The organism is Streptomyces sp. P5F9 (assembly GCF_057961495.1).
The window spans coordinates 1-57671 of record NZ_JBXVPZ010000008.1; the positions used below are offsets into that span (position 1 = coordinate 1).

The following is a 57671-nucleotide window of genomic DNA, read 5'->3' on the forward strand; positions in this document are numbered from 1 at the left end:
CACACACCCCGACCGGCCCGACGCCCCCAACCTGGACATGTCGATCACGGTCGGCTGGAACACCGCCGTACGGGCGGGCCTGAGTCGCGTGGACATGGACGCATGGGCTCTGCGCTCCCACCAGAACGCCATTCGCGCGATCGACGAAGGTCGTTTCGACGCCGAGCTGGTGCCCATCGACACACCGCACGGCCTGTTTTCGGTCGACGAGCACCCCCGCCGCACCACGAGCCTGGAGAAGCTCGCCTCGCTCAAGCCGCTCCACCCGGAGATAGAGGGCTTCTCCATCACGGCGGGCAACGCGGGGGGCGCCAACGACGGTGCCGCCGCCCTGGTGGTGGCCAGCGACCGGCTGGGCCTGGCCGCCCTCGCCGTCGTCCGGTCGTGGGCGTCGGTCGGCGCCGACCCCGCCGAGACTGGCCTCACCCCGGTGAAGGTGATACCCAAAGCCCTTGCCCGCGCCGGACTTTCGACCGCCGACGTCGATCTCTTCGAGATCAACGAGGCCTTCGCCGCCGTGCCCGTCGCCGCGGTGAAGCTGCTCGGCCTCGACCCCGACCGTGTGAACGTCAACGGCAGCGGCTGCTCCCTCGGCCACCCGGTCGCCGCCACCGGCGCCCGGATGCTGGTCACGCTCGTGCACGAACTGCGGCGCCGGGGCGGCGGCATCGGCGTCGCCGCGATGTGCGCGGGCGGCGGCATGGGCTCGGCCACGGTCATCGAGGTACTCGCGCCGTAGTCCGTCAGCAGTCGGTTCCAGTGGTGGAGAACGTCGACGAGGTGAAGGGAAACAACATGGAGGGCTTGAAGGAGAAGGTCGTTCTCGTCGCCGGCGCGGCCACCGGGCTCGGGGCCGCCTCCGCCCGACGGCTCGCGGACGAGGGTGCCAGGGTCGTCGTCGGCGATCTCGACCTGGACGGAGCCCGGCGGACCGCCACGGCCATCGGCGACGCCGGTGGCCAGGCGGTCGCGGTGGGCTTCGACATGGCCGACGAGGCCTCGGTCGCCGAACTCGTACGGACCACCGTGCGGACGTACGGCGGCTTGGACGCTGTGCACATCAACGCGGGCGACATGAGCGCCGTCTCCCGGGACACCGACGTCGTCGACATGGATCTCGCGGTGTGGGACCGGACGTTCGCCGTCAATATGCGGGGCCACATGCTCGTCACCCGGTACGCCGTTCCCGAACTCCTGGCCCGGGGCGGCGGCGCGATCGTCTACACCTCGTCCATCGCGGCCTTCACCGGCGAGGCCGCGCGTCCCGCGTACTCGGCGACCAAGGCGGGCATCAACGCCCTCGCCCGCCATGTCGCCTCCCGCTGGGGCCGCGAGGGCATCCGCGCCAACGCGGTCGCACCGGGACTAATCCTGACGCAGGCCATCCAAGAAGGCGCGGCGGCCGACCTGTTGGAGGCGCTGCTCGCCCGCACCCGCAGCACCCGCCACGGCCATGCCGACGACGTCGCCGGCATGGTGGCCCACCTCATGTCCGCCGACGGAGCCTGGATCAACGGCCAGGTCATCAACGTCGACGGCGGCACCGTCATGCGCTGAACGCGCTGCGGGGACGGCCCGTCATGCGCCAAGTACCGCGCGGAGACGGGCCGTTGTGCGCCGAATACCCTCGCGGACACGGCCCGTCACGCGATCGTACGGAAGCGCAGCAGTGCCTCCTGTGCGAACGACGCGACCAGGGACCCCTGCGCGGTGAGCACATCGCCGCGGCCGTAGCAGCGGCCGTGGGCGAGAAGCGGGCTCTGGTGGCGCAGCAGAATCCAGTCGTCCGTGGTGAAAGGGCGGTGGAACCACACCGTGTGCGCGGTGACGGCGGACGAGAACGCCGTTCCCGAATCGTGCTGGGTGACCCCTTCGAGCGGCCGAAGCGCCGTACCGATCAGACTCAGATCGCTCGCGTACGCCGCCAACGCCGGGGCCAGCTCCGGCGCGACAGTCGGTGTGCGCATCCACAGGTCGTACTCGGGCGGCTCCGACTTCGGCGAGTCCACGTCGACGGTGGCCCGGGTGTCCCAGGGAAGCAGCGAGAGATCCACCTCGTGCTCGGCCCCCGGCACCGGGGGCATGGGGAACGCGATCTGCCGGTCGGGACCGTCCTCGTGGGAGTGCAGCGATACGGCGGCTACGGCCGCGACGCCCTGCGTCTGCCGCGCCACGACCGTCAACGTGGCGAAGGAGCCCCCCTCATGATGACGCGTCACTTCGTACCGCACCGGCTCCTGCGGCCGTCCCGCCCGCGCGAACTGCACATGAAGGCTCTTGACCGCCTTGTCGGGACAGGCCAGTTGGGCGGCCAGGACGCTCTGGGCGATCAGCTGCCCGCCGAAGACGCGGTGGTAGCCGAGGTGCTGGTTGCGGCCCTCGAACACGGAGCCGGGCCGGGTGCCGAGGTCAAGGCAGGCGAGCAGGTCGCTCCACAGATCGGTCACTGATGTCACTCCTCGGTCGATCACAGGTGGACGAGCCGTGGCGCGGACCCGCCGGCCCGCAGCAGTGCCCCCGCCTCGCGCGTCAACTCCCGCGCGCTGCCCAGCAGTCCGTCCAGCACCACGGCCCGTCGGACATGCCGGTGCAGATCGTGCTCGGCGGTGAAACCGATCCCGCCGAGTACCTGCTGGCAGTGCCGGGCCGCCGTCAACGCGGCCTTCCCGGCCGCAGCCTTGGCCAGCAGCGCGCCCAACTCGTCGTTGGCGGCCACCAGGGTCGCCTCGGCGCCGTCCAGCGCCACGAGGGTCTCGGCGAGCCGGTGCCGTACCGCCTGGAAAGAAGCCAACGGACGGCCGAACTGCGCGCGGTCCACGGCGTGTTGGCGGGCCAGCGTGAGCATGGCGCGGCCGGTCCCGAGCAGCCACCAGCCGAGCGCGACACGGCCGGCCGCGAGGGGGGCAGAAGCTCCAACCGGCACGGTGTGCAGGGGGAGTTCGGCGTCCAGGGCCGTCCCGGCAGACGCGTCGTCACGCTCCCAGACGGCCCAGGTGCCGCCCGTGAACGGCAGCGGCAGCGTGCCGCCGACCGGACGGCCCGCCGCCTTGAGCAGGACGTCGTTCAGGAGCGGCGCGTGGGCGCCGGTCTCGCCCAGCAGGCGGAAAGTGAGCGGTACGGCCATGTCCGGTTGCTCCGCGAGGAGTTCGGCCCAGCCGAGGTCGGTCAGGGCGGCGTCCAGCGCCTGTCCCGAGGCCGCCGTCATCGTCTTGCGGAGTGTCTCGGCGAGCAGATGCTCTTCGGCGGCGTCCACGGCTACTCCCTCCCGAGGTCGAGCAGTCGGCGCGCGATGATATTCCGCTGGATCTCGGCCGTACCGCCGTAGATCGTCGCCGCCTTCGCGTACAGGTACTCCGAGCGCCACGGCGTGTCCGTCAACTCCAGTACGCCGGGCAGCAGATCACGCACGGTCTCGAAGAGCTGTTGTTCGGCCGTGGCCAGCAGCACCTTGTCGACCGACGTCTCCGCGCCCAGGCGCCCACCCGCGGCCAGGCGGCGCTGGGTGGCGTGGGAGCGGCAGCGGACGGTGTGCAACGCCAGGTAGGCGGCGCCGAGTTCTGCGTCGTCCGGGATGCTCGTCTCGGCCAGCAGGCGGTCAAGTCGCGTGTAGAGATGGGCGATCCGGTGCCAGAAGCAGGTGGAGCGCTCGTGCGGGAGCAGGTCCATCGCCAGGCGCCAGCCGTCGCCGGGGCGGCCGAGCATCCGGTCGGCGGGCACCGCCACATCGTCGAAGAACACCTCGGCGAACTCGTCCACGCCGTGCATCGTGCGCAGCGGCCGGACGGTGATGCCGGGGGTGTCCATGTCGACGAAGAACGCGGTGATCCCGTTGTGGCCCGGCGCGGTGCGGGTCAACAGGACGCAGCGGGCGGCGAATTGGGCGAGGCTCGTCCACACCTTCTGGCCGCTGATCTCCCAGTGGTCGCCGCGCGGAACCGCCCGCGTGGTGAGGGAGGCGAGGTCGCTGCCGGAGCCGGGTTCGGAGAAGCCCTGGCACCACTGCTCGCGCCCGCTCAGCAGCCGCGGGACCATCTCGGCGGCCAGCGCGGGAGGGGCGTACGAGATCATCGTCGGGGCGAGGACCTCGATCATCGAGTAGATGCCCGGCTCGGCCAACTCCCGTGTGGCGACCTCCTCGCCGAGCACGGCCCTCAGTACTGCGGGCCCGCCGAGCCCCCTCACCTCGGCGGGCCAGCCGTACCGCATCCAGTCCGCGTCGTACAACGCCCGGCGGACCCGGGCCAGTTGAGCGACCTGGGCGTCCAGGGGGTGGTCGGGGCCGGGGGACAGGTCGTGCTCGTCCAGCCAGGCGCGCAGGCCCGAGCGGAAGTCGGCGACGTCCATGTTCCCGGGCGCCGAGGCGACGTTCATGTACCTGGGCGCTGATAGGCGTGCGGGCGGCCCGAGTCGTGCGCTCCGCTGCGGCGGATGAACGTCATCGCGCGGGTGCGCAGCCGCCAGCCCTCGTCCGTGCGGACGTAGGTGTCGTTGTAGTAGCCGATCCGCAGATCGTGCGTGGCGTGGTCGACGAAGCAGAGCGGCTGGGTGCCGGTCGCGGTGTCGCCGGACAGGTCGACGGCCGGCGTACCCGTGAGGAACAGCCCCTTGGGTGCGGCGGCCACGAGCGCCGGGAACTCGTCGAGGCCGTAGGAGTCCCCGAAGGCGCTGTAGGTGCCGTCGGGCGTGAAGACCCCCAGCACCCCGTCCAGGTCACCGCGGGTGATGCACACCGCGTAGCGGGCGAGGAGCTGCTGGATCTCCATCAGGTCGTCGGTCGGACCAGGGGGAGGAGCCGGAACGGGCAAGGAGGACAAGGACGTTCCACCCTTCACCATGATTGAGAATGGCATTCTCTAAGATGAGTGGCAGATTTCCACGGTGGGTGAGGCGACGTCAACAGTCTCTGTCTGAATGGTTGATTCTCCGTAGATGAGAAGCTAGTTTCCAGCGATGGAGAGGGGAGATCCGACGCGATGGACCAGTTCCTCACCTTCGGGATCGTCGGCCTGAGCACGGCCGCGATCTATGCCGTCATCGGCAGTGGGCTCGTGCTCACCTACACCACCACCGGCGTGTTCAACTTCGCGCACGGCGCGGCCGGCATGCTGTCCGCGTTCATGTACTGGCAGCTGACCGTCGGCTGGGGCTGGCCCGTTCCGGTCGCCCTGGTCGTGGTGCTGCTCGTGCTCGCGCCGGGCTTCGGGCTGCTCGTCGAGCGGTTCGTGCTGCGGCCCGTCCAGGCACTCGGCGAAGCCGAACGGCTCGTCATGACGGTCGCGCTCCTCAGTGGTCTCATCGCGGCAGCGCGCTGGATCTGGGACCCCAACGTGGCGCGGCCCCTGCCGATGTTCTTCGCCGCCCGCAAGCCCATCCACCTCGGCCCGGCCGTCATCACCTGGCACCAGGCGATCACCATGGCGGTGGCCGTCGCCGTCGCGGTCGGCCTGCGCATCCTGCTCTACCGCACCCGCGCCGGAGCCGAGATGCGCGCGGCCGTCGACGACCGGGCACTCGTCGGCCTCACCGGCGCCGACCCGGTCCGGGCGGGCCGGGTCTCCTGGATCCTCGGCACCCAACTGGCCGCGATCGGCGGCATCTTGATCGCCCCGACCGTCACGCTCGACGCCGCCCAGCTCTCCCTGCTGATCGTCAGCGCCTACACCGCCGCTGTCTTCGGCAGGCTGCGCAGCCTGCCGCTCACCTTCCTCGGCGCCGTGGTCGTCGGCTGCATGGAGAGCTATCTGACCGGCTACCTCCCGCAGAACGACTACCTTCCCGGACTACGGCTCGCCGCCCCCGCCCTGCTGCTCTTCCTCGCCCTGCTGGTCTTCCCGCACCGACGCCTGCGCGGCCGCGAACGGCGGCTGGCCCGCGTGCCGGTGCCGAGCGCGCGCGGCACGCTCGTGTTCGCCGCGGTCGTCGTCGCCTTCGGCGCGGTACTGGCCTCTCTGCTCAGAGAAGCCGACCTCATCACCTACGGAGCGATCTTCTCGCTGGGCGTAGTGGCGCTCTCGTACGTCCCGCTCGCCGGGTACGCCGGACAGGTCTCCCTCTGCCAGCTGAGCATGGCCGGCATCGGCGCGGTCGTCTGGGCACACCTCGGCGCGCACGGCGAACTGTGGGCGCTCGGCGCCACGGTCCTCGTCTCCGCGGTGGCCGGCGCACTGGTCGCCCTGCCCGCGCTGCGGCTCTCCGGCGTGTATCTCGCCCTGGGCACCGCCGCGTTCGCCGTGATCCTCGACCGGTGGATCTTCACCCTGCCGGCCTTCCACGTCTTCGGCCTGCGGATCGCCCTGTTCGACCAGGGCTCGGTCGATGCCACCGGGCCCGACCTCTTCGGCCTCCGGCTCGACAGCGGACGGGAGTTGATGGTGTTCGCCGCCGTCTGCCTCGCACTCGCCTCGATCGGCGTGGCGGCCCTGCGCCGCAGCCGCTTCGGCCGGCGGCTGATCGCCCTGCGCGACAGCGAGGCCGCGTACGCCACCCTCGGCGGCAACCTGCTGGTCGCCAAGGTCGCCGTGTTCGCCCTCGCCTCCGGCATCGCCGGACTCGGCGGAGCGCTCTACGGAATGCAGCAACGCACCGTCACCGCCGACCAGTTCAGCCTCATCGCAGGCCTGCCCATCTTCCTCGTCGCCGTGGTCGGCGGACTCGGCGCGGTCGGCAACGGGCTCTTCGCCGGCACCGCGTTCGTCGGCCCGACGAACGCCCTGATCGCCGTCGCGCCCGGCACCGCGAGTCTGGTCGCCCTGCTCCCCGGCCTCGCCGGCATCGGCCTCGGCCACAACCCGGACGGCATCGTCTCCCGCTTCCGCCGCCAGTGGGAGCCCCTCGCCCGCGACCGCATCGCCCTGCCCACCCTGCTCTGCGCCCTTGCCCTGGCCTGGGCCCTGCGCTTCACCGACGTGATCAACGACTGGACGTACTACGGCGGTTCACTCGTCCTCGCCGCCGCCATCCGCGCCTGGGCGAGCGCCCGGCAGACCGCTCCGGCCGAGCCGGAGATCCCCGTCGAGTGGTGGGGCCTACGGCGTGACTGGCGCCCCGAGGACGAGGAGGTGCTGGCCCGTGGCGTCGCTGCAGGTTAGTGGAGTGACCGTCTCCTTCGGCGGAAACCGCGCTCTCGACGGGGTCGCGCTGACCGCCGAGGCGGGCCGGGTCACCGGACTCATCGGACCCAACGGGGCAGGTAAAAGTACCCTGTTCGACGTCGCCTCCGGACTGCGCAGGCCCTCCTCCGGGCAGGTCCGGCTGGACGGCAGGGACGTCACCCGGGCCCGGCCCTCCGCCCGCGCCCGGCACGGACTCGCCCGCACATTCCAGCGCCTGGAACTGTTCGGCCGGCTCAGCGTGCGCGACAACCTCCTCGTCGCCGCCGAACTCGGCCCCGAACGCCGCCGCGCCGACCAGGTCGTCACCGAGATCCTGCACCGGCTCGGTCTCACCGGGCTCGCCGACACCTCGCCCGACGCCCTCCCCACCGGAGTCGGCCGTCTCGTCGAGGTGGGAAGGGCGCTCGCGATCCGCCCGAAGGTGCTTCTCCTCGACGAACCCGCCGCAGGACAGGACGCGGAGGAGACCGAACGCTTCGCGGAACTCCTGCGCGCCCTCACCGACGACGGAACCGCCGTCGTCCTCGTCGAGCACGACATGAGCCTCGTGATGGCCGTCTGCGACGAGGTGTACGTCCTCGACCTCGGCAAGATCATCGCCGTCGGCCCGCCCGAGGTGATCCGCAGCGACGAAACAGTTCTCGCCGCCTACCTGGGGGACGCGTGAGCGCACTTCTCGAACTGCGCGGCATCCGCGCCGCCCACGAACGCATCACCGTCCTGCACGGCGTCGACCTCGACGTCGCCGCCGGACAGGTGGTCGCACTGCTCGGCCCGAACGGCGCCGGAAAGACCACCACCCTGCGCGTCGCCGCCGGAGTCCACCCCGTCGAGTCGGGCCAACTCGTGCTCGGCGGGCGGGACATGACCGGCGCCGACCCCCGCGACCTGGCCCGCGCCGGAGTCTGCCTCATCCCCGAAGGACGAGGCGTCTTCCCGAACCTGTCCGTGCGCGACAACCTCCTCATGATGACCTTCACCGGCCGCAGCCGGGAGGAGATCGAGGAGATCGCGTTCGCCCGCTTCCCCGTCCTCGCCCGGTGCGCCGGACAGGCGGCGGGCACCCTCTCCGGCGGCGAACAGCAGATGCTCGCCCTCGCCCGCGGCCTCGCCACCGACCCCGCCGTCCTGCTGCTCGACGAACTCTCCATGGGGCTCGCCCCGTTGGTCGTCGGCCGGCTCTACGAACAGGTCGGCGAGATCGCCCGGCAGGGCGTCGCCGTGCTCGTCGTCGAGCAGTTCGCCGCCGCAGTCCTCGACATCTGCGACCACGCCGCCGTCCTCGTACGCGGCCGGGTCGAACGGCAGGGCCACCCCGACGGCGGGTTGCGTGCCGAACTGTCCGCTCTCTACCTGGGGAGTTCCACATGACGTCCACCGAGACGCGAGCGGACCGCTTCGTCCGCGAACTCACCGTCCTGAAAATCCCGGATCCGGCCGCCGGAAGGGCCGTTCTCTGGCTGCGCGCGGGCGCCGCCCTGATGACGATCGGCGTCGTCCTCGGCGTGTGCGCCTACTTCATCTCGCACGACACCAGCGATCCGCTGGTGCAGAACGACGCTCTCACGCTCGGCCTGGCCGCCGTCGCCGGGAGCGTCGTCGGTTCCGCACTCTTCCTGCGGTACTCGCTCACCGGCTTCCTGCGGTACTGGATGGCCCGTCAGTCCTACGACGTGGAACTCCTCGCCGACCGCCTGCTCGAAAGGGAACTCCGCCATGACCCCACCGGCACCGACGCCGCGCCCCGGTGACCAACTCGCCAGCACCGTCTGCGGCACCCGCGTGGTCGTCATCCGCGCACCCGCCGCCGGCCAGCCGCAGCCTCAACTCGCCTGCGGCGGCGGTCCGTTGGTCCCCGCGGCCGACGCGCCTCCGGCGAAGCCCGGTCCGGCCGGCACCACCACCCTCATCGGCAAGCGGTACGTCGACACCACCGGGACGCTCGAACTGCTCTGCACCGCCTCCGGCGCGGGCGAACTCACCTGTGACGGCGCTCCCATGACCCTGAAGGCAGCCAAGCCGCTGCCCGCCTCCGACTGACCGACCCACCCCCGTAAGGAGCCGTCATGGACCGCGACGACCTCATCCTCATCAGCGTCGACGACCACATCATCGAGCCCCCCGACATGTTCGTGAACCACCTCCCCGAGCGCTACAAGCAAGACGCGCCCCAACTCGTGCACCGGGACGACGGCACCGACGTGTGGCAGTTCGGCGGCGCGACCATCACCAACTCGGCGCTCAACGCGGTGGCCGGCCGGCCCAAGGAGGAGTACGGCGTCGAACCGCAGGGCCTCGACGAGATCCGCCCCGGCTGTTACGACGTGCACGAGCGGATCAAGGACATGAACGCGGGAGGCATCCTCGCCCAGATGAACTTCCCGTCCTTCCCCGGCTTCTCGGCCCGCCTGTTCGCCACCAAGGACGTGGACTTCTCCCTCGCACTCGTGCGGGCCTATAACGACTGGCACATCGACGAGTGGTGCGCCGCCTACCCGGGCCGCTTCATCCCGATGGCGCTGCCCGCCATCTGGGACGCCGAGCTGTGCGCGGCGGAGGTGCGCCGGGTCGCCGAGAAGGGCGTCCACTCGCTCACCTTCACCGAGAACCCAGCCGTCCTCGGCTATCCGAGCTTCCACGACCCGTACTGGAACCCGCTGTGGCGCGCGCTGTCCGACACGGACACCGTCATGTCGGTGCACATCGGCTCCTCCGGCAGGCTCGCCGTGCCGGCCGCCGACTCGCCGCCCGACGTGATGATCACGCTCCAGCCGATGAACATCGTCTCCGCCGCGGCGGACCTGCTCTGGTCGCCCCCGATCAAGCAGTTCCCGAATCTGAAAATCGCCCTCTCGGAAGGCGGAACGGGCTGGATCCCGTACTTCCTGGAGCGCCTCGACCGCACCTTCGAGATGCACTCCACCTGGACCCTCCAGGACTTCGGCGGCAAGCTGCCCTCCGAGGTCTTCCGCGAGCACTTCCTGACCTGCTTCATCACCGACAAGCTGGGCGTACGGCTGCGCCACGACATCGGTATCGACAACATCTGCTGGGAGGGCGACTACCCGCACAGCGACTCGCTGTGGCCGGACGCCCCCGAGCAGCTGCACGACGTCCTGTCGAGTTGCGACGTCCCCGACGACGAGGCCAGGAAGATCACCTACGAGAACGCGATGCGCTGGTACTCCTTCGACCCCTTCACGCACATCCCGCGCGAGCAGGCCACCGTGGGCGCACTGCGCAAGGCGGCCGAGGGCCACGACGTCAGCACCCGCTCCCGCAGCCACCAACTCATCGAACCGGCCGAGAAGTTGGAGGCGTTCCGCTCCAAGGCCCGGGCGGCCGTGGCGGCGGCCCGATGAGCGACCTGGTCCTGACGGAACGGATCGGCGCCGTCCTCGTGGCGACCCTGAACCGTCCGGAGGCCCGAAACGCCCTCAATCCGGAGCTGATTGACGAGTTGTCAGCTGTCCTCCGGGAGGCGGACAGCGACCCGGCGGTCCGGGTGATCGTCCTCACGGGCGCCGGAACAGTCTTCTGCTCCGGCATGGACCTCAAGGCGTTCGCGAAGGGCGGCGGCAAGTTCGACGGCCTGGTGTGGTTCTTCCGCGAGGGCATCACCACACCGGTGATCGCCGCCCTCAACGGCTCCGCACTCGCCGGCGGCTTCGAACTCGCCCTGGCCTGCGACCTGGTGGTCGCCGCGGAGGACGCCAAGCTGGGGATCGCGGAGGTGAAGCGGGGCCTGTTCGCCGCCGGAGGCGGTACGACCCTCGCCGACCGGGTCCCACTGGCCGTGGCCCTGGAGATGGGGCTGACCGGAGACCTCGTCACCGCGGCGGACGCCAAGCAGTTCGGCCTGGTCAATCGCGCCGTCCCGGCCGGAGAGGTGCGGGAGACGGCGCTCACCCTGGCCGGACGCATCGCCGAGAACGGCCCTCTCGGCGTCGCGATGACCAAGAAGCTGATGCGAGAACGCCGTTGGGCCGAACCGGGAGAGGTCGAGTCGGTGTTCAGGAGCGCCGACGCGGCCGAGGGGGCACGGGCATTCGCTGAACGGCGTAGCCCGGTGTGGACGGGGAAGTAACCCAACACCGGTGTTCCCGAGGCTGCGGGATGGTCTCGGGGATACCGGAGTGAAGTTCATGGTGCTGAGTGCCGGAAGGTTCGCTCAGGGACCGGGGTCACGTCGTCCGTGTCGCTGATCTCGTCGACGAGCCCCCAGCGCAGCGCCTCCCCGACGCTCAACTCCGCCCCGGACAGAGCGAGATAGGCCGTCCGCTCCCGCCCGACCCGGACCGGGATGCTCGCCGTGCCGCCCGCGCCCGGAATCAGCCCCATTCCGACCTCCGGCAACCGGATCACCGTGTCCGGCGCGGCGACCACCCGCCCCGCGAACGCCGCGAGCTCGATCCCCGCGCCGACGCACGCACCGTGCAGATGCGCGGTCACCCGGGGAGCGCAACGGTGCAGCAGCGCACCCGGACTCCTATGAACCCGCACGAGATGTGCCTGCGCCGGATCACGCGACGTACCGAACTCGGCGAGGTCGCCGCCGCTGCAGAAGGCCGGCCCGTTGCCGTACAGATCGACCCGGCTGATCGACGGGTCGGCGACGACCACCTCAAGCGCCTCGCACAGCGCGTCCCGCGTCGCCGCGTCGAACGCGTTGCGCACCCAGGGCCGGTCCAGCGTGATGGACAACCGGGGACCGTCACGGCCGAGCCGTACGGGAGCCTCGGCGGGTCGGGGGGTACGCCGGGGCGCGGCGGCCAGCCAAGCCCGGAAGTCCACTCCGCCCTGAAGCGTCGAGTACGCGAGGGATTCGAGAATCAGCCTGTCGGCGATCGAGAGCCCGCCGCCCATCCGCAGCACCTGCACGAGCGCGACGGCCGCGGCGGGCCGGCTATCGACGAGGTCACCCAGCTGCCGGGCTGTGGCATACGGATCCGCGCACCCCACCCACGGCCGGGGTGGATCGGGAACGCCGGTGAGCAGGATGTCGAAGCCCTCCGCCGCATCCGTGAGTTCCGCCGCCACGCCGATCACGACGCGGTCCCGGTCACGCGGGTCCGTTTCATGCGCGGGGGCGCAGTTCTCGGGGGTGTGGTCCAGGTCGACGATCACGAAGGGCGACTCCACAGTGATCTCCCTCCAGGCGTGAACCGGAGTGTAATTTGAGATCACCTCGGGAGAGAAGGGGGTTCGACTCATGGAGAATCACGTTCTCCGCGACTGGATGGACTCCGTCGATCCGTTTCTGGGCCCTCTTGCCGACACAGCCCGCTCGTTCACGGACCTGACGGGCGTGCCGGTCGACCTGCCGACCGCTCTGTTCCTACGGGCCCAACTGGCCGGCCTGCAACGCCCGGGCAGGACATCCGCCAACGGCTCCTGCCACCTCCTCCAAGCAACCGACGGTTGGGCCGCCGTGAACCTGGCCCGCCCCGACGACCTGGCCGCCGTACCCGCACTCCTGGCGCTTCTCGGCTCACCGGATGAGCCCGGCGGCCTGCGTACGGCGGTTCGACGGGCCGCGGCGGCCGAAGTGGTCGAGGCCGCGCAGCTGCTCGGCATCGCCGCCGCGCTACCGGGATCGGCTCAAGGCGCACGGCCCGCGGTGCGCGCCGAGCGGTTCGGGGAACGGCGTACCCGCGCGATGGCGGAGATACGGATCGTCGACTTCTCCGCGCTCTGGGCGGGGCCGCTGTGCGCACGGCTGCTGGGGCTGGCGGGGGCGCGGGTGGTGAAGGTGGAGAGCGCGACGCGACCCGACGGTGCGCGCTTCGGGACGCCCGCCTTCTATCGCTGGCTGCACGACGGACACGACAACCTGGTCGTGGATTTCGCCCCGGGTGCGCTGGACGAGATCGTCGCCGAGGCCGACGTCGTCATCGAGGCGTCACGGCCGCGCGCGCTGCGCCGACTCGGCCTCCGCGTCGAGGAGTTCCTCGCCGCCCGTCCCGGCCGGGTGTGGGTCGGCATCACCGGATACGGACGCGAGAACGACCGTATCGCTTTCGGAGACGACGCTGCCGTGGCCGGCGGTCTGACCGGCGTCGACCCGAACGGCGACCCCGTCTTCCTTGGAGATGCGCTCGCCGATCCCGTCACCGGTGTGTTCGCTGCTCATGCTGCGGCCCGTTCCCTCGCCGCAGGGGGCGGAGAACTGCTCTGCGTCTCCATGGCGGCCTGCGCCGCGACACTCGCGGACGCACGAACCCGGGTCCACCCGCCGTGCTGATCAGGAACGTGGAGATCGATGGCCACGAGGCGGTGGTGGACGTACGGATCGACGGCGGGCGGATCGTCGATCTCGCGCCTGCGCTGCCGGGGCGGGGCGACGTGGACGGTCGGGGCGGTGCGTTGCTGCCGGGCCTGCACGATCACCACGTACATCTCGCGGCCCTGGCCGCCGACGCCGCCTCCGTGCGGGTCGGGCCGACGGACGTGCGCGACCGAACGGCGTTGGCGGCGGCCTTGGTTGGCGGGCCGCCGGGGAAGTGGGTGCGGGCGGTCGGCTATCACGAGAGTGTCGCGGGGGAGTTGGACCGGTGGGTGCTCGACGCGCTCGCGCCGGACCGGCCGGTGCGGGTGCAGCATCGGACCGGTGCGCTGTGGGTCTGGAACAGCGCCGCGCTGCGGGCGGTCGGGCTGGACGGCGACGGTCGGTTCTGGCGCGAGGACGAGCGGCTGCGCGGTTTTGTACCGCCCGTACGGCTGGATCTGGAGGGGGTCGGGCGGCAGGCGGCGGCGCTCGGCGTCACCGGGTTCACCAACGCCGACCCGCACCCCGCGAGCGGGCTCACCCAGATGCTGTCCGTCCTCCCGCAACGGCTCCTGGTGATGGGCGTCGACGAGCCCGTGAAGCTGATGCTCGACGATCCGACGCTCCCCACTCCCGCCCAACTCGCCCGCACCATAGGGGAGATCAGACCCCGGCCGGTCGCCGTGCACTGTGTGACCCGGGTGCAGTTGCTGGTGACGCTGCTCGCCCTGGACGAGGTGGGACCGGCCGACTGCGACCGGATCGAGCACGGGTCGGTGATCCCGGCCGAGACGATTCCCTGGCTGCGGCGGCTCGGGGTGACGGTCGTGACCCAGCCCCACTTCCCGGTCGAGCGGGGCGCGGCGTACGCCACCGACGTGGACGCCGACGACCGCCCCCACCTCTACCGTTGCCGGTCCCTGATCGATGCGGGCGTCCCGGTCGCCGCCGGCACCGACGCGCCGTACGGCACCTCGGACCCCTGGGCGGTCATGCGGGCCGCGACCGAACGGGACGACGCGGAACGACTCCAACCCCGGGCGGCGCTACGGCTGTTCACCGGTGAGCCCCAACACCCGGCGAGGACACGCCGGTTGACGGTCGGGTCGGCCGCCGACCTGTGTCTGCTCCACGTACCGCTGCGCGAGGCCCTCCACACGCTGTCCGGGGAACTGGTCCGTGCCGCTTACGTCGCCGGCCGACGTATCAGTCCCTCGTGACCTACACGCTGTAGCCGCCGTCAACTCCCAATGCCTGTCCGGTGATGAACCCGGCCCGGTCCGAGGCGAGGAACGCGACCGCCTCCGCGATGTCGGTCGCATCGCCGAAACGGCGCAGCGGGATGTTGCGCCGGGTGACGGCGAGGGCGGCCTCGTCCAGTTCGCCGGAGCTGATCAGACGGCCGGCGATACCGTCGTTGAGCATGCCGGGTGCCACGCAGTTCACGCGGACGCCGTAGCGGCCCTCCTCGGCGGCGAGCGCCCGGGCGACCGCCTCGACCGCGCCCTTCGCGCCCGACGACAGTCCGTCCCGGACCGGGAAGCGGCGGGTCGCGACGGTCGTGACGGCGACGATGTTGCCCCGGCTCTCGCGCAGCAACGGCAGCGCGGGATGCACCAGGTTGAAGAACGCCACGGCGTCGCCTTCGAGTTGGGCGCGGTACTCGCTCGGCGTCACCTTGCTCAGGTGTCGCATGGGTACGTGCGGGCCCGCCGCGTACACGAGGGTGTGGATGCCGCCGACGACCTCCGACACGGCCTCGGCCGTGGCGGACTCGTCGGTCAAGTCCACTCGAAGCGACCGGACTTGGCGGCCCAGCTTCGTGACCTCGGCGGCCACCGCGTCCGCCGCCTCCTGGTTGGCGCGGTAGGTGAACACGATGTCGCTGCCGCGCTCGGCGAGGAGCCGGACGACCGCCGCCCCGATTCCGCCCGAGCCGCCCGCGACGAACGCGGCACCTCGTCTGCTGGAGAAGTCCGGCACCGTAACCGCCTCACAATCCGAGGGACTTGGCGATGATGACCTTCATGACCTCGCTGGTCCCGGCGTAGATGCGGGTGATGCGTGCGTCAGCGTAGAGCCGGGCGATGGGGTATTCCAGCATGTAGCCGTAGCCGCCGAACAGTTGCAGGCAGCGGTCGACCGCGCGGGCCTGCATCTCGGTGCAGAACAGCTTGACCTTGGCGGCGTCGGGTCCACTCAGTTCACCGGCGACGAGTTCGAGCACCGCACGGTCCAGCATCGCCTGCGCGGCCTCGATCTCGGCTGCCACGGCGGCGAGTTCGAACTTCGTGTTCTGAAAGGAGGCGACCGTCTTTCCGAACGCCTTGCGTTCCTTGACGTACGAGATCGTCGTGTCCAGGGCCGCTCGTGCCTGCGCGACCGAGCCGACCGCCACCGTCATCCGCTCCTGCGGCAGGTTGTTGCCCAGGTAGCCGAACGCGGCGCCCTCCTCGCCGAGCCGGTTGGCGACCGGGACCCGTACGCCGTCGAAGGCCAACTCCACTGTGTCCTGCACCTTGATGCCCATCTTGTGCAGCACCCGGCCGCGCGTGAAGCCGGGCATGCCGTCCTCGACGACCAGCAGGGTGAGCCCGGCGCGGCGGTTGTCCGGGTCGGTCGACGTACGTGCCACGACGATCACCAGGTCGGCGAGGAGCCCGCCGGTGATGAACGTCTTCGTGCCGTTGAGAACGTACGAGTCACCGTCGCGCACGGCCGTCGTACGGATCCCCGCGAGATCGGAGCCCGTGCCCGGCTCGGTCATCGCGATGGCGGTCAGCAACGTCCCGGAGGCAAGGCCCGGGAACCAGCGTTCGCGCTGCTCCCGGTCGGCATAGGTGAGGAAGTACGGCAGCACGACGTCGAGTTGGGTGCGCACGGTCCCCAACGTCACCAGGGCGCGCGCCGATTCCTCCTGGAGAACGACGTTGTAGCGGTAGTCGGCGAGGCCGGCTCCGCCGTACTCCTCGGGGACCGCCGTACCCAACAGGCCCAGCGAGCCCAGCTGTTCGAAGAGCGCGCGGGGGAGTCGGCCGGCCTCCTCCCACTCGGCGTAGTGGGGGACCACCTCCTTGCCGATGAAGTCCCGGGCGAGCCGGCGGAACGCCCCGTGGTCGTCGGTGAAGACGTCTCGGCGCACAACATCCCCTGTCAGGAAGCGAGTTCGACGACGGTGGCGTTGGCGGTGCCGCCGCCCTCGCACATGGTCTGCAGGCCGTAGCGGATCCCGTGGTCCCGCATGTGGTGGATCATGCGGGTCATCAGGACGGCGCCCGACGCGCCGAGCGGATGCCCGAGCGCGATGGCGCCGCCGAGCGGGTTGAGCAGCGCCGGGTCCGCACCGGTCTCGGCCAGCCAGGCGAGCGGGATCGGCGCGAAGGCCTCGTTGACCTCGAAGACGCCCACCTCCGAGAGGCCGACACCGGCCTTGCGCAGCACCTTCTCGGTCGCCGGGATCGGTCCGGTCAGCATGAGGACCGGGTCGGAACCGGTGACCACGCCCGCGCGGTAGCGGACGATCGGCGTCAGTCCCAACTCGCGTGCCTTTTCAGGGGTGGTGACCAGCAGAGCGGCGGCCCCGTCGGAGATCTGGGAGGAGTTGCCCGCGTGGATCACCCCGTCCTCCTGGAAGGACGGTCTCAGCCGCGCGAGAGTGTCGACGCTGGTACCTCGCCGTATGCCCTCGTCCGCGGTCACCGTGTTCGTGCCGTCAGTCACCTTCACCGGCACGATCTGCGCGTCGAACGCCCCGCCGTCCTGCGCGGCCGCCGCCCGCTCGTGCGACAGCGCGGAGAACTCGTCGAGCACACCGCGTCCCAGTCCCCACTTCTGCGCGATCTTCTCGGCGGAGACCCCCTGGTGGAAGGAGAACCCCTCGTAACGGGCGAGGACTTGGGGCCCGTACGGCATCCCGCCGGCCCGCGAGGCACCGAGCGGTATCCGGCTCATCACCTCGACGCCGCCCGCCACCACGACGTCCTGCTGGCCGGACATGACCGCCTGGGCGGCGAAGTCCAGCGCCTGCTGGCTCGATCCGCAGGCCCGGTTCACCGTGGTCCCCGGGATGGTCTCGGGCCAGCCCGCAGCCAGCACCGCGTAGCGGCCGATGTTGCTCGACTGGTCGCCCAACTGGCCGACACAGCCCCACACCACGTCGTCGACGACCTCGGGGTCAAGACCCGTGCGGTCGACAAGGGCCTGAAGGACGACGGCGGAGAGGCCGGCCGCGTGCACACCGGCCAGCCCGCCGTTCCGTTTGCCGACGGCGGTGCGGACCGCCTCCACCACCACTGCCTCACGCATCACGTGTCCTCCGTAGCTGTCGGCACGGCCGTTCCTGGCACCGCTGTTCCCGGGACCGCCCAGCGCCCGGTGTACCGAGGTGGGCGTTTCTCCACGAAGGCGGCGTACGCCTCCGGGACATCTGCCGTGGCGAAGTTCATGGCCTGCGCCCGCGCCTCGCCGGCCAGGGCCTCGCGCAGGGTGCGATCGGCGTTCTCGTTGAGGAGCGCCTTGTTCTGCGCGAGCGCGACCGGCGCTCCGGTCACCAGCCGGGCGGCGAGGTCGTCCGCGAAGGTGTCGATCTTGTCGGCGTCCACGACCCACGTCACCAGGTTCAGGGCGCGGGCCTCCTCGGCGTCGATCGTCTCGGCCAGGAGCACGAGCCGCTTCGCCTGCTGCAACCCCACCAGCTTCGGCAGCAGCCACGAGCCGCCGCAGTCCAGGGACAGGGCGCGGCGCGCGAAGATCTGCGAGAACGTGCTTTCCGGAGTCGCCACGACGAAGTCGCAGCCCAGGGCGAGGTTCCAACCCGCCCCGACCGCCACGCCGTTGACCTTGGCGATGGTGGGGATCGGCAGCTCGTGCAGCAGCAGTGCGACCTCGCTCAGGGTCCGCATCCGGTACAGCGGGTGCTCGCCGCTGACGCCCTTGCGGATGTCGGCCCCGGAGCAGAACGCGCCGCCGGCACCGGTCAGGACCAGCGCCCGTACCGTACGGTCGCTGCCCGCTGCGGAGAGTGCCGTTCTCAGGGCGTCCCAGAGTTCGGCGTCGATCGCGTTCTTACGGTGGGGCCGGTTCAGGGTGAGTGTCCGGACGCCGTCGGCGTCGCCGGTCAGCAGTACCGGTTCCCCGGTCATCGGACCGCTCCCTGCGCCCGGAGAACGGCGATCTCCTCGTCCGCCAGGCCGAGTTCGGCGAGTACGGCGTCCGTGTGCTGGCCCAGAGCGGGAATCGCGCCCATCGGCGGGTTGTACCCGGCGATGACCGGAGGCGGAAGCAGCGCCGGTACCGGACCCGACGGTGTGTCGATCTCGCGCCAGCGGTCGCGGGCCAGCAGATGGGGGTGGGCGATGACGTCGCTGGGCGTGTTGTAGCGGGAGTTGCCGATCCCGGCCGCGTCCGCACGGTTCTGTACGTAGGCGAGGTCGTGCCGTGCGCACCAGGCGCTGATCTCCGGTTCCAGCACAGCACGGTGCTCCACCCGCCCGGCGTTGCTGCCGAAGCGTGGGTCGTCCGCCAGGTCCGGCCGGTCGATCAACTCCCGTGCCAGGCGCTGCCATTCACGGTCGTTCGTCGTGCCGAGGATCACCGTGTGACCGTCGGCGGTCCGGTGGGCGCCGTACGGTGCGACGGCGGGGGAGCTCATGCCGAGCGGTTGCTGTTCGATGCCGGAGTGCTGGGTGTAGGTGAGCGGATAGCCCATCAGCTCAGTCATGGTGTCGAACAGACTCACCGCGACGGACGAGGCCGCGGGCCCGGGCCCCACCCCGCGTTCCCTGCCGTACAGCAACGCGACGATCGATAGGGCGGCGTACAGGCCGCTGCACACGTCGGCCATCGGCGGCCCCGGTTTGGCCGGTGCCCCGGGATGGCCTGTCACCGCGCAGGCGCCCGACTCGGCCTGTACGAGGAGGTCGTAGGCGCGCTTGTGGGAGAGGGGGCCGCCGGGGCCGTATCCGTCGATCTCGACGGCGATGAGATCGGGGTGACGGGTCCTCAAGTCGTCGGGGGAGATGCCGAGTTTGGCCGTGGTGCCGGGTGTGAGGTTGGAGACGAGGACGTCGGCGCGTTCCAGCAGGCGGTGCAGGACGCCCATGCCGCCGGGTGTCTTCAGGTCCAGGGCCACCGACTCCTTGCCGCGGTTGACCCAGACGAAGTGTGCTCCCAGGCCCTTGACCACGTCGTCGTAGTGGCGGGCGAAGTCGCCGCCCTTGGGGTTCTCCACCTTGATCACCCGGGCGCCGAAGTCGCCGAGCGTGCGGGTGCACATGGGAGCCGAGATCGCCTGTTCCAACGCCACCACGGTGATTCCGGCCAGCGGCCCGGTCGTCGTCACGTCAGCTCGCTGCCGTGAACCGTGCGCGGAGTTCGTCCTTCAGCACCTTCTGGCTCGCGTTGCGGGGGAGTTGGTCGACGAAGCGGACATGCCGGGGGACCTTGAAGTTGGCCATGTGCTCGCGGGCCCAGGCGATGACCTCGGCCTCGGTCGGCGTCCGCTCCGGTGAGGCGACCACGAAGGCGCAGCCGACCTCGCCGAGCCGTTCGTCGGGAACCCCGATCACGGCGACCTGCTGGACGTTCTCACAGCCGAGAAGCAGCTTCTCTATCTCCGCCGGATAGGCGTTGAAGCCGCCGACGATGTACAGCTCCTTCTTGCGGTCGACGATGGCGAGATTGCCGGCGTCGTCGAGCCGGCCGATGTCCCCGGTGTGCAGCCAGCCCTCGGCGTCGATCGTCGCGGCGGTGGCGTCGGGGTCGTCCCAGTAGCCGCAGGTGACGTTGTAGCCGCGGACGAGGATCTCGCCGTCGAGACCGATCGGGACGTCGAGACCGTCGGCGGCGACGATCCGCACCTGGACTCCGGGAATGGCACTTCCCGTGGTGTGAGCCACCGTCTCCTCGGAGTCGCCGACACGGGTCGTGGTCACCAGCGCCGTCGACTCGGTCAGGCCGTAGGCGCTCATCACGATGTCGAACGACAACTCCGTTTTCATGGCGTGGATCAGCGATTCCGGGATCGTCGTACCACCCGTCATCGAGACCCGCAGCGACGACAGGTCGTGCGCGGCACGCTCCGGGTGGTTGACGAGGTCGTGGAAGATCGTCGGCGGTCCGAGGAGAATGCTCACCCCCTCCCTCGCGATGAGGTCCAGGGCCCGACCGGCGTCGAAGACGGGCATGGGGATGACGGTCACGCCGTGCATGAGCGAGGCCAGCCAGCCCGCCTTGTAGCCGAAGCAGTGGAAGAACGGCGGGATCACCAGGAAGGTGTCGGAGGCCTTGAAGGTGTACTCCTTCGCCATCCACCCGTAGGCGCGCAGGGACTGGCCGTGGGTGAGCATCACGCCCTTCGGGTGGCCGGTGGTGCCGGACGTGAACATCACGTCGGACACGTCGTCCGGCGTCAACCGGTCGATCGACTCATGGGCCGCAGACGCGGAAACGCCGTCTCCGGCTCGGAGAAAGTCGTTCCAGGCCAGCTCGGCAGCCCCCTGCGGGCCGCGGACGGACACCGTCTTCTGCAGGGCCGGGAGTCCCGGATCGGCCTTCCGTAGTTCGCCGATGTAGTCGTTGCCGAGGAAGGGCGAGGCGAACACGGCGGCCGCCTCCGACTTCCGCAGGATGTACGAGATCTCCTGCGCCTTGAACCGTGTGTTGAGCGGTACGAGGATGGCTCCGGCGCCGTGGATGCCAAGGGCGATGAAGATCCACTCCGCCGAGTTGGGGGCGCACAGCCCGACCCGGTCGCCCGGCTTGATACCGAGCGCCGTCGTGGCGCGGACCGAGTCGATCATCTGCTCCTCCAGCTCCCGGAACGTCCACCGGCGGTCACCGTCGATGAGCGCCGTGGCGTCCCCGAAACGCCTGGCCGCCAGCCTGATGACGTTGGGGATGCTCAGGAATTCGTCGTCGTAGCGCATCAGTTGGCTCCAGGGCTAGCCGTTCGAGGGGAGATGCAGGATCCGCTTGGCGATGATGTTCCGCTGGATCTGGGAGGTGCCGCCGTAGACGGAGGCCGCACGGGAGTACAGGTAGTCGCCGAACAACTCGGCGCCCTCTCCGCAGAGTTCGTCCGGGAAGACCTCAAGTGCCGTGTCGTAGAGCCGCTGTTCGGTCCTCGTCATCAGCAGTTTGTCCACGGACGACTCCGGGCCGGCGACCTGCCCGGCGAGACGTTCGGCGGTGCGGCGGCGAGCGTGCGCCACCAGGACCTCGTAGTCCACGACACACCGGCCGATCCGGGACAACAGCCCGTCGGGCAGGCTGTGTCGGTGCTCGGCGGCGTGCCGCCGCAGCCGTTCGACGAGCAGCCCGTACTTCGAGATGTGCCCGGTGTCGAGGGCGTTGCGCTCGTACGACACCGTCGTCATCGCCAGCGCCCAGCCGACGCCCTCGGCGCCGATGCGTTCGGACTCCTCGATGCGGACGTCGTCCAGGAACAGCTCGCAGAACTCGTCGTCGCCGTTGGCCGCGCGCAGCGGTCGGACCGTCACGCCGGGTCGGTCCAGGGGCAGCACGAACGCCGAGATCGACTTGTGGGCCGGTGCAGCACGGTCGGTGCGGGCCAGCAGCAGGCACAGGCCGGAGTACTGGGCGTAGCTCGTCCAGAGCTTCTGCCCGCGCACTGTGTAGTGCTCGTCGTGCCGTTCGGCGAAGGTGCTCATGCCCGCCAGGTCCGAACCGGCACCCGGCTCACTGAAGCCCTGGCACCACACCTCGTCACCGGCCAACATACGCGGCAGGAACCGGAGTCGCTGTTCCTCCGAGCCGAACTCCAGTAGCGCGTGGGCGAGATAGCCGATCCGGGGGACGCCCGGGGCCCGGCAGGCGCCGAGTTCGTCACTGATCGCCACCTGGTGCAGCGCCGTGAGGCCCCGGCCGCCGTAGCGCTCCGGGACGTCGAGGCCGACCCAGCCGCCCGAGTGCAGCGAACGGTGCCAGCGGCGCAGGAAGACCGGCACCGGTTCGCCCGACTCACGCTCGGGGAGGGAGTGTTCGGCCAGCCAGGCACGGAACTCCCGCCGCAGCCGGTCCAGATCGGCCGGGTCGCCGAAGTCCAGCGGGGTGTCGGTCATCGCGTCACCTCCGGTACGGCCAGCGCGGCGAGCAGTTCGTCCGTCGTGGCGAGCAGCGTCGCGCCCAGGCGCACCTTGCGCAGATACAGGTGCGCGATGTGCTCCCACGTCTGGGCGATACCGCCGAAGACCTGCATCCCCGCGTAAACCGCCTCCAGCGCCGAGGAGTTGACCTCCGCCTTGGCGACACGTGCCGCCGTCAGGGCGCGCTCCGGCGGCTCGTTGTCGAGACACCAGGCCGCGTACCGCGTGACGCTGGTGCACGCCTCCACCAGGACGGTCGCGTCCGCGAGGAGATGCTGTACGGCCTGGAAGGAGCCGATCGCCTGTCCGTACTGGCGGCGGACGCGGGCGTATGCGACCGCCTGCTCCACGAATGAGCCTGCCGCGCCGACCAGTTCGGCCGTCACGACGACAAGTGCGTAGGCCTCCCAACGGAGTTGGTCCGGCGGGTCGAGATGGCCGACGACCTTCACGGGAGCATCCGACGGCACCGCCCGCACCGATCGCACGAGGTCAGTGCTCGGCGCCGCCGGGCCCAACTCGGTCCGGGTGACCGCCCCTTCGGCGGTGACGCAGAACGCGCTGTCGGCTCCCTCGCTGTCCCAGGCGACGAGATCTGTCGGGGCCCGCCCGGGGAAGCGGAGTTCGCGGGTGAGCGCGATGGTGGGCGCTGACTGCGAGGTGTCGTCGCCCAGCAGGCGGAGCAGCTCGGGGGCGAGCAGGACCGTGCCGAGCAGGGACGTCGTGAGCGGGTGGCGGCCGTGTTCCTCCGCGAGCAGCGCGCACTCCTGGGCGGTCGCCAAGGGAGGAGAGGTGCGCCGTAGATCCGCCAAACCCATGTCGTCCAGAGCCTGTTGGGCGGCCGTCCGGGTCGACGGCTTCACCTCGTCCGCCGATGTCACGCCGAACCGGGTTGCGAGTGAGCGCACCATGTCGCGGACCAGGACGAACTCATCGCGGTCCACGCTCAGTTCTCCTCAGGGGGGTTGGCGCGCCGTTTGGCGCGGGCCGCGAGTTCGGTGATGATGCGGATGTGGTCCGGGCTGGTCATCGTGGCCCGCTCGGCCATCAGCGCGGCTTCCATGCCGCCGCGTGACACCTGCTCGACGACCGCCGCGAGGGCCAGCTTGGTGGCGCGGAGGGCCTCGGCGGGCTGGGCCGCGAGCCGGTGGGCCAGGGCGAGTGCCTCGCGCATGAGGTCGTCGGGCGGGACCGTGCGGTTGGCGAGGCCGAGTTCGACCGCCTTGGGGGCGGGGATACGGTCGCCGGTGAAGAGGTACTCCTTGACGCGCAGCAGGCTGGTGAGCATCGGCCACAGGGTGACCCCGCCGTCGCCGGCCACCAGGCCCACCGAGATGTGCGGGTCCGCGAAGTAGGCGTCCTCGGAGATCAGCACCAGGTCGCAGGCCAGGGCGAGGCTGCAACCCAGGCCCACCGCGGGGCCGTTGACGGCTGCGATCACCGGCAGAGGGAAGCGGATCATCTCGGTCTGGATGGTGCGGTCGAGGCGGATCGACCGCTCCCGCAGCTCCGGGTCGGTGTGGTGCCGTAGGAGATGGTCGAAGTCCCCGCCGGCACTGAACGCGCGGCCCGCGCCCGTGAGGACGACGGCCCGGGCCTTGGTGTCGTCCGCGAGTTCGCGCCACACCTCCGAGAGGCGTCGGTGCAGTTCCTCGGACACGCCGTTCAGCCGGTCGGGGCGGTTCAGGGTGACGATGCGGACGTCTCCGTCGGCGGCCACGGTCAGCACGGGAGTCACCTTGCTCATACCGGGATGGTATTAAAGGTCAGACCGATACTGTCAATGGTGTTGCACGAAGAAGAGAATCACATTCTCGCGTTCGGTCAGGTCAGTTCTCGGGATCTGCGAGTTCCACGCCGTCCCGGCGGTCCACCTCGGCGGCGGCGCGGGCGAAGCCGCACACATGGCGCGTCATCCGGCGCATCGCCGCCTCACTGTCGCGGTCCCGGATTGCCTCGGTGATCCGGGCATGCGCGCGGGCGGTGAGCTTGCGGATGTCCGCGTCCATGAACTGCTCGATGTTGGTGGCAGCGTGGATCGACTGCGAGAGAGCGCTCATGAACCCGATGAGAAGTTCGTTCTCGCCGGCCCTCGCCACGGCGTTGTGCCAGCGGATGTTGGCGCGCAGGAAGCGCTGGATGTCCTCGCCCGCCACGACGAGGTCCGTGTGGGCGTCGTCCAGTTCCACGAGGTCGGCGTCCGTGTGGCGCCTGGCCGCCAGTGCCGCGCACGCGGGCTCGATCGCCTCCCGGGTCTCGTGCAGGTCCTCAAGCCGGATCCGCTGCCCCCGGATCACCAGCCGCACGGTGTTCGCGAGGGATTCGCGCCCTGGCCGGTGCACGAAGGCGCCGCCCCCGCGCCCCGGCCTGATCTCCAGCAGCCGCTCGACCTCCAGGATGCGCAGCGCCTCGCGCACAGTCGCCCGGCTCAGCCCGGTCTGCTCGACCAGTTGCCGTTCCGGCGGCAGCGCGGTGCCCTCCGTGAACTCCCCGGAGAGAATCCGCTCGCGCACCTCCGCCGCCAGTACATCCGACGCCTTCGGGACGGTGAGCGTGTCGAAGCGCGGCCGGGGCTCACCGGCCACAGCGCGTCCCCGAAGGGTGCGGGGAGGGTGCTCGGCGCTCTGCACAGGTTCAGGCCTCTCGTCGGAAGCCGCGCTCTTCGGCCTCTTTGGCTGAACCATTCAACACAGCACGCGCGCCGGCTGTCACATCACCGTGCCGCGCGGCACGCACGTCGTCCGTCACATGACCATGCCGCCGTCCACCGGCAGGACCTGCCCGGTGATGAAGGAGGCGGCGTCCGAGGCGAGGAACACGAAACTGCCCGCGATCTCCGCCGGCTCGGCCCACCGGCCCAGCGGGATGCGGGCGAGCATCTGGGCCGAGAACTTCTCGTTGGTGCGGATGGTCTCCGTCATGGGCGTGGCCGCCAGCGGCGCGAGGGCGTTGACCAGTACTCGCCGGCGCGCCAGTTCGCGGGCGAGGGACTTCGTCAGGCCGATGATCCCCGCCTTGGCGGCCGAGTAGTTGACCTGCCCGAGCGTGCCGACCAGGCCCGCGGACGAGGTGACGTTGATGATCCGCCCCGTGCCGTCGTCGGGCAGGAACGGCAGCGCGGCCTGCGCGCAGTGGAAGGTGCCCATCACATGGATGTCGAGGACGCGCCGGAACGCCTCCTCCTCCAGCTTGTCGAACATGGCCGGGGCGATGACCCCGGCGTTGTTCACGAGGATGTGCAGCGTCCCGTCCGCGAGCGCCGCCGCGCGTGCCACCGCCGCGTCGGCGGCGGAGCGGTCCCGTACGTCGAGTGCGGCGCTGTCCGCCGTCAGGCCCGCGGCGTCGATCTTCCCCGCGGCGGCCGCGGCGGCCGACTCGTCGACGTCGGTCACCAGCACCGAGGCACCCGCGCGCGCCAGGGCCTCGGCGACCGCGGAACCGATGCCGCCCCCGGCGCCGGTGACCAGCGCCGACCGGCCCGTGAGGTCGAACAGTCCTGTGCTGTCGGTCATTCAGTAGCTCCTCGGGAGTCCCAGCGTGTGTGATCCCAGGTAGTTCAGGATCATTTCCTGACTGATCGGCGCGATGCGCATGAGGCGGGCCTCGCGGAAGTAGCGGGACACGCCGTACTCCTCCGAGTAGCCCATGCCGCCGTGGGTCTGCAGGGCCCGGTCGGCGGCCGTGAACCCGGCGTCGGCGCACAGGTACTTGGCGGTGTTCGCCTCCCGCCCGCAGGGCCTCCCGTTGTCGTACAGCCACGTCGCTTTGCGCAGGACGAGTTCGGCGGCGTCGAGGTGGGCCAGGGAGTCCGCGAGGGGGAACTGGATGGCCTGGTTCATGCCGATCGGGCGGCCGAAGACGACGCGCTCCTTGCCGTACTGGACGGCCTTGTCGAGCGAGGCCCGGCCGATGCCGAGGGCCTCCGCCGCGATCAGCATGCGCTCGGGGTTGAGTCCGTCGAGGAGGTAGCGGAAGCCCTGGCCCTCCTCGCCGACGCGGTCCTCGGCCGGGATGCGCAGGTCGTCGATGAAGAGTTCGTTCGAGGTGACGGCGTTGCGGCCCATCTTCGGGATCGGGCGGACGTCGATCCGGTCGCGGTCGATGTTCGTCAGGAACAGGGTCATCCCGTCGGTCTTCTTGGCGACCTCGTCGGGCTTGCTGGTGCGGGTCAGCAGCAGGATCTTCTCCGACTCCATGGCCTTGGAGATCCACACCTTGCGGCCGTTGACGACGTAGTGGTCGCCGTCCCGTCGTGCGTACGTCGTGATGCTCGCGGTGTCGAGTCCCGCGCCGGGTTCGGTGACGCCGAAACAGACGTGCAGGTCGCCGGTGGCGATGCGCGGGAGTGTGCGGCGCTTCAGCTCCTCGGAGCCGTGCACCACCACCGGATGCATGCCGAAGATCGAGAGATGGATCGCGCTGGCCGCGTTCATCCCGCCGCCCGACCGGGCCACCTCTTCCAGCAGCAGGCTGGCCTCGGTGATGCCGAGGCCGTGGCCGCCGTACGCCTCCGGGATCGTGATCCCGAGCCAGCCGCCGCTCGCGACGGTCTCGTAGAACTCCGTCGGGAACTCGTGCGCCTGGTCCTTCCGCATCCAGTACTGGTCGTCGAAGTCGCGCAGCAGTCCGGCGACGGACTTGCGGATCGTTTCCTGGTCCTCGGTCAGCTCAAAGTCCATGGAATGTGGACCCTTCTCCGGTTCCGGCTGCGAAACATATCAAAGGTCAGACCGAAACAGTAGGGTCCAGGTGTGCGTTGATCCGCGCGACCGTGCCGGCGTTGTCCTCGAAGAGGTGCGCCCGCATCCCCGCGGTGCGGGCGGCCTCGACATGGGGAGCGAAGTCGTCGACGAACAGGCAGTCGCCGGGCCGTACTTGGAGCCGGGCGCAGGTGATGGCGAAGGCCCTGGGGTCGGGCTTGCGGACGCCGATCTCGTGCGAGTAGACGATCTCGTCGACCAGCCGGTCGAAGCCGTACGCCGCCGTCTCCAGTTCGCGGGCGCCCACGAAGCTGTTGCTGAGGATGCCCAGCCGGCAGTGCGGGCGCAGCCCCGCCACGCAGTCGATGAACTCGGTGTTCGGGGCGCCCAGGTACTCCTCCCACAGGTCCGCCATGAAGGACTCGGTGTCCACCGGGCCGAGTCCCAGCCGGGCGGCCACCTGCTCGCTCACCTCGTTCTCGGTGATGGTCCCGATCTCTCCGGCCTCCCAGACGTCGGCCAGGCGTCGGTCCGAGGTACCCGGCGGGAGGCCGAGGCGCTCGTCCCAGCGGGTGAGCCAGCCGGTCGGGGGCGAGAGTTCCAGGACACCGCCGATGTCGAGGATCAGACAGCGCGCGTTCATGCGGGTTCCTCTCGTTCGTCTCCGCACGACCGTCGGGCCTCACCTTTGGACAAGGTCAACCGTCACCGCTCTTCTACCGTGGAGTAACATCGCGCGGCAGGCCATCAGAGGAGGAACCGTGCCACGGTCCGAACGCTCGTCGCTGCTGCTCGCCGGTCTGCTGGCGACCGCGGGGGTCGCCCATCTCGCCTCGCCGAAACAGTTCGACGCGACGATCCCGCGCGCCCTGCCGGGGTCGCCCCGGACCTGGACGTACGCGAGCGGTGTCGTCGAACTGGCGCTGGCGGCGGGGATCGCGGTGCCGCGTACCCGGCGTACGGCCGCGCTGGCCGCGGCGGGTTACTTCGTGGGCGTGTTCCCCGCCAACGTGAAGATGGCGCTGGACTGGCGGGACCGGCCGACCCCGCAGAAAGCGGCGGCCTACGGGCGGCTGCCGTTGCAGGTGCCCCTCGTACTGTGGGCACGCAATGTCGCGAAGAATGGGGAGGGACGGTCATGACAGGACGCCTGAACGTCGGTGACAAGGTCGAGGACTTCACGCTGCCGGACGAGACCGGCGCCGAGCGCGGCCTCACGGAACTGCTCGCCGAGGGCCCGGTGGTGCTGTTCTTCTATCCGGCCGCCCTGTCCGCCGGCTGCACCGCCGAGGCCTGCCACTTCCGGGACCTGGCCGCCGAGTTCGCGGCCGTCGGCGCGCGGCCCGTGGGCATCAGCGGCGACTCCGTCGACAAGCAGCAGGAGTTCGCCGGGAAGCACACCCTCGGCATGCCGCTGCTCTCGGACGCCGACGGGACGATCCGGGAGCGGTTCGGGGTGAAGCGCGGGTTCTCGCTCGCGCCCACCAAGCGGGCCACCTTCGTCATCGGCGAGGACCGCACGATCCTGGAGGTCGTCTCCAGCGAACTGCGGATGAACACCCACGCCGACCGCGCCCTCGCCGCCCTCCGCGCCCACCGGAAGTGACACAGGGGCCACAAATGCCGTAGCGCGGTTGTTGCGGCGCGGTATAGGGACCATCCTGGACGATATGGAGCAGGTCTCCGCCACGGCGGTCATCAATGCCCGAGGCATCGTGACGGGGTGGAGCGACGGTGCCCGGACACTGACGGGATACCCGGCCGAGGAGGCCGTGGGCCGGCCGGTGGCGGCACTGCTCGCCGAACCTCCCTCCACCACGGCCCTGGCCGCGCTGACGGGAACCTTGGTCCTACGACACCGGGACGGAACCCCGCTCCCGCTCACCGTGCGGGCCCTCCCCATACTCGGCGCGGACGGCGCACCGGACGGATACGTCCTCACCGTCGAACCCCTCAGCGAACCCGAATCTGCACCCGCACCCGCACCCACCTTGGCCGAGCAGGCCTTCCAGCAGGCGTCGATGTCGCTCTCCGTCTTCGACACCGAGCAGCGCTACCTCCGCCTCAACGACGTCGCCTGCCGGGTGATGGGAGTCCCTGAGGACGTTCTGATCGGCCGGTTCTTCCCGGAGAGCGTCGAGGACGCCGAGCACAGCCGGAGCTTCCTGGCCAACCTGCGCCTGGTCGCCGAGACGGGCAGGCCGCTCCGCTACAACAGCTGGGCGGGCGCTCCCGCCCTGAACCGGGAGCACGCCTGGAGCATCGAGATGTGGCCCCTCAAGGGCGACTCCGGCGGGGTGACCGCGGTCGCCCTCGCGGCGTTCGACAGCACCGAGCAGTACCTCGCCCAGCAGCGGCTGGCCCTGCTGAACGAGGCGGCGGCCGGCATCGGCACCACCCTCGACGTGGTCCGCACCGCCGAGGAACTGGTGGAGATCCTCGTGCCGCGCTACGCCGACTTCGCCAGCGTGGACCTGCTCCCGTGGGTGCTCGGCGCGGACGAACCGCCGCCGGCCCCGGACGGCGAGATCGTGCTGCGGCGCGTGGCCCACGGCTCCGTCACCGAGGGCGCGCCGGACGCCGCGGTACCCCTGGGGCAGGCGGACTTCTACCCACCCTTCTCGCCGCCCGTGCGGGCCCTGCGCGAGGGACGTGCGGTGCGCAGTCAGGCCGGTGAACCCGACTTCGTCCGCTGGGTCGACGACCGCAACGCCCGCTCCCCCGAAGGGATTCGGCACCGCAAGGGCGTCCACTCGATGATCGCCGTGCCGTTGCGGGCTAGGTGCACCACGCTCGGCGTCGCGGTGGGCGTCCGCATGGCCCACCCGGACGACTACGCGGCCGACGACGCCGTCCTCGCCGAGGAGTTGGCCAGCCGGGCCGCCGTCTGCATCGACAACGCGCGCCGCTTCGCCCGCGAGCGCTCCACCGCACTCGCCCTCCAGAACAGCCTGCTGCCAAGGGACTTGCCCGGGCAGGCGGCGGTCGAGGTGGCCCACCGCTATCGGCCCTCGGGGTCGCTCGCGGGCATCGGCGGCGACTGGTTCGACGTGATCCCGCTGTCCGGCAGCCGCGTCGCCCTGGTCGTCGGCGACGTCGTCGGCCACGGCATCCCGTCCTCGGCGACCATGGGCCGCCTCTGCACGGCCGTCCGCACCCTCGCCGACGTGGACCTGCCGCCCGACGAACTCCTCACCCACCTCGACGACTTGGTCACCCACCTCGCGACGGACGACACCGGCGACGAGGTCGCGGAACTCGGCGCCACCTGCCTCTACGCCGTCTACGACCCGGTCTCGCGCCGCCTCACGATGGCCGCCGCCGGACATCCACCGCCGGCCGTCGTCCTGCCCGACGGGACCGCGAGCCTCGTCCCCCTGACCGCGGGACCACCGCTCGGCGTCGGCGGACTCCCTTTCGAGGCAGTGGAGTTGGACCTGCCCGCGGGAGCCACCGTCGCCCTGTACACGGACGGCCTGATCGAGGACCGCGACCGCGACGTCGACCACGCCACCGCCGAACTCTGCCGCGCGCTCACCGCGTCCGCCGAGTCGCTCGACGCGCTGTGCGACTCGGTGCTGAAGGCCGTGATGCCGGAAGAGCCCAGCGACGACGTGGCCCTGCTGCTGGTGCGCACCCGGGCACTGGGCGCCGACCGGGTCGCCACCTGGGACATCGAACCCGACCCCGCCCACGTGGCCGGCGCCCGGCAGGCCGCCACCGAGCAACTCACCGCCTGGGGACTGGACGAGGAGTCCTTCGTCACCGAACTCGTCGTCAGCGAACTCGTCACCAACGCCATCCGGTACGGCGAACCGCCCATCCAGCTCCGCCTGATCCGCGACCGTGCCCTCATCTGCGAGGTCTCCGACGGGAGTTCGACCTCACCGCACCTGCGCCGCGCCCACGCCTACGACGAGGGCGGACGCGGACTCCTCCTCGTCGCCCAGCTCACCCAGCGCTGGGGCAGCCGGCAGACCGGCAGCGGCAAGACCATCTGGGCCGAACAGCCGTTGCCGCCGTCGGACTGACCGGACAACTCGCTCGGACCGCTTACTCGAAGGGGCACCCGGGATTCGGCGCGTCCTCCGAGAACGGTGATCCGTGCGGGAGGACGTACAGCACGTCGAGGACGAGAGGGACGTTCCCCAGATTGCGGCCGATGTGCACATTGCCCGAACCGGCCGGTTCCTGGATGGGGCTGCCCGCCCGGTACACGCCGTCGGAGGCGCAGCCGGCGTCGAAGTGGCTGAGCGTGCCCTGCTTGACGATGCCGTACAGGGGGCCGTCGTGGTAGTGCCAGCCGGTGGCCTGGCCGGGCGGAATGGTGATCTCGCGCAGGGTGTAGTCGGTGTCGCCGATCGTGGTCTGGCTGATCAGCCGGGCGGTGACTCCGGGGCCTGCCGGGGTCGCCTGGGCGGCGGTGCCGACCAGCAGAGCGGCGGCGGCCACCGACCCGGTCACGGCGGTACGGAACGCGGTGCGCATACAAGAACCTTCCGATGAGATCCTGAGCATCCGCCGTGAACATAGAGGCAGGGAAGGCGAGTTGGGGGCAGAAACGCCGACTTCCACCCCCTGGACTCTCAGACTTCCGGAAGTCCCGGAGCTCCCCGGACTCTCAGAACTCCTCGTGCGTCTCCGGGTCCCCGCCCAGCCGCTGCGGCGTGTGGTCGGCGATGGCGGCCAGTTGGGCCGGGCCGAGTTCGAAGCCGAAGATGTCGAGGTTCGCGCGCTGCCGGTCGGGATCCGCCGACTTGGGGATCGGGACGGCCCCGAGCTGGGTGTGCCAGCGCAGCACCACCTGCGCCGGTGTCACACCGAAGGCCTCGGCGACCGTCACCACGGCGGGGTCGTTCAGCAGCTCGGAACCGCGCCCGAGAGGACTCCAGCTCTCCGTGAGAACACCCTTCTCGGTGTCGAAAGCGCGCAGTTCGTCGTGCGGGAACAGCGGGTGCAGCTCGATCTGGTTGACGGAGGGCAGGACGCCGGTCTCCTTCTCCAGCTGCTCGATGTGCCCGGGAGTGAAGTTCGAGACGCCGATCGACCGGACGAGACCGTCCTCGCGGAGTTTGATCATCGCCTTCCAGGAATCGACGAACTTGCCGACCCGGGGGAGCGGCCAGTGGATCAGATACAGGTCCACGTACTCCACGCCGAGCCGCGCCCGGGACTCCTCGAAGGAGGCGAGGGTCTCCTCGTAGCCGTGGTGGCGGCCCGGCAGTTTCGTCGTCACGAGGATCTCCTCGCGCGGTACGCCGCTGCGGGCGATGCCACGGCCGACGCCGGTCTCGTTGCGGTAGTTCGTCGCCGTGTCCACCAGGCGATAGCCCATGCGCAACGCACCGGCGACAGCCTCCTCGGCCGTCGCGTCGTCCATCGGCCAGGTGCCCAGACCGATGGCGGGGATCTTCGTTCCGTCGTTGAGCGTGTGCGTCGGGATGCTGATCACGGTCTGACCTTCCCTTGACTGTGCGGTACACCAAGTATGGGCGACCGCGACCCCTGTCGCCCCGCGCGGGGATCGCTGACACGATCTTCCTTGGAACCGGTACGACCTGGGTACGGACCCGGTAGGGGGACCTGGCACGGACGACCGGCCGGGCACGTAGAACGACGGAGCGGGCATGACGACGGACAGCAGCGGAGCGACGACGGACGAGGCGGTGCGCGTGGACGGCATGGAGGTGCGGCCGGCTTCCGGGCACATCGGGGCCGAGATCACCGGTGTCGACCTGGCCGGTGAACTCGACGACGCCGTGGTCGCCGCGATCCGGACGGCGGTGCTGCGCTGGAAGGTCGTGTTCTTCCGCGGGCAACGGCTCGACCACACCGGGCATGTCGCGTTCGCGCGCCGCTTCGGGGAACCGGTCGTGCTCGGGCGGCGCGGCAGCGCGTCACCGGCCGGCTTCCCCGAGGTCGAAACGACCGCCGACCGGCTGGAGTTGGGCGGCCGGTTCGGCATGGAGCACGAGGAGTGGCTGGAGCGACGCAGGCACACACTCCTGCGCGGCTGGCACTGCGACCACGGTGCCCGCGTCGACCCGCCCGCCGCGACGATCCTCCGCGCGGAGACCGTCCCGCCGTACGGCGGCGACACCACCTGGTCGAATCTGGCGGCCGCGTACGCCGGACTGTCGCAGCCGGTGAGGGAGTTCGTGGACGGACTGCGGGCCGAGCACCGGCTCGGCGTCGGCTATCAGCCGCGCCCCGGCGACGACGCGTACGTCCGTCACCTCCTGGACCACCAGGTCGCCTCGGTGCACCCGCTGGTACGGGTGCACCCCGAGACGGGGGAGCGGGTGCTGTTCGTCAACGGCTACTACCTGGAGCAGATCACCGACGTCTCCCGCGCGGAGAGCGCCGCGATCCTGGAGATGCTGCTCGCGCAGGCGACCCGGCCCGAGTACACGGTCCGGTTCCGCTGGGAGCCGGGCAGCGTGGCCTTCTGGGACAACCGGGCCACCATCCACCTCGCCCCCAGCGACAACGCCCACCTCGGCTTCCCGCGGACCATGCACCGCGTGATGCTCACCGGCGACATACCGGTCGGCGTCAACGGCAAGCCGTCCGAACCGATCGTCGGCACCGAGCCGGGCCGCTGGTGACACGGAAGTCAGACGGTGGGCTTCCACCCGAGCGCCGGCCCCAGCTTTGTCGCCATGTCGGTCAGGATCTGTACGTAGTCCTCGTGCTCGAAGGTGAACGGCAGCGCGAACGCCACCTCGTCGATCTCCCTGAACGCGGCGTGCGCGTGCAGGAGTTCGGCGATCTCGTCGGAGGTGCCGACGATGTCCGGCGCGAACATCAGCCGGGCCGGGCCCTGCGGTGACGTCGTACGGGGAGTGCGCTTGCGGGCGAAATCCTCGTACTTCGCGCGCTGTTCGGGCGACGCGGAGTCGGTCGGGACGACCACCAGGCCCTGGGAGACGCGGGCGGCCTCGCCGTCGGGGTGGTGGGCGCGGAACGTGCGGATGTGGGAGAGCTGGATCTCGGCGAAGTCCCTTGACTCGTCCGGCCCTTCGGCCTTGACGACACTGCTCGTCAGGAAGTTCATCCCGTGCTCGCCCGCCCATGTCGCCGACCCCGCGCTGCCGCCGCCGTACCAGAGGCGACGCCCCAGCCCGGGGGAGTGCGGCTGCACCCGGTCCGAGAACACCTCGAAACCCTCGACCCCGCTGAAGTCGGTGGCCGGTTCGCCGCGCACGAAGTCCAGGAGGCGGCGCACCCGCTCGTAGCTGAAGTCCTCGACGTCGGCGGTGTCGGGGTACAGCGCCTCCTTGAGCTGGTCGAAGTGCATCGGCGGGCCGACGCTGACGCCCGGGTTGATCCGGCCCCCGGACAGGATGTCGACGGTCGCCAGGTCCTCCGCCAGCCGCAGCGGGTTCTCCCAGCCGAGCGGGATCACCGCCGTGCCGAGTTCGATACGGCTGGTGCGCTGCGAGGCCGCCGCCATGACGGCGACGGGGGAGGAGATGCCGTACTGGAGGTGCCGGTGGCGCAGCCACGCGCTGTCGAAGCCCAGGCGCTCGCCCAGTTCGATGATCTCCAGCGTGGACTCGTGGCCACGGCGCGGATCGGCCTCGTCGAAGAGGCCGATCGTGAGGAAGCCCAGCTTCCGCAGCGGGCGTGAGGTGGGCGGCACGGGCTCCTCCGGCGGTCGTACGTCAGTTCTGTTCTGTCCTGATTGTGACAGGCGAACATTGCGCGCGTGTGATCAGTTCAGCGGGATGGCGATCTCGTCCTCGACCGGCGGGTCCATCTCCTGGGCGCGGTTGCCGGTGGCCGCGAAACAGCGCAGGCGGATCGCCTCCGGGGTCACGTCCAGCCGCAGGAAGCACTTGAAGAACGGCGGACTGTACGTCACCGAGCTGGGCGAGAAGAGCTGCGTGTAGATCTTGCGCACCGGGAGGCGGAAGCGCGAGCGGCGGTCGGGACGGCCCCCGGCGCCCAGCAGGCTCGCGACCAGGCGGACGCGGCGGGTGATCCGGACGGGCGGGCCCGGGGCGCGGGTCGGCGGGATACCGAGGCGCTCGCAGATCACGGCCGACGCCTCGGCCTCGGTCAGGGTGAAGAAGCGGCGCAGGTGCAGTCGGCGCCCGTACAGCCTGCTGTAGAAGGCGAGGGAGTCGCCACGCAGCGGATAGCAGCGGAAGTCCTGCTCGCCGACGTTCGCGATGTCGACGCGCGGCACGGTGTGGGTCGCGTGCATGAACGCGCCGCCGCCGCCCGAGACCACGTACTGGAGTGTGCGGCCGTCCGCCAACTGGACCGGATAGCGCTGGTAGTTGTGGATGTCGCCGCCGATCGCGGCGACGAAGCGGTGGGCCGGATCGCTGACGATGTCGTCGACCGTGCCGCCGCCCTCGATCGCGCAGGGGTGGTGCTCACCGTCGACGTACAGCGGCGAACCGGTGATGAGGATCTTCGGAGTGGGCCCCTTCGCCACCTCACGCAGCCAGGCGCCCTGTTCGGCGTCGATCGTGCCCAACAGGCCCGTGTCGATACCGATGATGCGCACCGGACCCGCGTCGATCGCCCAGTACGGGCCCGGCTGCACGGCCTGTTGGACCGGTGAGGAACGCAACTCCCGTGCCTTGTCCAGGCGTTCGCCGTCGGACGGGCTGGGGCGGTGCCACAGCAGCGAGCGCCACCAGGCACGTGTCAGCGGGCGCGGCGCCTTCGGTGCGGGCAGCGCCGGCGCGTCGTCGCAGAAGACGCGCATGAAACCGCCGAGACCCTCGTACCAGTCGTGGTTGCCGGGTATCGCGTAGATCGGCGCCGGATAGGCCTGGTACGGGCGGAAGAACTTCGTCTCGTAGTCGTCCGCAGCGCCGACGGGATAGATGACATCACTGGCGACGACCGCGAAGGCCGTTTCCTGACTGGCCTTCAGAAAGCCCGGCACAACGGCGTATTGGGGATCGTCGCCCTCGCCCGTGTCACCGATGACCATGAAGGAGAAGGTGTCGGGATCGTCGCGCCGGATCACCTTGTCGGCGGGAGCGCCGGCGGCGGCGCGCTGGGCCACCCAACGGCTGCGGGTGGGGCCGGTCGGGTCCCCGAACCAGGAGGCCAACACGCCGTTGCGCGCGGCCCACAGAGTCTTCGGGCTGAGCCACGAGACCTTCTCGACATGGGACGGCATGAGCTGCTGATACGCGCCGCGCTCCGCGGTGCCCCAACCGGCGCCTTCGGGAGTATCGCGTGAAGATTCAGACACCGGTGAACGGTAACAACGAGCCAGCGCGGTACGAGAGGCAGGGGCCTGGCAACATCAACTCGACGATGCTCAACCGAAAGGCCCCCCGCATGCCCGGCGAAGCCGACTTCATCGACCTGGTCCCCGACCCCGAACTCCGTTCGGACCGGCTGCTGTTGGGCATCCGTCACTTCGACGAACCCTTCCTCCTCTCCGTCTCCCTCTCCCAGGGCCTGGGCTCCAGCGAGCTCTGGCTGGACCGGGGGAAGGCGGGCCGGACCTGGCTCGCGGAGTTCCGCCGGGTCGGCGACCGGGTCCTGTTCGCCGTCCGCAACAAGCACTTCCTGACCTCCGGCGACGCGGCCGCCATGCGGGCCGGGGACGAGTCGTTCGCGCTGTCCGTGCTGTGGAGCGGTCCCGTGCTGCGCGAGGAGAACGGCGCGGCGGTCGTCGACGCCACCGGGCTCGTCGTCGCCGACCACGACGCGATCGCCGAGCATCTGCACGCCCGCGAGCAGGGCGACTACACGATCGACGCGTCCACGAGCCTCCCGCTGGTCGCCGACAGCCGCACCGGACCCACCGCCGTCCGGCTGCCCGCGCTGCTCACCTTTCGGGGCCCCGGCCGGGGACCGGCGGTCCGGGCCGTCGCCGCCGACCCGCGCGCCCTCACCGTCGTCCAGCAGCTGAACCTGCTGCGGCTGCCCGCGTCCCCGCTGCCGGTACGGCGCTACCACCCCGCCTCGGGCGGCTATGCCATCGGCTACGCCGACCACGGCCTCGTCGGCCGGGCGAGCACTCAGGTCAAGCTCCAGCCCCGCTTCCGCGCGGAACCCGGCGGCGCCCCGATCGTCTTCCAGATCGACCCGGCCGTCCCCGAACCCTTCCGCTCGGCGGTCGTCGAGGGCGGCAACTGGTGGCAGCGGGCCTTCGCCCGGATCGGACTCCCCGACGCCTACCGGGTCGAGCCCGGCGGTGACGGCTTCGACCCGTACGCCTCCGACGTCAACGGGGTGGTCTGGGTGCACCGGGCGGGCCGCGGCTGGTCCCTCGGCCAGGGCCTGACCGACCCCCGCACCGGCGAGATCCTGCACGCCCGGGTACGGCTCGGCTCCCAGCGCGTCGAACAGGTCCGCGCCCTCGGCGAGGCCCTCCTCGCACCCTACGGCCGCCCGGACGAGGCCGAACGGCTCGCCGCCGTCGAGGAGTTGGTGCTCGCCCGGCTGCGTCAGCTCGCCGCGCACGAGATCGGCCACGCGCTCGGCTTCATGCACAACTTCGCCAGTACGGGACACCCCGAGCCGTCCGTCATGGACTACCCGCACGCGCGGATCGGCGTCACGGAAGAGGGCGACCTGGACCTGTCCGCCGCGTACGGCACGGGACTCGGGCCGTGGGACCACTTCCTGGTCGCGCACGGCTACGGCCGGTTCGGTGAAGGCGCGGAGGAGACCGCGCTCGCCCAACTGCGCGCCGACGCGGCCGAGTCGGGCCTGATCTATCTCTCCGACGAGGACGCCCAGGGTCCGAACGCGGCGCACGCCGACGCCGTGACGTGGGTCAGCGGGCCGGACGCCCTCCAGGCGCTGGAGACGATGCTGCGGGTCCGCCGTATCGCACTGGACGGCTTCTCCCGCGGGGTACTGCCGCCCGACCGGCAGACCGGCGAACTGGAGGAACGGGCCGTCCTGTTGCACCTCCTGCACCGGCACGAGGTGACGGCCGTGGCCCGGCTGGTGGGCGGGGTGCGCTACGCGTACGGCCTCGCGGGCGAGGCCGGCCGGGGCGCGCAGGCCGTCGACGCGGCCACCCAGCACACGGCGCTGACCCGACTCGCCGAACTGCTCCACGCCGAGCAACTCGCCCTGCCCGGCTCGGTGTTGGACATCCTCACCCCGCCCGCGATCCGCTACGGCCGGACGGATCAGTACCTCGACACGGCTGCCGGGCGGGTCTTCGACCCCTTCGAGGCCGCACGGGTCGCGGCCGCGCTGGTCACGGAGCAGCTGCTGGACCCGGCCCGGCTCAACAGGGTGGCCTGGCAGCATGCCGCCGACCCGGCGGCGCCCGGTGTCACCGACCTCGTCGACGCGCTCCTCGCCGCCACCTGGCGTCGTACTGACCCGGTACCCGCCGAACTGCCCGGCGGGACCGCCGTACAACACGCGGCGGACTGGACCCTCCTGAACCACCTGCTGACACTGCTCGACGACACGGCTCTCCACGCACCGGTACGCATGTCGCTGCGCGGTGCCGCGCGACGGCTAGGGACGGAGCTGCGGTGCCAGGGCGACGAACAGGCGCGTGAGGCGGGCGAGTTGATCCGGGCGTTCCTCGCCGACGCCGGGTCGGTGCGGGTCGACCCACTGCCCCGGGTGCCGCCGGGCGCGCCCAACTGAGCCAGCTGTAGGGCCACGTGACGGCTACGGCGGTCGCCGGCTCAAGTCGGGCCGTGGCGGGCGGTGTCGGTCACCACTCCCCGGGACGCTGCGGTGTGCCGTACGGGTCCGGGCGGCCGCCCGCGGGAGCGGCCGGAGTGTTGTGGGCGCCGCGGGGATTCGGCGGCGAAGGGATGGCGGGGCTGCCGTACGAGGCCTGTCGGTTCGGCGTCGGGCCGACGGGGTTTCTGCGGGTGTACCGGCTCCGGCTCCGGCGGCTGCCCGGTGGAGCGGGTGGGCTCTCCGACCCGCCAGGTCGGCCGACCGCCGGGCGGCCCGCCGTGTCGAAGAGGGAGTCGGGGCGCTGGGCAGCCTGCTTGCCGCCGGTGTCCGGGCCCACCGGATGGCGGACGAAGGAGCGGTCCCAGTCGCCCTCGCCCATCACCAGCAGCGGGTCGAACATCACGACGACCCCGGCCAGCAGCAGGAAGATCGCCGGTCCCAACAGCATGGGAAGCAGAATGGAGTTGGCGGAGTCGCCCGTCCACGCCCCGCCGGTCCCGTGCAGATGGACGCTCACGGCGGCCATGCCCGTGTAGTGCATCCCGGAGACGGCCACGCCCATCACCAGGCTGGCGCCCAGGCTCGCCAGGAAGCCGCGGATGGAGACGGCCGCCCACAGGGCCGCCGTCGCGGCGACGATCGCGATCACCACGGAGAGCACGACCGTACTGGTCCGGTACTCGATGTCGCCGTTCAACTTCAGGGCCGCCATGCCCAGATAGTGCATGGCGGCGACTCCTAACCCGGTGATGACGCCGGCCGCGGAGAGCGTGCCGGGGGTCGCGCCGCGGTAGCCCACGGCGAAGACGCCGATGCCGACCACGACGATCGCCACGGCCAGACTCAGCGCCGTGAGGCCGATGTCGTAGCCGATCCGGGTCTCCTCGACCTGGAAGCCCATCATCGCGATGAAGTGCATCGTCCAGATGCCGCTGCCGATCGACGTCGCGCCGAGCGCGAGCCAACCCGCTTTCCACGACTGCTTGTTGTGCAGGGACCGCACCACGCAGCGCAGTCCCAGAGCCCCTCCCAGGCTGGCCATCAGATAGGCGGCCACCGGGGTCACCGCACCGTAGCGGAACCCGTCGATCGTGCCTTGCATGAGCCAACTCCCCCCAGAGTTGTGGCTTCTTGTGAGGGGAGTATGTATGGATCAGGGCCCAGGGACGCAACCCTTTCACGCCGATAGCCGGTTAACTCTGCGCTTCCGGTGGATCACTCCGGCCACATCGAGGTCGATACGGGGACAGAAGCGGTCAGGGCTGTTGCGGCTTCTCGCGGTCGATGAAGTCGTTGGCCTTGTCCTGCGCCATGTCGACCTGCTTGGCGTGCTTGCCGCCCGTGCGCTCGTCGACCATGTCTCCCGCCCGGTCCACCCCTTCCTTGGCCTTGTCCGAGTGCTGGCCCAGCATTCCCTTGACCTTGTCCATGATCGACATGGCTGTCCTCCTTCGGACGTGCGTTGGCCCTCCCAGCATCCCCCCGCTTTCCTCATGCCGCATTTCGGGTGATTCCTGGGTTCAGGCGCGTACGAGCGGCTCGACCCCGTCGGTGTCGCGGGCCTCCCGGGTGCGGGACACGGCGAGCAGGAGTGCCTGGAGGACCGCTCCGGACAGGCCCACCCCCAGGGCGAACCGGTAGCCGACCCGGTCGGCGAGGAGGCCGCCCAGGGGGGCGCCGACCGCGACCATGCCCCAGTTGAACGAGCGGATCGTGGCGTTCATCCGTCCCCGCAGCCGCTCGGGCGTGACCGCCTGGCGATAGCTCATCTCGACCGGGCTTTCGAGCGAGATGGCGCCCGAGACCACGAAGAAGGCCAGCGACACCGAGACCAGGGCCCACGGTCCCCGCTGGGCGAGGACCAGCGGCAGCCAGCCGACGGCGGCGACGAGACGGCCCACGATCAGGACGGCGCCGACGTCGAACCTCCGCGCCGCCCGTGCGGAGAACGCGCCGCCGAGCACTCCGCCGAGGCCCGCGCAGGCGTACGTCACGCCCAGGCCGAAGTCCCCGATCCTGAGGTCACGCAGCGCGAAGACCACGAAGACCGTACTGACGACGGTGTTGAAGAGGAGCATCAGGTGCGAGGTCAGCGCGATGGACGCCAGGGTCCGGTGGCGGTAGACCCAGGCCGTCCCCTCGCGCAGTTCGCTGAGCAGACCGCGCCGCCGGCCGCGATCGGGAACCGGGTCGTGGGCCCGTACCGAGGCCAGCAGCAGGCCGGACACCAGATAACTGACGGCGTCCACGAGCACGGCCAGCGGCGCGCCGACCAGCTTGATCAGCACTCCGGCGATCAGTGGCCCGGTCGACCCGGCCGCCGTGTCGGCCTGCCCCACCCGGGCATAGCCCGCGTTGAGGAGTTCCTTGGGGACCAGCTGCGGGACGTAGGAGTGGTTGGCCGCGTCGAAGAACAGGCAGAGCACCCCGAAGGCGAAGACACACGCGCACAGCGCGGCGATGCCGAGCCGGTCCATCGCGTACAGGAGCGGGATCGCGCCGAGGAGGACGGCTCTGCCGAGATCCATGGCCACCATGACCGGCCTGCGCCGGCAGCGGTCCACCAGCACCCCGGCCACGAGCCCGAAGAGCAGATAGGGCGCCCAGCGGGCCGCGTTGACCAGACCCACCTCCGTGGCGGAGGCGCTCAACGTGACGGCGGTGAGGATCTGCAGTGCCAGCCCGGAGATCTGCGAGCCGAACGACGAGATCGCGGAGGCGGTCCAGAAGCGTACGTACCCAGGAACGTCCACCAGGCGCGGCATGATCGGATCGTAGCAAGTGACCCTTCGGCCACGGCAGTTGTGCCACCGGTCACGGCAGCACCGACGACGCCACCGCCCTCCCCGCCAGCAACGCGGCGACCGGATCGGCCGCCTCGTCCAGTTCGATGAGCACCGTGTCCGCGCCGGGCGTCCGGGACATCACGTCGGCCCAGCACTTCCAGTCGACGATGCCCGAGCCCAACTCGGCCATGTAGGGCTGCTGTTGGGCGAAGACCGTCTCGTCGATGGTGAGTTCCACGTCGATCGGCCGGACCGCGTCCTTCCAGTGCGCCAGGGCGACGCGCCGCGCGTGACGGCGTGCCACGGCCACCGGATCACCTCCGCCGAGCGCGATGTGGCACGAGTCGGGGCACAGCCAGACGTAGCGCGGATCGGTGAAGGCCATGAAGAGGTCGATGTCACGCTCGTACCAGAGCGTGCTGTTGGACTCCGTGTGGAAGGCGAGCCGCACACCCTGCCGGGAGACGGCCTCGCCCACCGCGTGCGCGATGTCGGCCATGCGCGTCATGTACGGGGCGTCGACGAAGAGGGGCGGCCGCGTCCCGAACGTCGTGCGCATGGGGAGCCCCGCGACGAGGAGTTCGGCCCCCACGTCGACGAGGAAGGCCGCACGCCGTTCGGCGTCGGCGACGATGGCGGGGAGGTTGTCGGCGTCCCGCCAGTCGGGGCTGTCCTCCCCGGCGACGAACGCGCTCACGACGGCCAGGCCGCGGGACACCAGCTCGCGGCGGAAGCCCTGCGCGCTGCCGAAGGCCCGCAGCGCAGACTCGATGTCGCCCGGCGCGAAGGTGAGTTCGAGGCCCGTGACGCCGGCCTCGTCCAGCGCGTCCATCACCCGCGCCCAGAAGCGGTCGGGATGAGCCAGCGCCCACGCGCGAACGGCGTCGGCGGACGGGAGACCCCAGAAGTCCGGGTGGTAGAAGGTGACGACATCGGTCGCGAAACGCGGGGTCACTCGGCACCTCCGCGCGCGTTGTAGACGACGACACCGTCCGCCTCGTCGACGGCCTTGCGGTAGTTCCGGAACACGGCCAGCGCCTCGTCCCGGAGCACATCTCCTACGACCTCGATGCCCCGCGCCTCGAACTGCTCGGCCCAGTCCGTGCCGAGCGGGCCCTCGTCGAACGTGGTGATCTCCTCCAGCTCCGGACCCTCGCCCGCGACCACCAGACCGCGCACCCCGGACCACAGGGCGGCGCCGTAACACTGGACGCAGGGGCGCCAGTTGACGACCAGCTCGTGCGTCGGGAGGCCGGAGGCGCCCAAGTCCCAGCCGCCGGTGGCCACTTGGGCCAGGCCGAGGGCCATGACCTCGGCGTGTGCGCTGGAGACTCCGGAGGCGAGAACGACGTTCACGCCCACGGAGACGATGCGGCCGGTGTCACGCTCGGCGACGAGGGCCGCGAACGGACCGCCGTTGCCCTCACGCCAGTTGCGGTCCGCGAGCTGGTGCACGAGGCGCATCCGGTCCTCGCGTCCGGGGACGACGGCGGGCACGTCGGCCAACTCGTCGTCGATCCACGCCGGCAGCGCCACGCGGTATTCCTTCACGATGTCGATCACGTTCGGGCTTCCTTCACGTTCGGGCTTCCGCTCAGCGCGCGGCGAGCGGAGCGGTGCGGGTGGTGACGGCACGTGCGGTTCGTACGGCTGTCACCGCGCCGGTCAGCGTCACGTTGGCGGCCATCGGCGTGGGGATCACGCCGGTACCGGCGATGTACAGGTTGTCCAATCCCCACACCCGGCCGTCCGGGTCGCACACGCTGGTCCCGTCGTCGGCGGTGCCCGAGCGGACGGTACCGGTCAGGTGCAGGGACGAGCCGGGCGGGAGCAGGGCGAGTTCGGTCGCGGGGTCGAAGGGGCCGAACTCCTCGGCCAGTGACCGGACTTCGGCGAGTCCCCGGTCGATCAGCGCGCGGTCGGTGTCCGTGTAGGCGAACTCGACGCCGATGCGCGGCAGTCCGGCGAGGTCCGTCTCCGACTCCGAGAAGACCAGCCGGTGTTCGGGGCGGGACTCGACCGGGACGAGCAGCGACAGACCCACGGCGTGTGCGAGGGCGCGGCCGTGCTCGTCGACGTACGTCCGGTTCATGATCTGACCGTGGAACGGCTGTGCCGCCCCGTTCTGCGGCAGCCACAGCGAGTCCGTGCTGAACTCGCCCGGGCGGGGGAGCGGCAGATCGTCCAGGGCGATGCCGAACCGGTCGAGATCCAGGAGCACTTGGGCGGTGATGAACGCGTGCTCGTTGAGGTGGCGGCCCAGCGCCTCGGGGCGGATGCCCGAGGCGAACAGCAGTTGCGGGGTGCGCAGCGCGTCGGCGCACACGATCACCGTGTCCGCGCGGAGTTCGGACTCCGTGCCGTCGGCGACGCGCCGCAGTCGGGCGCCGGTGGCACGGCCGTCCGAGACGAGCAGCCGGGTCGCAAGGGTCCCCGTCAGCAGGGTGAACGCCGGGTCACCGCCCGCCGCGATCGCCGGGAAGATCGTCCCCGGCGCCGTGCGCGGCATGGAGCCCGAGTCCGTCGCCGTGACGGCCATCGGCATCGGCTGCGGGCGCCGGTCGTCGGGTGCGGTGTCGTCGTAGCGGCGGCGCAGGACGTCGAGGACGGTCCGGCCGACCTCGGTCGGGCCGATGGGGGACGGGGAGACGGCGAGCAGGCGGCGCGCGGTGTCCAGGTCGGCCGCCCAGCCGGCCGGGTCGCCGAAGTCGAAGACCTCGGGTCCGGCCGGCCACGGGGTCGCGGCGGTCCAGTGGACGCCCATGCCGCCCGCGTTCCACGCGAACGCGGTCGCGGGCATCGCCTCGGCGTCCTCGCCGAAGGCCAGCGCGTGGAACATGCCGGGCGGCAGGCCGGCGAGGCTGTCCGCGACCTCGCGCACCACCTCGGCGCCGGTGTACATGCCCTGGATGCCGGAGTCGACCCGCTCGTTGTACCGCGACCAGACGGCCGGGTCGGCCACGTCGTGCAGATGCAGTCCCGGCGCCTCGCCGATCGCGCTGCCGCCGTCGACCATCGTGATGCCCAGCCCTGGATCGCTCTCCCGCAGCAGCCGGGCCACCACGGAACCCATGATGCCGCTGCCCACGATGAGGACGTCGGTGTGCGGGGTGTCGGTCACAGGGAGACTCCAAAGTCGTTTGCCGTGGGGGGAGTTAGGGACTGAGGACGAGCGGGCCGAACAACTCGGTGTCCATGCTGTCGAGCGCCAGCTTCACGGCGCCGATCAGCGCGGCGTCGCGGCCCAGTCCGGTGGCGCGCAGTTCGATCGCGGGGGTACGGGCGGCGCGCATCGCCTCGCGGACCCGGGGGAGCAGCACATCGGCCGCGTCCTCCAGACCGCCGCCGAGCACGATGAGCGAGGGCGCGACCGTCCACGACAGAGTGGTGAGGATGGAGGTGATGTTCTCGACGAACTCGTCGACCTCGGCGAGCGCTTCCGCGTCTCCGGCACGGGCCTGGTCGAAGCGTTCCCGAGCCACTTTCCGCTGGGCCGCCTCCGGTGAACTCAGCAAGGCCACCGGGCGGTCGGCGATCGTGCCGGTCGGGATCGACCGCGCCTCGACGATCTCACCCGCCGCGCCGTCCAGACCCCGGTGCACGGCCCCTCGGATCAGGATGCCGAGACCGGTCCGGTTGCCGAGGATCGCCCACACCACGTTGTCGTGGTCACCGGCCACACCCCGCCAACGCTCCGCCAGCGCACCGAGGTTGGAGTCGTTGTCCGCGAACCAGGGCATCCGGACGCGTTGTTCGAGCTCCTTGGGCAGATGCACGCCCTCCCAGCGCGTGGTGTGCACCAGGCGTCGTACGACACCTTCGTCGTCGATGGCGCCACCGGCCGCCACCGCACCCGCGCGCAGCCGTTCCAGCGAGCCACCCGCGTCGTCGAGCGCCTCCCGCACCAGGGCAGCCGCGTCGTCGAGCGTGGCCTGAGGGTCCTGGTAGGCGCGCAGCGGGCGGTGTGCCCGGCCGACGATACGGCCGCGTACGTCGGCGATCACGGCCGAGGCGTCAGCGGTGTTGATGTAGACGGCCGCCAACAGGGCGTGCTCGGCGCGCAGTTCGTACCGCCGGGCCGGTCGCCCGGCGGAGCCGCTGACGGGTATCCGCTCCAACTCGGCCACCCAGCCCGCCTCGACGAGCGAGTCCAGGATCAGCTCGATGGTACGGCGGGACAGCCCGGCCCGTTCGGCGAGCGCGGTCAGTGTCGTGGGCCCCGCGGACACCGCGAGCGCGCGCAGGACGACCGAGGTGTTGACGCGCCGCACGGCGCTCTGGTTCATCCCCGACATCAACACCCTTCCGCCTCCTCGGACCTGCCCCGTGCGACGGACGCCAACCCACAGGTCTCGGTCACCTGTGTCACCGCATCCCCGATCCGGCGATCCCCTGCACGAAGTACCGCTGCAGGAACAGGAAGAGCACGAGGACCGGCAGCATCACGACGATCGCGCCGGCGAGGACCAGGCCGTAGTCGGTGACGTGCTGGGCCGCCTGGCTGGTGGCGGCGAGGCCGACCGGGAGGGTGTAACTCGCCGTGCTCTGGGCGACGATGAGTGGCCAGATGAAGTTGTTCCACGAGTTCAGGAACGACATGATCGTGATCGTCGCGACCGCCGGACCGGCCAGCGGCAGGAAGATCCGGAAGAAGATCCGGAACTCGCCCGCGCCGTCGATACGTGCCGCCTCCAGCAGCTCGTCGGGGACGGACTGCGCGTACTGCCGCATGATGAACACCGAGAGCGGGAGCGCCACGCCCGGCAGCGCGATCCCGGTCAGGGTGTCGGCGAGGCCCATGTCGACGGTGATCACGAACTGGGTGACGAACACCGTCGTGAACGGCACCATCATCGCCGCCATCACCCCGCCGAACGCGAGACGTTTGCCCGCGAACTCCAGCTTGGCCAGGGCGTATCCGGCCGCCGACGCGGCCACGATGTTGCCGATCACCACCATGAGGGCGACCAGGACACTGTTGGTGAGGAAGCGTCCGAAGCCCTCGGTCCGGAACAGCCGCACGAAGTTGTCGAGCGTGACGTGCTGCGGCAGCCACGCGCCCGGGTCGGAACGGATCTCGTCGAGACCGCGCAGGGAACCGCTGACCACCCAGAAGAAGGGCAGCAGCGTGAGCAGCGCGCACAGGACCAACGCGCCGTACAGCAGGGGGCGTCCAACGGACCGTGTGCGTACGGCGATTGGGTCCTCGGCGGCGGTGGCGATCAGGTCGGCGTCGGCGTCGTTCAACGACGCGGCTACGGCGGTCATGTGCGGGGCCTCAGCAGTCGGAACTGGACGACACTCACCAGCAGCACGAGCAGCAGCATCACGAAGGACGCGGCCGAGGACGTGCCCAGCTGGCCGGAGCCGAACTGGTGGTAGGTGTACAGCGACACGGACTCGGTGGACCCCAACGGGCCGCCGTCCGTGAGGAGATAGGGCTCGTCGAAGACCTGGAGGTAGAAGACGGTCAGCAGTACCGACACCATGAGGGTGGTCGGGAGCAGCAGCGGCAGGGTGATGTGCCTCAACTGCCGCCAGCGGCCCGCCCCGTCGAGCGCGGCGGCCTCGTACACGTCCTCCGGTACGGCCTGCAGCCCGGCGAGGAACAGCACCATCGCGGTGCCGAAGTTCCGCCAGACCCCGAGCAGGATCACCACAGGCATCGCGAGGTGCGGATCGTCCAGCCAGTTCGGCCCGGCGAGACCGACGTAGCCCAGCGCCTTGTTGACGGTGCCGCCCGCGTTGAAGGCGTACTGCCAGATCAGGGCGACCGCGACGACGTTGGTGACGACCGGCGCGAAGAAGACCGTACGGAACACCCCGCGCAGCCGCCGGATCCCGGAGTTCAGCGCGACGGCCAGCGCGAAGCCGATCGCCATCGTGAGCGGGACCCCGACGGCCACGAAGACGCCGGTGTTCAGGATGTCCCGCAGGAAGGTCGGATCCTGGAACAGGCGCAGGTAGTTGTCCAGGCCGGTGAAGTCGACGGCGAGGGGATGCCGCAGGTCCGAGCCGCGCAGGTCGGTCAGGCTGAAGCCGAGCGCGGCCACCGTGGGGATCGCGGTGTAGAGCAGGAACACGACGGCGAACGGCGCGAGGAACAGCCAAGCGACCGCCGTACGACGGGAGTTGCGTGCCCGGCGCCGCGTTCCCGGGACGAGCGTGGTGGTCATCCGCGGCTCACTCCGCGCCTGTGCCGAGGCTCTTGGCGTACGCCTGGACGCTCGCGGCCGCCTTCTCCGCGGTCTGCGTGCCCTTCGCCACGGTCTCCATCTCCTTGCCCAGCCGGGTGGCGACCTGCTGCCAAGTGCCCACCTGCGGAAAGGCCTTGGTGTTCTTCAGCTGGGTGAGGAAGGCGTCCAGAAGCGGCTGCTTCTTGACGGCCGGAGCGTCCCAGGCCGAGATCACCGCGGGCAGTGAGCCGTACGCCGCGTACTGCGCGACCTGCGTGCTCGGCTTCGAGACGTACCGGACGAACTTCCACGACGCGTCCGTGTTCCCGCTGTCCGCGAGGACGCCCCAAGTCCCCCCGGCGGAGAAGGAGACGCTGCCCGAGGCACCGGCCGGCAGCGGTGCCGTGGCGACATTCGCCGCCGTCCAGCCGGTCTTCTTCGCGGCGGTGTCGAGCTGTCCGAGCACCCATGGACCGGTGATCATCGTGGCGGTCCTGCCGGACACGAAGTACGGCTGCGCGTCGAGGAAGGTGGGCGTCGCGGTGTCGGCCGAACCCGAGGTGAAGAACGACGCGTTGTACTTGAGCGCGTCGACCATCGCCGGAGTGTCGAGGGTCCAACTGCCGCTGGACGAAAGGAGGTTGCCGCCCGCCTGCCAGGCGTACATCGCGACGTCCTGGCCGTTGAAGATGTCCCAGCCGACGTCCGCCGCGAGGCCGTGCACGGCTCCGGCGCCCTTCAATGCCTTGAAGAACGGCACCATGTCGGCCCACGTGGTCGGTGCCGTGACGCCCGCCTTCTTGGCGAGGTCGGCGCGGTAGACGAGGGCGTACGTGTAGGCGTACCAAGGCACCGTGTAGGCCACGTCCTTGACCAGACCCGCGTCCCACAGGCTCTTGAAGAAGGCGCCGGAGTCGACGAGCCCGTCCGGCACCGGCCGCAGGATCGACGGGTCGAGGAACTGGGCCTGCGACTCGGGGAAGAACTGGGCCACATCGGGGCCCTTGCCCGCCGCGATCGCCGCCTGGAGCTTCGTGTAGTACTCGGAGTTCGGTATCAGCGTGAACTTCACGGTGACGTCGGGGTTCGCGGCCTTGAAGGGCTTGATCACCTTGTCGAGGACATCGGCGTCGCCCTGGGCGGCCCAGACGTTGACGGTGCCGGTGGCCGGCTTGTCGTCGATCGGCTTGGCCGTGGCCTTCGCGGTGGCGGTCGCGGTGTCGCCGCGCCCACAGCCCGTGAGGGCGAGGGTGCCGAGCAGAGCGGTACCGGCGGACAGTCTGAGGACGCCGCGGCGGGAGGGATCGGACACTCGGGGGCTCCTGTCTCATGGGGCGCTGAGGACAGTGAAGGGATGGCCGGATCTCCGGGATATCCGGAGGTCCGTGATTTTCGGGGAAAGCAGCGTTATCGGTCCGACGGCCGTCATACGGCTGATGGGACCTCTGTGGCTGACTGCGACGTTAGGAAGGGTCTGTTTCGCCGGCGTGGCTCAGCCGTCACGAATAATTTCGGAACTTGTAGCGAAATCCCTGACAGAGGGAAAACCCTTGAGTGCCCCTGACCTGCGTGACATGGACGGGTCAATGCTGCCATCCTCCACGCACCATCCCCACGGATCCTCCATGGATCGGTCAAGGTTCGGTAGGTCCCGCACAGCTCAGCTCTTCCCGGACAGCAGACCCGGCTGTCCGGTCTGTCACCGGCCGCGCCCGCGGCCGTCGCAGGAGGAGTACGAGTGAGACGCATTCCCCGCAAGCGGATGGCAGTCGGAGCCCTGGTCTCCACCGCCGCCTTCCTGGCCGTAGGCATCCAGTCGGTGCCCGCGACCGCGAAGCCCGCCTCCCCCCACCCGAGTCCGCTGCTCACCGGCAGCCTGGAGGCGAAGCTCACCCCGGCCCAGCGCTCCGCCCTGGTGAAGAGCGCCACGCAGAGCAGCACGAAGACGGCCCGCACCCTCGGCCTCGGCGCCAAGGAGAAGCTGGTCGTCAAGGACGTCGTCAAGGACAACGACGGCACCGTCCACACCCGCTACGAGCGCACCTACGCCGGTCTCCCCGTCCTCGGCGGTGACCTCGTCGTGCACACCCCGCCCGCCGCAGAGGCGACCGGCACCGTGAGCGCCACCTTCAACAACAAGCACACCCTCACGGTCCCCTCGACCACCGCGTCCGTGGCCAAGTCGACCGCCGAGACCAGGGCCCTGACGACCGCGAAGGCCCTCGACGCCAAGGCGCCGAGCACCGACAGCGCCCGCAAGGTCATCTGGGCCGGCACCGGCACCCCGAAGCTCGCCTGGGAGACGGTCGTCGGCGGGTTCCAGGACGACGGCACCCCCAGCCAGCTGCACGTCATCACCGACGCCACCACCGGCAAGGAACTCTCCCGCTTCGAGGGCATCCAGACGGGCACCGGCAACACCCAGTACAGCGGCTCGGTCTCGCTGAGCACCACGCTGTCGGGTTCGACGTACCAGCTGTACGACACCACGCGCGGCGGCCACAAGACGTACAGCCTCAACAACGGCACGTCGGGCACCGGCACGCTGATGACGGACGCCGACGACGTGTGGGGCACGGGCGCCGGCTCCAACACCCAGACCGCCGGCGCGGACGCCGCCTACGGCGCCCAGACGACCTGGGACTTCTACAAGAACACGTTCGGCCGCAGCGGCATCAAGAACGACGGCGTCGCCGCCTACTCGCGCGTCCACTACAGCACGGCGTACGTCAACGCCTTCTGGGACGACAGCTGCTTCTGCATGACGTACGGCGACGGCACCAGCAGCACCCACGCGCTGACCTCGCTGGACGTGGCCGGCCACGAGATGAGCCACGGCGTCACCTCCAACACCGCCGGGCTCAACTACACCGGTGAATCAGGCGGGTTGAACGAGGCGACCTCCGACATCTTCGGCACCGGCGTGGAGTTCTACGCCAACAACAGCAACGACGTCGGCGACTACCTCATCGGCGAGAAGATCGACATCAACGGCGACGGCACGCCGCTGCGTTACATGGACAAGCCGAGCAAGGACGGCGGCTCCGCGGACAGTTGGTACTCCGGCGTCGGCAACCTGGACGTCCACTACTCCTCGGGCCCGGCGAACCACATGTTCTACCTGCTCTCCGAGGGCAGCGGCACCAAGGTCATCAACGGCACCACCTACACCAGCACCACCTCCGACGGTGTCGCCGTCGCCGGTATCGGCCGGGCCGCGGCCCTGCAGATCTGGTACAAGGCGCTGACGACGTACATGACGTCCAGCACCAACTACGCCTCCGCGCGCACCGCCGCGCTCAGCGCCGCCGGGGCTCTGTACGGCACGACGTCCGCGCAGTACGCGGGAGTCGGCAACGCCTTCGCCGGCATCAACGTCGGCAGCCACATCACCGTGCCCACCAGCGGTGTCACGGTCACCAACCCGGGCAGCCAGTCCTCGACCGTCGGCACGGCGGTGAGCCTGCAGGTCTCGGCCAGCAGCACCAACAGCGGCACCCTGACGTACGCCGCGACCGGACTGCCGACCGGCCTGTCGATCAGCAGCTCCACGGGCGCCATCACCGGCACCCCGACGACCGCGGGCACCTACAGCTCCACCGTGACCGTCACCGACAGCACCGGGGCGACCGGCACCGCGTCCTTCACCTGGACCGTGAGTTCCAGCGGCGGGGGCGGCAGTTGCACCTCGACCCAGCTTCTGGGCAACGCGGGCTTCGAGTCGGGCGCCACCACCTGGACCGCGACCAGCGGTGTCATCACCACCGACACCGGCGAGGCCGCCCGCACCGGTTCGTACAAGGCCTGGCTCGACGGCTACGGCTCGACCCACACCGACACGCTGTCCCAGTCGGTGACGGTCCCGAGCGGCTGCACCGGTACGACGTTCACCTTCTACATCCACATCGACACGGCGGAGACCACCACCAGCACCGCGTACGACAAGCTGACGGTCACCGCCGGATCGACCACCCTGGCCACCTACTCCAACCTCAACGCGGCCAGCGGGTACGTCGCGAAGTCCTTCAGCCTGTCGGCCTTCGCGGGCACCACGGTCGCCCTGAAGTTCAGCGGAGTCGAGGACTCCTCGCTCCAGACCAGCTTCGTCATCGACGACACCGCCGTCACGACCAGCTGACCGATCCGTGAGTCCGGCACCCCGCACGCGCCCCCAGGCGTGCGGGGTGTCCGGTTCTCTCAGCTCAGCGGGTCCAGCGTCAGATAGGCCTGCTGCGGGTTCCCGTCGTTCACCAGGGACTCCTGGGCGCCGACGTCGTCGAACGCGAACGCGTACGCCTTGCCGTCGGCCATCTGCGCGTGGATCTTGCGGGCGTAGTGGTTGGTCACCGTGTCCAGGTAGAAGTTCGCCGTGGTGGTGTCCGGCTGGTTGGGGTTGACCAGGAGCGTGGAGCGGTTGAAGCCCGCGCACAGCGTGCGTGAAATCGGGCCGCGCACCAGGTCGTTGGGGGCGTCGAGGTACTTGGAGCAGCCGAAGATGCTGGCCGCGTCCGGCTTCTGGAAGGTCGTGACGACCGCCCCGGAGCTGTTGGTGAAGTTCATGACGTTGCCCGACACCCGGCCGTAGTACTTCGTGTTCGGCTGGTCGGCGAACGGCGTCACGGTCAGCGTCGACGACGAGTACTTCGACCAGACACGGTTGATGTAGTCGTCCATGACGGTGCTCGGCAGAGCGCCCGTCTCGATCCCGTACGTCGGTGAGAGCGCTCGCAGAACCGTGCCGTCGGACCGGGTCTGGATCAGGTTGGCCCAGCCGCCCGGCTGCCCGCGCAGCGCGTTGAAGAACCCGGTGTATCCACCCGACTTGAGATGCCCGGTGGAGGCCGTGCTCCCGTCGGACCGCTGAACCCCGACCGCGTACGGCACGGAGAACATGTCCACCTGGGTGCTGTTGATCCACAGCCCGGAGTCGTTCAGCGTGTACTCGGACCAGTTGAAGAGGATGTTGCGGTTCGGGTCCGTCGGATTCTGCACGGCCGGCTGCACCAGACCGCCGGTCGTCAGTTTGAACACCAGCTTCTGGCCGTACGAGAAGTAGATGCGGCCGGAGAACTTGGGGATCCGGATGGTCGTGGACTGCCCGGCCGCCGGGCCCGCGATCGACGCGTCCGGCGCCGGGGTGGGCGGGTTGCCCCCGGCCGGCCAGGCGTGGAACGTGCCGCTGGCGTCGGCCCAGCCCTGCTGGCCGGTGGCCAGGTTGGTGCCCAGGTCGTAGATGTAGACCGCGTCGCCGCGGCCCGAGTTGTTGGTGATCTTCAGCGGGATCGTGGCGGGCACCGTGGCGTCCGCCGTCACCGGTGTGGCCAGCGCGATCATCGTGGCCACCGCGGTCGCGGCACCCAGTCGACGCATGAGTCTGGCGAGCACTACTCACCTCCGTGTGGGGGGTGTACGAACAATTGGTCCGTACCTGCGTGAGAGCGCTCTCAGCGTCGCGCCGAGGCGCGGGCATGTCAATGAGTTGAACGAAAGGTGCCCTCGGCAACTCGCGCCGTGGGCACCTGGGTTGAATCAGTGAAAGCGGTCCGCCGATCAGAACGTACGGTCCAGCAGGTCGAGCAGCGCGACCCAGTGCCGCTCGTCGGCCTCCGCGTCGTACGCCGAGGTGTCGGCCTGCGTGTAGCCGTGCCGCGCACCCGGGTAGACCTCGCAGCGGTGCCGGACACCGGCCGCGGTGAGCGCGTCCTCGAACCGCTTGATCTGGTCCTCGGGCAGCGAGGGGTCCTGGTCGGCGTGGCCGAAGTACAGCTCGGTGGTGATGTGTTCGGCGGCCAGGTGCGGGCTGCCCGGGTCGTCGGTGGCCAGCCGCCCGCCGTGGAAGCCGGCCGCGGCCGCGACCCGGTCCGGGTGGGCACCGGCGGTGTACAGCGCGAGGCGGGCGCCCATGCAGTACCCGGTGATCGCTACCGGCCCGTCGGCGACCAGCGGGGACTCGGCCAGCCAGCGCAGATAGGCGCCGGAATCCCGCTCGATCAGTTCGGGATTCCAGGCGAACCCCATGATCAGCGGGCCGACCTTCTCGAAGATCTCGGGACGCCCGTCGTGATCGATGAACTCGGGCAGCTCGACCACAGGCGCGCGACCCTGCCGGTAGAACACGTTCGGCACCAGGACCGTGTAACCGGCCTCGGCCAGCCGGCCGGCCATCGACTTCAGGTGCGGGCGCAGCCCGAAGGCGTCCTGGTAGAGCAGCACGGCCGGACGGGGAAGCTCGTCGCCGGGATGCGCCAGATAGGCGTCGGCGACGCCGTCCTCGGTCGGGATGTCCACGGCTGTGCCCTGTACAGCGGTCATGGCGGGGGTGCCTCCGTGCGGATCGGCGCCGGACCGCCTGCCGGCCCGGCACGGCGTGTTCCGATCATCGTGGCACGCCCGCCTACGGCCCCTCCGCCGGGGTCGGCCGAAGCCGAACCGGGGTCACTCGAAGCGGGAGACGTCCCCCGCGCCCTTGCGGACGATCTCGGCCTCGCCGTTCGAGAAGTCGATGACGGTCGTCGGTTCCGTACCGCAGTCCCCGGAGTCGACCACCGCGTCCACCACGTGGTCGAGCCGGTCCTTGATCTCCCAGCCCTGGGTCATCGGCTCCTCCTCGTCGGGCAGGAGCAGGGTGCTGGACAGCAGCGGCTCGCCCAGCTCGGCCAGCAGCGCCTGGGTGACGACGTGGTCGGGGATGCGCACGCCCACAGTCTTCTTCTTCGCGTGCAGCAACTGGCGCGGCACCTCCTTCGTCGCCGGCAGGATGAACGTGTAACTCCCGGGCGTGGACGCCTTGATGGCGCGGAACACGTCGTTGTCGATGTGCACGAACTGGCCCAGCTGGGCGAAGTTCTGGCACACCAGCGTGAAGTGGTGCCGGTCGTTCAGATGCCGGATCGTCTTGATCCGCTCCATGCCGTCACGGTTGCCCAGCTGGCAGCCCAGTGCGTAGCAGGAGTCGGTCGGGTACGCGATCAGCGCACCCGAGCGCACACTGTCCGCGACCTGGGAGATGGTGCGGGGCTGCGGATTGTCCGGATGCACGTCGAAGTACTTGGCCACCCGCCGAGCTTATGCCGTGCCCGCACGGGTCGCCGCGCGGGCCCGCTGCGGCCGACCGGTCCGGCGGATGTGTACCCCGGGGAATCAGGGGAAGCCGACGAGAGCGCCCGGGTCTCTCCCCCGAACCCGGGCAGGACCGGCTCCGCCCGCGGCCCACCCCCGTGGCCGCGGCGGGGCGGTTCCACGCTTTCGCGTGGCTCAGCCGTGCAGCCGTACCGGCACTTCCCGCCAGCCGAAGGCGATGAAGGACGGCACCTGGCGCAGCTCGTCCGCCGCTACGGCGAGCCGGGCGTCCGGGAAGCGGTCGAAGAACGCGGGCAGCGCGGTCAGGGCCTCCACGCGGGCGAGCGGCGCGCCGATGCAGCGGTGCACGCCGATGCCGAACGACAGGTGGTCGTCGGCACCGCGGGCCGCGTCGAAGACGTCCGCGTCGGGGCCGTAGTGCGCGGGGTCGAGCCCGGCGGCCGCGAAGGTCGTGATGATGGCGTCCCCGGCCGGGACGGTGACCTCGCCGACGGTGAGGTCACTCACCGCGAACCGCAGCGGCAGCGAGGCGATGGACGGGTGGACGCGCAGGGTTTCGTCGACGACCGCGTCCCAGCCGATCGTCCCGGCGCGCACCTCCGCCAGCTGCTCGGGGCGCTTGAGCAGCGCGACGATCGCGTTGCCTATGAGGTTGACCGTCGTCTCGAAGCCCGCGCCGATCACCAGCAGCAGGGTGTACAGCAGCTCCTCGTCGCTGAGCCGGTCGCCGTCCTCGTCGCGCACCCGGATCAGTTCGGTGGTGAGGTCGTCGCCGGGGTGCTCGCTGCGGTGGGCGATCAGGGCGGGCAGCACCGTGCCGATCTGCCGCTGCACGGACGCCGCGTGCTCCGGAGAGGGGTCGGAGGTGTCCATGATGGCCGCGATCAGCCGACCCGTGTCGTCCACCAACTCGTCGGGGACACCGAACAGTTCGCAGATGATCCGCATCGGCAGGGGATGCGCGAGCGCCGCCCTGATGTCGACCACGTCGGCCTCGTCGGCCGCCACCGCGTCGAGCAGTTCCGTGGTGATCGCCTCCACCCGGGCGCGCATCGCCTCGGTACGCCGGTGGGTGAAGCTGGGCGCGACGAGTTTGCGCAGGCGGGCGTGGTCGGTGCCGTAGGTGGAAAGCATGTTGATGACACCGACCCAGCCCAACACCCAGCCCCAGGAAGGGTGTTCGCCGATCTCGGACCACAGGTTCCAGTGCAGCCGGGGATCCTTGCTGACCTGCGGGTCGAGGATCAGTTCCTTCAGGGTGTCGTAGCCGGTGGGCGCCCAGGCGGGGATGCCGCCGGGCAGTTCGACGGGCACGATCGGGCCGAGGGCACGCAACTTGGCGCTCTCTGCGGCCATGTCGGCGCCGAACGGGTCGAGGGCGATGCGGTCGGACACGGTCACGACAGGTCTCCTGGCTGGTCGGGGGAGCGGGGGCTGAACCGCACGGGCAGCGACGTGAGCGAGCGGTGGAAGGGGCCGGGACGCCAGGTCAACTCCGCGCGCGGTACGACGGGTTCGAGGTCCGGCAGCCACAGGGTGAGCCGCTCGATGGCCTCCGTCGCGATGAGCAGCGTGTGCTGCTTGACCGGGCAGGCGTGCGGGCCCGCCGACCACGACAGGTGCGAGGCGTCCTTGGGATGCCGGCCGGTGACGACCTCCTGCTCGGCGAAGTGCGCGAGCGCGCCGTACGAGACGACGACCGGAATGGCGGGCCGGATCCACGCACCGTGGAACGTCACGGGTGAACGGGCGTAGTGGATGCCGTAGTTGGCGAGTGGGGTCTCGTGGTGCAGGACCTCCACCACGGCGTCCATGACCGGCCGGGCGCCACTGGTCAGCGTGGAGTAGTAGACCGAGGTGCCGAGGATGCGGGACAGGGCGTTGGACACCAGGTTCGCGGTCGGCTCGTGGCCGGCGCCCAGGGTGAGGAACACCTGCCAGGTGACCTCCTCCGGGGTGAGCCCGGCCGGATGGTCGAGCAGCCAGCTCGGGAGGTCGTCGCCGCGCGCCTTTGCCTTGGCGGCGATGAGTTCGAGGACATAGCCGCCGAACTCGGCCTCGCCCTCGGCCGCTTGGGCGCCGCCCTCCATCATCTTGCCCAGCGCCCGGTCCAGCCGCTCGCTCTGGCTGTCGGGCAGCCCGAACAGGCTGTTGAACACCAGCGCCATCAACGGCCGCGCGAACTCGCCCACCAGATCGGCCTGTCCGCGTGGCCCGATCCGGCTCACCAGCAGATGCACCGCCCGGTGCACCCGGGCGCGCAGGTCGTGCGGCTCGACGCGCTCGAAGGTGTCGATCAGCGAGGCACGGTAGCGGACGTGCGCGGTGCCGTCCGCGAACAGGGAGTTGGGCCGCCAGCGCATCATCCCGAGGACCGGCGAGTCCTCGGCGACCGTCGTCTCCCACGGCCGGGGATCGTGCGAGAACGTGTCGGTGTCGCGCAGCAGCTCCAGCGCGGCCCGCCGCTCGGTGACGACGAACGCCGGTACGCCCGGGGCGAGTTCGGCCCGGCCGACCGGCCCCTGCGCGCGCAGGGCGGCGTAGTAGCCGTAGGGATCCAGCGCGAAGCCGTCCTCCCAGAGCCGGACGGGACGGGCGGGGGACGAAGTGGTCACCGGTGCTCCGGGGGGTCGCGGTCGATCAGATGCTGGACCAGGGCGAGCAGCGCGTCGAGGGACGAGTCCGCGTTCCGCGCGTCACAGGTCACCAGCGGTGTGCCGGGCTCCAAGTCGAGAGCGGCGCGCAGCTGTTGGTCGGTGTGGTGCCGGGGCGCGTCCGGGAAGGTGTTGAGGGCGACGGCGT

At 70.6% G+C, this 57671-nt stretch carries 55 protein-coding genes (1 of these 55 running past the window's edge); 17 read left to right on the forward strand and 38 right to left on the reverse strand.

The genetic code is table 11. The features are described 5' to 3' along the window. Both AC31A1_RS02730 and AC31A1_RS02735 read left to right on the forward strand, forming a co-directional pair. Window positions 1-739, forward strand: a 739-nt coding sequence (locus AC31A1_RS02730; protein WP_489651622.1) for a thiolase family protein, incomplete at its 5' end; no start/stop codon positions are given. Window positions 740-795: 56 nt separating this feature from the next. Beyond that, a complete protein-coding gene (locus AC31A1_RS02735) occupies window positions 796-1557 on the forward strand; it encodes an SDR family NAD(P)-dependent oxidoreductase (protein ID WP_489651623.1) in 762 nt (253 codons plus the stop codon). Between the two features lie 86 nt (window positions 1558-1643). Here AC31A1_RS02735 and AC31A1_RS02740 read toward each other — a convergent pair whose 3' ends face one another. From AC31A1_RS02740 to AC31A1_RS02755, 4 genes are read right to left on the reverse strand one after another with little or no spacing between them, the layout of a single operon-like run. Continuing rightward, entirely contained in the window at window positions 1644-2447 is an 804-nt protein-coding gene (locus tag AC31A1_RS02740; protein ID WP_489651624.1) for an acyl-CoA thioesterase, read from the reverse strand. 20 nt (window positions 2448-2467) lie between these two features. Further along, window positions 2468-3253, reverse strand: a complete 786-nt coding sequence (locus tag AC31A1_RS02745) for an acyl-CoA dehydrogenase family protein (RefSeq protein ID WP_489651625.1) — start codon at window positions 3251-3253, stop codon at window positions 2468-2470. 2 nt (window positions 3254-3255) lie between these two features. Continuing rightward, window positions 3256-4371 (reverse strand): acyl-CoA dehydrogenase family protein, encoded by a 1116-nt coding sequence (locus tag AC31A1_RS02750; protein ID WP_489651626.1) that lies wholly within the window; start codon window positions 4369-4371, stop codon window positions 3256-3258. Further along, window positions 4368-4763, reverse strand: coding sequence for a nuclear transport factor 2 family protein (locus AC31A1_RS02755; RefSeq protein ID WP_033282975.1), 396 nt, complete (start codon window positions 4761-4763; stop codon window positions 4368-4370). Before AC31A1_RS02755 ends, AC31A1_RS02750 begins: the two co-directional genes overlap by 4 nt. Window positions 4764-4973: 210 nt before the next feature. On the opposite strand from AC31A1_RS02755, the gene AC31A1_RS02760 reads away from it, so the two are divergent. Genes AC31A1_RS02760 through AC31A1_RS02790 form a run of 7 tightly spaced genes read left to right on the forward strand, consistent with a single transcriptional unit; the run spans window position 4974 to window position 11199 of the window. Continuing rightward, window positions 4974-7088 (forward strand): branched-chain amino acid ABC transporter permease, encoded by a 2115-nt coding sequence (locus AC31A1_RS02760; RefSeq protein ID WP_489651627.1) that lies wholly within the window; start codon window positions 4974-4976, stop codon window positions 7086-7088. A gap of 4 nt (window positions 7089-7092) precedes the next feature. Then, on the forward strand, window positions 7093-7779 hold the full coding sequence (locus AC31A1_RS02765) for an ABC transporter ATP-binding protein (RefSeq protein WP_489651628.1): 687 nt from the start codon (window positions 7093-7095) through the stop codon (window positions 7777-7779). Next, complete coding sequence (locus AC31A1_RS02770; protein WP_327406566.1) at window positions 7776-8483, forward strand: ABC transporter ATP-binding protein; 708 nt, start codon at window positions 7776-7778, stop codon at window positions 8481-8483. The genes AC31A1_RS02765 and AC31A1_RS02770 overlap by 4 nt, the downstream gene beginning before the upstream one ends. Beyond that, the gene (locus tag AC31A1_RS02775) at window positions 8480-8863 is read left to right on the forward strand and encodes a hypothetical protein (RefSeq protein ID WP_328685621.1); all 384 of its coding nucleotides are present in this window, start codon (window positions 8480-8482) and stop codon (window positions 8861-8863) included. The genes AC31A1_RS02770 and AC31A1_RS02775 overlap by 4 nt, the downstream gene beginning before the upstream one ends. Then, window positions 8829-9152 (forward strand): hypothetical protein, encoded by a 324-nt coding sequence (locus AC31A1_RS02780; RefSeq protein ID WP_489651629.1) that lies wholly within the window; start codon window positions 8829-8831, stop codon window positions 9150-9152. The genes AC31A1_RS02775 and AC31A1_RS02780 overlap by 35 nt, the downstream gene beginning before the upstream one ends. A 26-nt stretch (window positions 9153-9178) precedes the next feature. Further along, on the forward strand, window positions 9179-10474 hold the full coding sequence (locus tag AC31A1_RS02785) for an amidohydrolase family protein (protein WP_489651630.1): 1296 nt from the start codon (window positions 9179-9181) through the stop codon (window positions 10472-10474). Next, window positions 10471-11199 carry an enoyl-CoA hydratase-related protein gene (locus AC31A1_RS02790; protein ID WP_489651631.1) on the forward strand — a complete coding sequence of 243 codons (729 nt, stop codon included), beginning with the start codon at window positions 10471-10473 and terminating at the stop codon, window positions 11197-11199. The genes AC31A1_RS02785 and AC31A1_RS02790 overlap by 4 nt, the downstream gene beginning before the upstream one ends. A gap of 56 nt (window positions 11200-11255) precedes the next feature. Here the strand turns inward: AC31A1_RS02790 and AC31A1_RS02795 are convergent, their stop codons facing one another. After that, window positions 11256-12254, reverse strand: coding sequence for an enoyl-CoA hydratase/isomerase family protein (locus AC31A1_RS02795; RefSeq protein WP_489651632.1), 999 nt, complete (start codon window positions 12252-12254; stop codon window positions 11256-11258). Between the two features lie 70 nt (window positions 12255-12324). Here AC31A1_RS02795 and AC31A1_RS02800 point away from each other — a divergent pair, with 70 nt between their 5' ends. Continuing rightward, window positions 12325-13356, forward strand: coding sequence for a CoA transferase (locus AC31A1_RS02800; RefSeq protein ID WP_489651633.1), 1032 nt, complete (start codon window positions 12325-12327; stop codon window positions 13354-13356). An 8-nt stretch (window positions 13357-13364) separates the two neighbouring features. After that, window positions 13365-14600 carry an amidohydrolase family protein gene (locus AC31A1_RS02805; protein ID WP_489651634.1) on the forward strand — a complete coding sequence of 412 codons (1236 nt, stop codon included), beginning with the start codon at window positions 13365-13367 and terminating at the stop codon, window positions 14598-14600. Between the two features lies 1 nt (window position 14601). Here AC31A1_RS02805 and AC31A1_RS02810 read toward each other — a convergent pair whose 3' ends face one another. From AC31A1_RS02810 to AC31A1_RS02870, 13 genes are all read right to left on the reverse strand, one after another. Then, complete coding sequence (locus AC31A1_RS02810; RefSeq protein WP_489651635.1) at window positions 14602-15363, reverse strand: SDR family NAD(P)-dependent oxidoreductase; 762 nt, start codon at window positions 15361-15363, stop codon at window positions 14602-14604. 10 nt (window positions 15364-15373) lie between these two features. Further along, a complete protein-coding gene (locus tag AC31A1_RS02815; protein WP_489651636.1) occupies window positions 15374-16522 on the reverse strand; it encodes an acyl-CoA dehydrogenase family protein in 1149 nt (382 codons plus the stop codon). An 11-nt stretch (window positions 16523-16533) separates the two neighbouring features. Continuing rightward, window positions 16534-17685, reverse strand: coding sequence for a thiolase family protein (locus tag AC31A1_RS02820; protein ID WP_489651637.1), 1152 nt, complete (start codon window positions 17683-17685; stop codon window positions 16534-16536). Beyond that, window positions 17685-18521 (reverse strand): enoyl-CoA hydratase/isomerase family protein, encoded by an 837-nt coding sequence (locus tag AC31A1_RS02825; protein ID WP_489651638.1) that lies wholly within the window; start codon window positions 18519-18521, stop codon window positions 17685-17687. The genes AC31A1_RS02820 and AC31A1_RS02825 overlap by 1 nt, the downstream gene beginning before the upstream one ends. After that, a complete protein-coding gene (locus AC31A1_RS02830; RefSeq protein ID WP_489651639.1) occupies window positions 18518-19720 on the reverse strand; it encodes a CaiB/BaiF CoA transferase family protein in 1203 nt (400 codons plus the stop codon). The genes AC31A1_RS02825 and AC31A1_RS02830 overlap by 4 nt, the downstream gene beginning before the upstream one ends. 1 nt (window position 19721) lies before the next feature. Beyond that, a complete protein-coding gene (locus tag AC31A1_RS02835) occupies window positions 19722-21305 on the reverse strand; it encodes a FadD3 family acyl-CoA ligase (protein WP_489651640.1) in 1584 nt (527 codons plus the stop codon). Window positions 21306-21320: 15 nt separating this feature from the next. Next, window positions 21321-22460 (reverse strand): acyl-CoA dehydrogenase family protein, encoded by a 1140-nt coding sequence (locus AC31A1_RS02840; protein WP_489651641.1) that lies wholly within the window; start codon window positions 22458-22460, stop codon window positions 21321-21323. Then, window positions 22457-23428 (reverse strand): acyl-CoA dehydrogenase family protein, encoded by a 972-nt coding sequence (locus AC31A1_RS02845; RefSeq protein WP_489651642.1) that lies wholly within the window; start codon window positions 23426-23428, stop codon window positions 22457-22459. The genes AC31A1_RS02840 and AC31A1_RS02845 overlap by 4 nt, the downstream gene beginning before the upstream one ends. 2 nt (window positions 23429-23430) lie before the next feature. Next, window positions 23431-24231 (reverse strand): enoyl-CoA hydratase/isomerase family protein, encoded by an 801-nt coding sequence (locus tag AC31A1_RS02850; protein WP_489651643.1) that lies wholly within the window; start codon window positions 24229-24231, stop codon window positions 23431-23433. Between the two features lie 82 nt (window positions 24232-24313). Then, window positions 24314-25069 carry a FadR/GntR family transcriptional regulator gene (locus tag AC31A1_RS02855; RefSeq protein ID WP_489651644.1) on the reverse strand — a complete coding sequence of 252 codons (756 nt, stop codon included), beginning with the start codon at window positions 25067-25069 and terminating at the stop codon, window positions 24314-24316. A gap of 159 nt (window positions 25070-25228) precedes the next feature. Then, entirely contained in the window at window positions 25229-25996 is a 768-nt protein-coding gene (locus tag AC31A1_RS02860) for an SDR family NAD(P)-dependent oxidoreductase (RefSeq protein WP_489651645.1), read from the reverse strand. Further along, window positions 25997-27163, reverse strand: coding sequence for an acyl-CoA dehydrogenase family protein (locus AC31A1_RS02865; protein ID WP_489651646.1), 1167 nt, complete (start codon window positions 27161-27163; stop codon window positions 25997-25999). Window positions 27164-27209: 46 nt separating this feature from the next. Beyond that, window positions 27210-27827: an HAD family hydrolase gene (locus AC31A1_RS02870; protein ID WP_489651647.1), complete on the reverse strand. Its 618-nt coding sequence runs from the start codon at window positions 27825-27827 to the stop codon at window positions 27210-27212. A 118-nt stretch (window positions 27828-27945) separates the two neighbouring features. Here AC31A1_RS02870 and AC31A1_RS02875 point away from each other — a divergent pair, with 118 nt between their 5' ends. The 3 genes from AC31A1_RS02875 (at window position 27946) to AC31A1_RS02885 (ending at window position 31215) form a co-directional block, all read left to right on the forward strand. Further along, on the forward strand, window positions 27946-28326 hold the full coding sequence (locus tag AC31A1_RS02875) for a DoxX family protein (RefSeq protein WP_489651648.1): 381 nt from the start codon (window positions 27946-27948) through the stop codon (window positions 28324-28326). Beyond that, complete coding sequence (locus tag AC31A1_RS02880) at window positions 28323-28790, forward strand: peroxiredoxin (protein WP_489651649.1); 468 nt, start codon at window positions 28323-28325, stop codon at window positions 28788-28790. Before AC31A1_RS02875 ends, AC31A1_RS02880 begins: the two co-directional genes overlap by 4 nt. A gap of 64 nt (window positions 28791-28854) precedes the next feature. Continuing rightward, window positions 28855-31215 (forward strand): SpoIIE family protein phosphatase, encoded by a 2361-nt coding sequence (locus tag AC31A1_RS02885; protein WP_489651650.1) that lies wholly within the window; start codon window positions 28855-28857, stop codon window positions 31213-31215. Window positions 31216-31237: 22 nt separating this feature from the next. Here the strand turns inward: AC31A1_RS02885 and AC31A1_RS02890 are convergent, their stop codons facing one another. Both AC31A1_RS02890 and AC31A1_RS02895 read right to left on the reverse strand, forming a co-directional pair. Continuing rightward, window positions 31238-31672, reverse strand: a complete 435-nt coding sequence (locus tag AC31A1_RS02890) for a cupin domain-containing protein (RefSeq protein ID WP_489651651.1) — start codon at window positions 31670-31672, stop codon at window positions 31238-31240. A gap of 133 nt (window positions 31673-31805) precedes the next feature. Next, the gene (locus AC31A1_RS02895; protein WP_489651652.1) at window positions 31806-32636 is read right to left on the reverse strand and encodes an aldo/keto reductase; all 831 of its coding nucleotides are present in this window, start codon (window positions 32634-32636) and stop codon (window positions 31806-31808) included. A gap of 175 nt (window positions 32637-32811) precedes the next feature. Between AC31A1_RS02895 and AC31A1_RS02900 the strand changes: the two genes are divergently transcribed. Continuing rightward, a complete protein-coding gene (locus tag AC31A1_RS02900; RefSeq protein ID WP_489651653.1) occupies window positions 32812-33792 on the forward strand; it encodes a TauD/TfdA dioxygenase family protein in 981 nt (326 codons plus the stop codon). 8 nt (window positions 33793-33800) lie between these two features. Here the strand turns inward: AC31A1_RS02900 and AC31A1_RS02905 are convergent, their stop codons facing one another. Together AC31A1_RS02905 and AC31A1_RS02910 are read right to left on the reverse strand one after the other, a co-directional pair. Beyond that, a complete protein-coding gene (locus AC31A1_RS02905) occupies window positions 33801-34829 on the reverse strand; it encodes an LLM class flavin-dependent oxidoreductase (protein WP_489651654.1) in 1029 nt (342 codons plus the stop codon). A 72-nt stretch (window positions 34830-34901) separates the two neighbouring features. Further along, entirely contained in the window at window positions 34902-36407 is a 1506-nt protein-coding gene (locus AC31A1_RS02910) for a metallophosphoesterase family protein (protein ID WP_489651655.1), read from the reverse strand. Window positions 36408-36496: 89 nt separating this feature from the next. On the opposite strand from AC31A1_RS02910, the gene AC31A1_RS02915 reads away from it, so the two are divergent. Next, the gene (locus tag AC31A1_RS02915) at window positions 36497-38785 is read left to right on the forward strand and encodes a zinc-dependent metalloprotease (RefSeq protein WP_489651656.1); all 2289 of its coding nucleotides are present in this window, start codon (window positions 36497-36499) and stop codon (window positions 38783-38785) included. A gap of 70 nt (window positions 38786-38855) precedes the next feature. On the opposite strand, the gene AC31A1_RS02920 is transcribed toward AC31A1_RS02915, so the two are convergent. The 10 genes from AC31A1_RS02920 to AC31A1_RS02965 form a co-directional block, all read right to left on the reverse strand. Then, window positions 38856-39929: an MHYT domain-containing protein gene (locus tag AC31A1_RS02920; protein WP_489651657.1), complete on the reverse strand. Its 1074-nt coding sequence runs from the start codon at window positions 39927-39929 to the stop codon at window positions 38856-38858. Between the two features lie 154 nt (window positions 39930-40083). After that, a complete protein-coding gene (locus AC31A1_RS02925) occupies window positions 40084-40266 on the reverse strand; it encodes an antitoxin (RefSeq protein WP_489651658.1) in 183 nt (60 codons plus the stop codon). An 81-nt stretch (window positions 40267-40347) separates the two neighbouring features. Further along, on the reverse strand, window positions 40348-41592 hold the full coding sequence (locus tag AC31A1_RS02930; RefSeq protein WP_489651659.1) for an MFS transporter: 1245 nt from the start codon (window positions 41590-41592) through the stop codon (window positions 40348-40350). 49 nt (window positions 41593-41641) lie between these two features. After that, a complete protein-coding gene (locus AC31A1_RS02935; RefSeq protein ID WP_489651660.1) occupies window positions 41642-42568 on the reverse strand; it encodes a sugar phosphate isomerase/epimerase family protein in 927 nt (308 codons plus the stop codon). Further along, window positions 42565-43176: a nucleoside deaminase gene (locus AC31A1_RS02940; protein ID WP_489651661.1), complete on the reverse strand. Its 612-nt coding sequence runs from the start codon at window positions 43174-43176 to the stop codon at window positions 42565-42567. Before AC31A1_RS02940 ends, AC31A1_RS02935 begins: the two co-directional genes overlap by 4 nt. Window positions 43177-43207: 31 nt before the next feature. Further along, complete coding sequence (locus AC31A1_RS02945; RefSeq protein ID WP_489651662.1) at window positions 43208-44734, reverse strand: GMC oxidoreductase; 1527 nt, start codon at window positions 44732-44734, stop codon at window positions 43208-43210. A 34-nt stretch (window positions 44735-44768) separates the two neighbouring features. Then, a complete protein-coding gene (locus tag AC31A1_RS02950; RefSeq protein ID WP_489651663.1) occupies window positions 44769-45899 on the reverse strand; it encodes an ROK family transcriptional regulator in 1131 nt (376 codons plus the stop codon). Window positions 45900-45978: 79 nt separating this feature from the next. Then, on the reverse strand, window positions 45979-46881 hold the full coding sequence (locus AC31A1_RS02955) for a carbohydrate ABC transporter permease (RefSeq protein WP_489651664.1): 903 nt from the start codon (window positions 46879-46881) through the stop codon (window positions 45979-45981). Further along, complete coding sequence (locus AC31A1_RS02960) at window positions 46878-47789, reverse strand: carbohydrate ABC transporter permease (RefSeq protein ID WP_489651665.1); 912 nt, start codon at window positions 47787-47789, stop codon at window positions 46878-46880. Before AC31A1_RS02960 ends, AC31A1_RS02955 begins: the two co-directional genes overlap by 4 nt. A 7-nt stretch (window positions 47790-47796) precedes the next feature. Beyond that, window positions 47797-49101: an extracellular solute-binding protein gene (locus tag AC31A1_RS02965; protein ID WP_489651666.1), complete on the reverse strand. Its 1305-nt coding sequence runs from the start codon at window positions 49099-49101 to the stop codon at window positions 47797-47799. A 426-nt stretch (window positions 49102-49527) separates the two neighbouring features. Here AC31A1_RS02965 and AC31A1_RS02970 point away from each other — a divergent pair, with 426 nt between their 5' ends. Beyond that, window positions 49528-51927, forward strand: coding sequence for a M4 family metallopeptidase (locus AC31A1_RS02970; RefSeq protein WP_489651667.1), 2400 nt, complete (start codon window positions 49528-49530; stop codon window positions 51925-51927). Window positions 51928-51986: 59 nt separating this feature from the next. Here the strand turns inward: AC31A1_RS02970 and AC31A1_RS02975 are convergent, their stop codons facing one another. The 6 genes from AC31A1_RS02975 to AC31A1_RS03000 form a co-directional block, all read right to left on the reverse strand. Next, a complete protein-coding gene (locus tag AC31A1_RS02975) occupies window positions 51987-53174 on the reverse strand; it encodes a glycoside hydrolase family 64 protein (protein ID WP_489651668.1) in 1188 nt (395 codons plus the stop codon). Between the two features lie 165 nt (window positions 53175-53339). After that, complete coding sequence (locus AC31A1_RS02980) at window positions 53340-54101, reverse strand: dienelactone hydrolase family protein (RefSeq protein ID WP_489651669.1); 762 nt, start codon at window positions 54099-54101, stop codon at window positions 53340-53342. Window positions 54102-54224: 123 nt separating this feature from the next. Then, entirely contained in the window at window positions 54225-54845 is a 621-nt protein-coding gene (locus tag AC31A1_RS02985; protein WP_398994509.1) for an L-threonylcarbamoyladenylate synthase, read from the reverse strand. Between the two features lie 198 nt (window positions 54846-55043). After that, the gene (locus AC31A1_RS02990) at window positions 55044-56270 is read right to left on the reverse strand and encodes a cytochrome P450 family protein (protein ID WP_489651670.1); all 1227 of its coding nucleotides are present in this window, start codon (window positions 56268-56270) and stop codon (window positions 55044-55046) included. After that, on the reverse strand, window positions 56267-57484 hold the full coding sequence (locus AC31A1_RS02995; protein ID WP_489651671.1) for a cytochrome P450 family protein: 1218 nt from the start codon (window positions 57482-57484) through the stop codon (window positions 56267-56269). The genes AC31A1_RS02990 and AC31A1_RS02995 overlap by 4 nt, the downstream gene beginning before the upstream one ends. Next, window positions 57481-57671: the end of a GTP-binding protein gene (locus tag AC31A1_RS03000; RefSeq protein WP_489651672.1), read on the reverse strand. The gene runs 433 nt beyond the window's last position; the window shows 191 of its 624 coding nt (coding positions 434-624); its start codon lies off the right edge, out of view; it ends in the stop codon at window positions 57481-57483. Before AC31A1_RS03000 ends, AC31A1_RS02995 begins: the two co-directional genes overlap by 4 nt.

Coding starts and splice junctions, on each gene's coding strand:
- AC31A1_RS02735 (WP_489651623.1), top strand. CDS start 796: ATGGAGGGCTTGAAGGAGAAGGTCGTTCTCGTCGCCGGCGCGGCCACC.
- AC31A1_RS02750 (WP_489651626.1), bottom strand. CDS start 4,371: ATGAACGTCGCCTCGGCGCCCGGGAACATGGACGTCGCCGACTTCCGC.
- AC31A1_RS02755 (WP_033282975.1), bottom strand. CDS start 4,763: ATGGAGATCCAGCAGCTCCTCGCCCGCTACGCGGTGTGCATCACCCGC.
- AC31A1_RS02760 (WP_489651627.1), top strand. CDS start 4,974: ATGGACCAGTTCCTCACCTTCGGGATCGTCGGCCTGAGCACGGCCGCG.
- AC31A1_RS02775 (WP_328685621.1), top strand. CDS start 8,480: ATGACGTCCACCGAGACGCGAGCGGACCGCTTCGTCCGCGAACTCACC.
- AC31A1_RS02780 (WP_489651629.1), top strand. CDS start 8,829: ATGACCCCACCGGCACCGACGCCGCGCCCCGGTGACCAACTCGCCAGC.
- AC31A1_RS02785 (WP_489651630.1), top strand. CDS start 9,179: ATGGACCGCGACGACCTCATCCTCATCAGCGTCGACGACCACATCATC.
- AC31A1_RS02790 (WP_489651631.1), top strand. CDS start 10,471: ATGAGCGACCTGGTCCTGACGGAACGGATCGGCGCCGTCCTCGTGGCG.
- AC31A1_RS02800 (WP_489651633.1), top strand. CDS start 12,325: ATGGAGAATCACGTTCTCCGCGACTGGATGGACTCCGTCGATCCGTTT.
- AC31A1_RS02820 (WP_489651637.1), bottom strand. CDS start 17,685: ATGCGTGAGGCAGTGGTGGTGGAGGCGGTCCGCACCGCCGTCGGCAAA.
- AC31A1_RS02825 (WP_489651638.1), bottom strand. CDS start 18,521: ATGACCGGGGAACCGGTACTGCTGACCGGCGACGCCGACGGCGTCCGG.
- AC31A1_RS02835 (WP_489651640.1), bottom strand. CDS start 21,305: ATGCGCTACGACGACGAATTCCTGAGCATCCCCAACGTCATCAGGCTG.
- AC31A1_RS02840 (WP_489651641.1), bottom strand. CDS start 22,460: ATGACCGACACCCCGCTGGACTTCGGCGACCCGGCCGATCTGGACCGG.
- AC31A1_RS02850 (WP_489651643.1), bottom strand. CDS start 24,231: ATGAGCAAGGTGACTCCCGTGCTGACCGTGGCCGCCGACGGAGACGTC.
- AC31A1_RS02860 (WP_489651645.1), bottom strand. CDS start 25,996: ATGACCGACAGCACAGGACTGTTCGACCTCACGGGCCGGTCGGCGCTG.
- AC31A1_RS02865 (WP_489651646.1), bottom strand. CDS start 27,163: ATGGACTTTGAGCTGACCGAGGACCAGGAAACGATCCGCAAGTCCGTC.
- AC31A1_RS02870 (WP_489651647.1), bottom strand. CDS start 27,827: ATGAACGCGCGCTGTCTGATCCTCGACATCGGCGGTGTCCTGGAACTC.
- AC31A1_RS02880 (WP_489651649.1), top strand. CDS start 28,323: ATGACAGGACGCCTGAACGTCGGTGACAAGGTCGAGGACTTCACGCTG.
- AC31A1_RS02885 (WP_489651650.1), top strand. CDS start 28,855: ATGGAGCAGGTCTCCGCCACGGCGGTCATCAATGCCCGAGGCATCGTG.
- AC31A1_RS02890 (WP_489651651.1), bottom strand. CDS start 31,672: ATGCGCACCGCGTTCCGTACCGCCGTGACCGGGTCGGTGGCCGCCGCC.
- AC31A1_RS02900 (WP_489651653.1), top strand. CDS start 32,812: ATGACGACGGACAGCAGCGGAGCGACGACGGACGAGGCGGTGCGCGTG.
- AC31A1_RS02915 (WP_489651656.1), top strand. CDS start 36,497: ATGCCCGGCGAAGCCGACTTCATCGACCTGGTCCCCGACCCCGAACTC.
- AC31A1_RS02920 (WP_489651657.1), bottom strand. CDS start 39,929: ATGCAAGGCACGATCGACGGGTTCCGCTACGGTGCGGTGACCCCGGTG.
- AC31A1_RS02925 (WP_489651658.1), bottom strand. CDS start 40,266: ATGTCGATCATGGACAAGGTCAAGGGAATGCTGGGCCAGCACTCGGAC.
- AC31A1_RS02930 (WP_489651659.1), bottom strand. CDS start 41,592: ATGCCGCGCCTGGTGGACGTTCCTGGGTACGTACGCTTCTGGACCGCC.
- AC31A1_RS02950 (WP_489651663.1), bottom strand. CDS start 45,899: ATGAACCAGAGCGCCGTGCGGCGCGTCAACACCTCGGTCGTCCTGCGC.
- AC31A1_RS02955 (WP_489651664.1), bottom strand. CDS start 46,881: ATGACCGCCGTAGCCGCGTCGTTGAACGACGCCGACGCCGACCTGATC.
- AC31A1_RS02960 (WP_489651665.1), bottom strand. CDS start 47,789: ATGACCACCACGCTCGTCCCGGGAACGCGGCGCCGGGCACGCAACTCC.
- AC31A1_RS02980 (WP_489651669.1), bottom strand. CDS start 54,101: ATGACCGCTGTACAGGGCACAGCCGTGGACATCCCGACCGAGGACGGC.